This window comes from Pseudarthrobacter albicanus (assembly GCF_018224015.1).
In the GTDB taxonomy this organism is placed as follows: domain Bacteria; phylum Actinomycetota; class Actinomycetes; order Actinomycetales; family Micrococcaceae; genus Arthrobacter; species Arthrobacter albicanus.
On record NZ_JAGPOT010000001.1, the window covers coordinates 1 to 57,671 of the forward strand.

A 57,671-nucleotide genomic window follows, 5' to 3' on the forward strand; every position below is an offset into this window, starting at 1 on the left:
ACGGGGCCATGCTGGCCAAACTGCGGAACATGGGCGAAGCCTGCACCGCCGCCAACCGGTTCATCGTGCACGAATCCCTGTCCGGCGAATTCAGCCGGCGCCTTGCGGACCGCATGGGCGCCCTCAAACTCGGCCGCGGCTCGGCGGAGGGCACCAACATCGGCCCCCTCATCGACGCCAAGAGCCGTGCCAAAGTCGACGAACTAGTCCGGGACGCCGTCGCCGGGGGCGCCACGGCACTCACCGGCGGATCGCCGTCGGACGGCGACGGCCACTTCTACCCGCCCACGGTGCTCACCAACGTGCCGGCCACTGCTCGCATCCTTCAGGAAGAGGTCTTCGGACCTGTGGCACCGGTGGTCAGCTTCCGCACCGAGGCCGAGGCGATTGCCCTGGCCAACGACACCGAATTTGGTCTCGTGGCCTACGGCTACACCCGCGACCTCAACCGTGGGATCCGGCTCTCCGAGCAGGTGGACGTGGGCATGTTTGGTCTGAACACCGGTATCGTGTCAAACCCGGCGGCCCCTTTTGGCGGTGTCAAGCAATCGGGCATGGGCCGCGAAGGCGGCAGCGAAGGGATCGAGGAATACCTGGAAACACGCTACATCGGCATCGCAGACCCGTCCTGATGCGCATCCTTGTCACGGGCGGCACCAGCGGAATCGGTGCCGCCCTCGTGCGCGATTCCCTCCGCGCCGGCCACACCGTCTTCACCACAGGGCGCGACGCCGTTGCCGCTGCCGTCGCCGCCATGGGCGGCATCGACGTGGCGGTCGCCAACGCCGGCTTCTCAGCGGCCGGGGATCTCGCGGACGGCGACCGGAGGTGTGGCGGAACATGGTCCTCACCAACGTCTACGGGCCGGCGATCCTGGCCAAGGCGGCCCTGCCGCAGCTCACGGCAAACCGCGGGCACATGGTCCTGATGGGCAGCACTGCCGGACGGAAGGTGTATCCGGGCAATCTGTACACGGCCACCAAGTGGGCGGTCACGGGCTATGCGGAATCACTCCGCCAGCAGCTGGTCGGGACCGGCATACGCGTACTGCACATTGCTCCGGGACATGTGGACACGCCGTTGTGGAAGGATGCCCCCGACGCTGCCATCACCCCTGAGTCGGTGGCCGAAACCATGCTGTGGGCCCTGGCCCAGCCGCCCGGCGTCGACGTTTCCGAGATCACCGTCCGGGCCACCGGTCAGGAATTCTAGGGTCCAAGGCGGCTGATGGTTCTTGCGAAGGCGACCTGCGGCGCCCGCCACAACAAGTTCCCCCAAAGGCTCCTCAGGTGCCGGAAAAGCCATCAGTGCGCAGTCACCAACGACCGAGAAAGGACGAAGAAAGAGATTGATCCTCAAAACGATACTTTCGATCAGCAAACGCAGTTGCGACTACCGGCCGTCAGGGACGGGGTTTCGCCCTTGAAAGCGGGTCTGCTTCGGCGTCCTGATGTCTTGATGGTCATCACGTCGGCGCCGGCCTATGTGGCCACCAGCGAGGTGCTGAAAGTCGTCCATCCGATGGATTTGACCCCGCTGCGATTTCTGCTCGCTGCCCTTGTACTCGGGTTGTATTTCCTGATGAGCAAACGCCGCCTCTCGCTGCGGAAGGAGGATGCTCCAAAAGTCATTGGCATATCGCTACTGGGCTACGGGGCCTACGGCACGCTGTTGAACATAGGCCAGACCACCGTTCCGGCCGGAACCACAAGCCTGCTGCTGAACACCTCGCCCGTCTTTGCGTTTACTCTGGCCTACCTTGTCTTGGGTGAACGCACTTCGCGGCAGGGGCTGTTCGGAATGGCAATCGCCGTTGTCGGAATTGTTGTGGTCACTTTGTTTGGATCAGCCAATCTCGGTTTTGACTGGAACGCTCTCATCGTCTTGGTTGCAGCACTGGTCCTGGCCGTTTCTCTTATTTGCCAGCAACCAGTGTTGGCAACGATCCCACCTGTGGAGATCGTCTTCTGGGGCTGCCTCCTTGGCGGACTCGCAACTCTTCCCCTGGCGCCCTACGACATCCGGCCCGAAGCGTGGAGGCCGGTCACCCTTGCCGCCCTTGTCGTGTTGGTTGTCTGCAGCACGGTTCTTGCCTGCTCCTTTTGGAACATATCGCTTGCGGAAACGAATGTGGCCGCAGGCGGGTCTTTGCTTTTCGCTGTCCCCGTCTTTTCACTATTTCTTGGTTGGCTACTGCTTGGGCAAGTCCCCACGACCGGCGCAGTTGCCGGAGGCGGTTTCGCGCTTGGTGGAGTCATCCTTCTTGGCCGCACCCAAAGCGCCCAACTTTTGGCCGACCACAAAGACCGAGTATTAGATTCCTAGCCTGGAGGAGATGGCCGACGATCCGATCATCTCCGGACCGCAGCCATCGAACAATACGAATCCATCCATCGACCGCCTCAGGAAAGCGGCGCTTTCAGGCCTACGATTGCGAAACAACATCGGGCGGCGTCCGATCTTTTGTACGGGAACTTGCGGACTTAAGAGGCGCAGGAGGCCTTCACCGACATCACCTGGGGGCGCTGCACGACAACTGGCCCCGGCAACCCGGACGCGGCGATGACCGGAGGGTTCGCCGCCCTGCGCGTGCGGCCAGCGAACCGCATCAGCCGCGGGACGAAACCGAGACCCCGGCCGTCGAATGGCTCATCATCGAGTGGCCCGAAATTGCTGCGGAGCCTACGAACAACGGGCTCTCGGCCCTGCCCGGGCCCACACCGCCCGGTGTTCCCACAATCGATCACACCCTCACGTTGACGAGCGTCGTTGCAGCCTTGTCGCTGATTTACGCGATTTCGGCGACGGACGGTAACGACCTGGCCAGCACCGTCATGGCACATTGCCCTCGCCGCCATCCTTGTCACTGCAGGAATCCTGCTCGGCCTCCGGTGGACCACCAAAGTACGGCCGAGTCGGCGGAGTCGGCGGTGGAACGAGAATGCCCAGCTTCGATGACGTCACCTCAGCGAGTTCAGGGGCAGAGGTGAGACGACCACCGAGGTCACCATTCTCAGCATCGACGACGTTCAACCGATGGGAGCATGGGCAACCATCAAGTGGAACAGATTCGGATATGTGCAGCCCGCGTGGCTCGAGGCAGGAACCATTGAATGTTGGCCTGGCTCTATCCTGCTAATCTCCCCAGACCCTGGCCAGGTGCAAGTCGTCCGTCCATGGCCACCGGCATATTGGATCCACGCCGATGACTGCCGCGCGGCGGCACCTGCCGGTTCAGATTCATTGCAATGAAGCGAACACGCCGCACGACAGTGGAAATCACCGTTGACGTCATCCGACACATGGTCATCCGAGGCAACCACGGTGGCTGGCCGCCCGGAGACCGAATTCATCGATTCGGCCTGGATCAAAGTTGAGCTCATCCCTGGCAGGTCAGGCGCGGGGCCGAGATCATCGCAATCCGCGGCGGCTCCTACGCGGCGTCGGCGGCCAACGCGCACAGACGGCTCTGGGTACACGGAACGCGGCACGGCGACTGCGCGACGGCGGCAGGAGCTTGGCCCGGAGCCCGACGGAGCCTGGATCACCCATCGTGAGGCCACTGCGGAGATTCTGGCCGCTGGCGATGCCGCCGTCCAGGAAGGTCGCACCGAGCTGCTCTCCGACCTCAACATCAGGTTCCATCAGAGCGTCGCCGAGCTGAGCGGGAGCTCGTCGCTGGCCGCAATCCTGCGTCTGATTTCGGGATCTATCGAGCGGCTCTGCTTCGCAGACGTCCAGCACCGCGCCATGAATTCTTGGAGCGAACACCAGCCCACTATGGACGCCATCGACGATGCAAACCTGGAGGCATCGGCAAAACTCATGGGGGCCCACATCCGCCGGTCAAAGCGGAGCTATTTCAAGCGGTTTGCCTCCCGCGCCCACGGGTAACTGCCCAGTCGGTGATCTGTATCCGGCCCGTGCCGGCGCTACATCCCGGGCCTACTTCGCCTTCCTGGATGCCGCCGAAAGACGGGCGCTGCTCCATGGCCAGCCCCATGCCGAGTTTTCCGAACGCACCGAGGTGAACGAAGAACGGCTGGAAAAGTTGTTCAAGAAGACAGTCACGGATGGTTTCGCCCTCTCGGAGGGCGAATACGACATCAGCACAAGGGCGCTGGCAGCACCGGTCATGATTGGCCGGCGCCCCATCGGATCTGTATCCCTGATCGAAAACCAAGGCTCAGTCCCCGACCTCCAACATCCGGAAATTCCTGCCCATCCTCTTAGCCTCCGTCGGAGAGCTGTCCAACATGCTCTCGAGCCACACGCCTTCGCCCCAACACAGCTGGTGGAAATGGGAAAAGCAACACCAGCACATCTCAGCCACGCCAATAAGGAGCACCTAAATCAGGCTGGACCTTCTCCTTTGCAGTCGTTCTTTCAAAGTCGTGGCGTTCCTCGTTTCGTTGGCTGCCCCTGTCGCGGGGCATTCCATGCACGTCTGGCGGACGGGGCTCGCCGTGGCGCAGACACGTCTTCCTTCCAGTGTCCGCCATCAGGCCATCCGAAAGACCGCAAGGGAGCCGTAGGAAGCCCTCTTTCTTTGGACTGTCCGGGTGTGATGCCGTGCCGGCCCTTGCGGGCCGGCACGGGCGGTGGCTTCTTAGCTTCCGATCGATGGTGTCGCCGGGACCTCGGGCCGCTTGACAGGCCGCTCGTCGGGCACCGTGACCATGATGGCGATGATGGCGACAACCACCATGAGCAGGTTGAACAGGATGCCGACGGCACCGCCGAACCGCAGGCCCACGTTCTCCTGGTTCCCGATGAACAGGCCCCACGATCGGATGGTGGCCGGGTCCATGGCCTGGGCCGCGACGTAGAGGGCCGCCGAGACGGCCACGCCGATAGCGTTGCCGAGCGAGGAGGCCATCTTGTAGATGCCCGCTGCTGCCCCGGCCTCGTCGTCGGGCACGTTCGACAGTGCGGCGTCCGTGGACGGCGTCGCGAAGAAGCCCAGGCCGATGCCGAACAGGGTGAAGCCGATGACGGAGAGGACGATGTACTGCCCGATGAGGGTGAACGTCATGGACGTCATCAGGCCGCTTCGGCCCGAAACGCTGGAGCAGTTTCTCCCCGACGCGGATGGTGGCCAGGATCGCCACCAGGTATCCGAGGGTCAGCAGGCCCGACTGCAGTGAAGACATGCCCGCGGCGACCTGGACCAGGCCGAGGGAGACGATCAGCGTGCCGGCCGCGCCGTTGAGGAGGAAATTGGACAGGGTGGCGCCGGCGAACGTCGCGTTGCGGAACAGCTTCAGGTTCAGGACCGGGTTGCTCCGGCTTGTCTCGATTCCAAAGAACACGAGCGTACCGACGACCGCGACGGCGATGAGCCCGATGCCGGTCCAGCTGAGCCAGCCGATCAGCGGGCCCTGCGAGATGTACACGTTGAGGGCCACGAGCGCGACGACGAGGCTTACCATGCCGCCCCAGTCGAAGGTGCCCCCGGCTTTCGCGGCTGACCTGGACTCCGGAGTGCCCCGCAGCAGGAACAGGGCGACGACCGAGAGCACGATCGAGATCCAGAAGATGGACCGCCAGCCCAGGAACGACGTCGCCATCAGGCCGCCGAACAGGGCGCAGAAGCCCGAGCCGCCCCACGAGCCGATGGACCAGAACGACAGCGCCCGCTGGCGGTCTTCCCCTCGTAGTAGTTCTTCACCAGGGCCATGGTGGAGGGCATGATGCACGCCGCGGACAGCCCCTGGACCACGCGGCCGCCGTGAGGCCGCCGGCGTTCTCCGGGGTCAGGGCGATCAGGAGCGATCCGAGGATGCTCAGGTAGATGCCGGTGTTCATGATCTTCACGCGGCCCAGCCGGTCCGCGAGCCCGCCGGCAACCACAATGAAAATGCCGGAGAACAGCGAGGTGACGGACACCGCGAGGTTCCCCAGTGTCCGTTCGATCCCGAGGGACCCCTGGATGCCCGGGATGACATTGAGCAGGGTCTGCGCGAACAGCCAGAAGTTGATGACGGCCAGGACGATGCCGACCAGCCATGCATCGTTCGGTTTCCATTGAGTTTCGGTCTTTGCTGCGGACTGGGCAGTGCTCATGGTTTACGCATCCTGGGAGAGGTAGGACAGTGCGGCGACGACATGGGCCTGGACGCCCATGGACAGGGTCGGGTCGATCACGGGGGCGAAGAACGGGGAGTGGTTCCCCGGGATGTCCTGGGCCACTGTTCCCTTCGCGGCCGCGGCCCGGTACGTCTCGGGGTCCACCCCGCCGAGGAGCCAGAATGTGTACGGCACACCGAAGGCGTCCGGAATGCGGCTGAAGTCCTCGGAGGCGGTCTGCCTCTCGGCATGGTGCACAGGGTCCGCTCCGAAGTGGGCGGAGAACGCGGCCCGGACCTGCTCTGTCACGGCCGCATCGTTGCTGGTGAGCGGAAACTGGTCGTAGTACTCGAAATCAGGTTCCCGGGGCGATCCGGCGGCAGCGCACTCCCCCTTGACGATCCGCTCAATCGAGGCGAGAACCGAGGCCCGGACCTGGTTGTCGTAGGTGCGGATGTTCAGCAGGAGGGTGGCGCGGTCCGGGATGATGTTCGATGTCGCGCCGGCGTTGAGCGCCCCCACGGTGACGACGGCGAAGTCGCCCGGCTTGGTCTCCCGCGAGACGACGGTCTGGAGCCGGAGCACGATCGAGGCGGCCAGCACCACCGGGTCAACGGACATGTGCGGCATCGAGCCGTGCGCGCCCTTCCCGTACACGGTGACCTTGAGTGAATCCCCGGCCGAGAGGACCGGCCCGGCCGTGGTGGCGACCGTCCCCGCCGGCATCGGCATCACGTGCTGGGCGAGGGCGACGTCGGGCCGCGGCACTTTGGTGACGAGTCCGTCGTCGACCATGGCCTTGGATCCGGCGCCGACCTCTTCGGCCGGCTGGAACAGCGCGATGTACGACCCGGACCAGGCTCCGCGCCCGTCCGCCATGAGCTTCGCGGCGCCGAGCAGCGCACTGACGTGCATGTCGTGCCCGCACGCATGCATGGTCCCGTCCACCTCCGAGGCATAAGGCAGCCCGGTGGCCTCGGTGACGGGCAGCGCGTCCATGTCGGCGCGCGCAAGGACCGTGGGGCCGTCCCCGTTCGCGAGGACGCCGACGACGCCGGTGCCGCCGATGCGGGTCACGGAATAGCCGAAGCCAGCGAGTTTCTCCCCGACGAGCTTGGAAGTCTCATGCTCCTCGAGGCTCAGTTCGGGATGCCGGTGCAGTTGGGTGTACGTTTCCCGGAGCCAGCCGAGCTCGGAATCAAGGCCTGCCAGGACTGTGTCGGAACCGCTCATGCGCATCGCTCACTCTCGGAGTCTGGGCACCCGGGCGGGCCGGGCGCAACCGGCAGAATCAGCCTAGACCCGGCGAGGCACCTTGGGGGGTGTCCCTGGGCGCTTGGGATTTTCCTTCGGGAGAGTCGGCGGCGGGTTTGTATACGCTGAAGCGGTGGACTCGGTCTTTGATTTTGAACACCAGTTTTAACCGCCGCGATGCGCCGCACGGTGAGACTTTCAAAGCTGGTTGGCTGCCATTTCGCAGCGATATGTTTCACCGCGTTGGTTGTTCCACATCCACAAGGGTCACACGCGGTCGGTACCGTGGTACAGTCCGTTCACGGCCTTCCGCCCTCCGGGATCCGGGATTCTGGATTCTGGAAGAGGCGGGCCGGTTCCGGGCTCAGCCGGAACGGGAACAAAGGAGTAGCCCATGTCGATGGACCCGTCGTCCTTGCCAGCATCCTCCGAAAGCCAACCTCCCGCAGACCCGGCACCCGGCGGACCTTGCCGCGATGCCGCTTCGGGGATACGCCGCCAGGCCTCGGCCATTATCGACACAGTGCTCGCAGACCCCGCGCCGGAGCAAGGCCGTGTCAGGGATCAGCTTCGCGAACACGTTGCCGCCCATCCCGGGCACCCGGAAACGGCGCTGACCGAACACCTGATTTCCCTCAGGTCCCTGACCCGGCTCCCCGCCGGCACCTCGAAGGTGCGGCCCCAGGCCGCCGGGTCCGCCATTCAGCCGCAGACCGGAACCCCGGCTCCGTCAGCGGCGGAGCGCGCCTCGCGGATCGAGGCGGTCCTGAAAGGCAGGATGCTGCTGACCGCTTTTCAGCCGATCTACGAACTCTCCACCGGCTCCGTTGTCGGCGTCGAAGCGTTCACACGGTTCGTCTCCGACGGGGGCGACAACGCGGGCTACTGGTTCGCGGAAGCCGCCGAGGCGCGGCTGGGAAGCGAGCTGGAATTCGCGGCCTTGGAGTCTGCCCTCGCCGCCGCGCGGCACCTGCCGACCCACCTGTACGTGGCGCTGAAGCTGTCCCCGGCCACCTGCTTGGACCCCCTGCTGCCGGGCTTGCTTGAGGAATCCACGCTGGCCCCTGACCGCATGGTCCTTCAGCTCACCGACGCCCTGACCGCGGAGCAGCCCGCCGCCCTGGGCGCCGCGCTGGCGCCCCTGCGGCAGCGCGGAGTCCGGCTCGCGATCGACCATGCCGGCTCGTACTTCGACTCGATCCGCCACATCAGGCAGCTCCAACCCGACATCATCAAACTGGACCGCAACCTCATCGCCGGAATCGATACGGACACCCTCCGCCATGCCTTCGGCGAGGCCATGGTCGGCGTCGCCGAGCAGCTCGGAGCAGCGCTCATCGCCGAAGGGATCGAAACCAATGACGAACTGGCAGCTGTCGCCGGTCTCGGCGTGACAGCCGTGCAAGGCTACTTCCTCGGCCGGCCCACCACCCGCCCCCAGGACTGGGCCCACTGGAACCTCCCGGTTCCTTCAAAGACGGGATCGGACATTTCTCCCCCAATAGCTTCGATTTGGTTTTGACCACGGTCATACAGCGGCCCTGCTCTCCTTGAGATTATTCCGTACGGCTTGGGCGGCCTGAAATTAGCGGTCTCGTTCATGTTGTCTTCTGCGCTATGCGGTACACGGTGCTGCGCGCGACTCCGAAGAGCTCGGCGATCTCGGCAGTGGTGTGCTGACCTCCCGCATAAAGGGAGACGAGATGGGCTTCCTGGCTTTTTGTGAGTTTGGGCTGTTTGCCCCGCAGTCAGCCTTTGGCTTTGGCGACCTGCATGCCTTCCCTGGTACGGGCACGGATGAGATCGGATTCGAATTCGGCGACCATGGCCAGGACATTGAAGAGCAGCCGGCCGACAGGGTCGGTGGGATCGTGTACGGATCCACCAATGCTCAGCTTCACTTCCCGTCTGGTGAGATCTTCAATGATGTCCGTGGCATCCCGGAGGGACCGAGCGAGCCGGTCGAGCTTGGTAATGACTAGGGAGTCGCCGGCACGCACAGCCGCGAGGGCTTCGCGCAGACCCGGTCCGCGGCAATCCCATCCGCATTCTCCTGCCCGGTCGTATCCTGGCTCGGTATGCCCGATCCGGCGATGATCCCCCGCTCGGTAATTTTCCGACCGAGAACTTCTGCGGATGTGAAAGCATACAGCCGCTCCGTGGCATGGTTCCAATACGTCACCTGCCATGCCTCTAAGAGGATGATCACTTCCTGGACGCCATAAGGCTTCCTGGGCCCGGGCATGTCCTGCTCATGTTAGCGCCGGATGCAGCCCTTGGAAGGCTTCGCCCCCAGCAAGCCATGAACGGCCCTCAGGCGATCTGGCAGTCCTTGTCCCGGGTTTTTGGCTCGGAGGCGCCCCAGAAAGGGCTGACGCCCTCCAAAGTGGCCCGCGGCAGTCCTCGGCGCCGTCTCAATAGTGACGGTTGCCGGGTTTCCCCCTTGGCATAGGCCATGGCCTCACTGTGATCGATTTCCAGCCGGCTGTAGGCGCCCTCGTTGTTCAGCCTGTCCCGCTTCCTTGGAATTAGGACACATAAACGCCATGGCGGACTCGCCGGCAGTAATCGGGCCGTGGGCGACACCCGTTCTCATGTGGAAGCCATCGCAACCACGCCCGGTCGATCACGTATCCACAGATGGCCGGAGACGACATTCCACCGGTTATCGGCATCTGAAAACAAGCAACATTGGATGCGGATACGCCCAGACGGGACACCATGCCCGGGTTGGTGCCCTCTGATCCGCATACTGGACCTAACGTGCGAACTAGTCTGACGTTAATGCGCCCAGCCCGTGTGCGACCCGGTGGGCACGCCGTGCCCGGAATGGGCCGCTGAGGCCGGGACCGTCGGTTCTTCGCCGTATTCGCGGTGGGCGTCGTGGACCACGGCGCCACCTACTATCGTCAGGTCGGCCCGTTCTCCGAGCAGTTCTTCGGCCTCCAGTACGTACAGGTTGGCTGACCAGACCACGACGTCGGCCTTTGCCCCTACGCGGATGACTCCGAGTTCGTTTTCCGCATGCCAGGCCCAGGCCCCGCCTTGGGTATAGGCACGCAGGGCGGTGTCAAGATCCAGGCGCTCGTCCGGGGTCCATGCCGAACCGCCGTCGAGCCCTGCCCGGGTGAGGGCGCTGTAGAGTCCCACGAGGGGGTCCATCTCACCGACCTGCCAATCGCTGGAGAAGGCCAACCGGGCACCCGATTCGGCGAGGGACTTGAACCGCCATGCGCGGTCCCAGCGCTCCTCGCCCACGTTCTCCATCCAAGTTCCGGCGACCAGGTCCGGGGAACAGTGACGCGGCTGCATTGCCGGGACAACGCCCAGCTGGGCGAAGCGGGGTAGATCGGCGTCATCCAGGCACTCGACGTGCACGATCCCGTGCCGGCGGTCCGTGGTGCGGTTGCTGCGTTGGGCCTGTTCGATTGCGTCCAGGGCCATCCGCACTCCCCTGTCGCCGGTGGCGTGGGTGTGGGTTTGGAAGCCCAGCCGGTCCAGCTCGCCGAGCATCGCTGTGAACTCGTTGGGTGGCAGGCTCGAGGCGCCGCGGTGGCCGGGCCGGTTGGCGTAGTCGGCAAGCATGGCAGCAGTGTGCGGTTCGATCACGTCGTCGGCGTACAGCTTGACCGGGCCCAGCCGGAGCATGTCGTCCGCGGGCGCACTGTCCACCGCCTCGCGCAGGTCCCTGCGGAATTCCGCGTCGGCACCCACAGGATGGAAGAGCGCGGTGATGACCCGGGAATGCATTTTCCCCTCGGCCCGGGCCCGGTACATGAGGTCCAGTTCAGCCAAGGGTACTTGGGGCTCGACGACGGTCGTGATGCCACTGGCGGCGGCCATCTCCAGGCTTGAGGTGATGCGCCGGTAGCGGCGATCCGGGGAGTACATCGGGATGTCCCGCTGCAGGCCTTTCAGTCCCGCCGTCGTCATGGCGCTCGTGTAGAAATCGGTCACCCATCCGGTGGGCCAGCCGTCGTCGTCGAGCTCCGGGCGCCCCCACGGTATGGACGCGCCGCGCTCGATACCCAGCACCCGGATCGCGGCGTCGTTGAGCCATACCGAGTGCTGGTCATAGGTGGTGATGAAGATGGGACGGTCGGTCAGGCCGCGCAAGTCCGCGGCGTTCGGCCGGCGTCCCTCGACCACCGAATACACGGCGTTTTCGGCACACACCCAGTCCAGGTCGGGCCGGGCGGCGGCGTGTTCCGCTATCCGGTTCCGCACGTCCGCAAGGGTGTGGGCGCCTTCGAGGCTGACGGCGTCGGGATCGAAACCCAGGAGCAGGTGGTTGTGGCTGTCGATGATCCCAGGGCTCAGGAGCCTGCCGCGCAGGTCCAGGCGACGACGGGCCGGCGGCGCATCCCGGTCCGTGCCAACGTAGCTGATGAGCCCGTTGCTGATGCCGACAGCTTCGGCCCAGCCCGTCCCGTCGAAGGTCCGGACGGCTCCGTTGCAGAGCAGCAGGTCAAGCATCAGTTGTTCTCCTCTTCAATTACTGCGTCAAGGAGCAGTAGATGGGTTCCGGAACGGGGCCGGAGATACAGGTAGTAGTAGATGAATCCGGCAGCGACGAAAGCGAGCGAAATTCCCAGGCTCAGCCACTGCGCCGGGTCCATGATGGCGACGACGAAAACCAGGAGGAGGGCCGCGATGCAGAGGGCGGGCGGCAACGGCCACCACGGCATCCGGTAGCCGGGGCGGTTCTTGTTTCCGCGGCGGTAGTTGATCGCGGCGAAGGCAATGCAGAGGTAGCTGAAGGTCAGGGTGGATCCGGTTGCGGTCAGCAGAACGTCCAAGGGGGCAAAGCATGCGAGGAAGGCGATAGCACCCATGACGGCCGTCGCCGCGACCGGCACCTGGCCTTTGCCGCTCACTCGGCGGAGTCCCCTGGACAAGGCCTCGGGCAAGGTGTGGTCGCGGGCCGCGGCGTACAGCAGACGGCCGGACTGCAGGGTGATGGCGATGATGGCATTGATGATCGAGAAAGCGACAGCGAGCAGTACCAGCATGGTGACGGCGTCTCCCGCCCGTTCACTCAGGAACTGCTGCACCGGCAGCTCCGCACCGAATAGTTCTTCCTGCGAGCTCGCGCCGAGCAGGATTGCGAGGAGGGGAATCAATTCGGCGGCGATCGTGACGGCCGCACTCCACAGGACCGCCCGCGCCAAGGTGCGGGCGGGGTTCTTGGTTTCCTCCGCGAAGTAGACGGCGCCACCGTAGCCGTTGAAGGAGAAGATGCCCTGCGTGACCGCAATCATGAGACCGGCGATCGCCAAGGGCGCCAGCGATCCAGTGGAAGCGTCCAGGGCCTGCGGGGTAAAGAGCGTGTCCAGCGGCCGCTCAATGTGGACTAGGCCCAGCACCACGAGCAGGACCAGTGCGCCCATCTCGATGAAGAGGAAGACACCCGTCAGCCAGGCGTTGGCCCGGATGTTGAAGCAGGCGGTGATGGTGGTGAGGACCACCACCACGAGCGCCGTTGCCTGTGGCGACAGTCCGGCTATTGCTACGCCCAGGTAGTCCGCGACGCCGAGCGCGAAGACCGCGACGATGAGCGGAAGTGAGAGGAGGCTGATGAAGAAGGTCACGACGCCGAACGCCGGCCCGAGCGCCCGGGAGACGAGCGAGTAGTCCCCGCCCGCCACCGGATAGGCGGAGGCGAGTTCGGCATAGCAGAACGCCACGAGAATGCTGATGACGCCCGCGATGAGGAAACCCCAGACGACGCCGGTTCCGAACGCCGTCAAGGCGGCGCCGCCGAGGATGAAGACGCTGGAGGCGGGCGAAATCGAGGACAGAGTGATGAGGATGTTGCCGCCCAGGCCGAGGCTGCGGGACAGGGAGGCGCTATAGCTCCGGCCAGCGGCTTCGGACTGCGCGTGGACGGTGCTGCTGAGTTGTTCCATGAGGGTCCATTCGGGTTGCGATGGAAGCATTTGGTTTTTTGACACCATCGTCAAATAACCATTGGAGTGTGGCAGCTCATATCGGATAGTGTCAAGAGCATGGCTAGACCCAATACCCAGGAACAGCGCCGCTCCGAACTTGTGGAGGCCGCTCTCAAGGAAGCCTCGACCCAAGGCCTGCGCTCACTGTCCCTGACAGATGTTGCCAAAAGGGCCGGGCTGACCAGGGGGGCTTTGCTCTACTATTTCGACGACTTGGATGCACTCCTTGTGGAGGCCCACCGTGCCGGCACTGAGCGGTTCTGCGACTACCGCGACAATGTGGTCGCAGAACTCGAAACGCCCGCAGAAAAACTTCGGGCAGCCATTTCCGCGGGTCTGCCCAGCGGCCCGGACGACGCACTCATGCGGCTCCTCTACGAGTTCGACTTCATGGCCGGACAATCTGAACTGCACGACACCCTGGTCCAGCAGATGTACCTGCGGCAAACAGCCACCTACCGCGCAATATTTGAAGAGGGCAATGCGTCGGGCGCTTTCGCCATCTCCACCGATCTCGGCCAGGCCACCATGAACATGGTTGCCCTTGAGGACGCCTACAGCCTGCACATTGTGGCCGGGAACAGACTGGTCACCGTCGAGATGGCATGCGGGGCCATGCTCGCCTTCGCGGAGCAGATCGGCTGCCGGCCTTTGTCCTGACCCTGAGAGCTGGTCCGCAGCAGGACCGATTCGCCCATCAAAGCACGAAATCCCAATGAGTGCGGAACATGGTCGACATCATCCGGAATCCTTACCGAAGGAGTTCGGGTCCTGGCTCTAGGTGTGATCTGGTTTGTCGCGCCGTTCGTGTGTCTCTCCATACGGGACGTCGCGGCTGACGGCAACGGTGTATTTGGTGAAGTCGTGTTGGGTCACCAGGATGCTGTGCCGCCTGTCCCGCATCGCGCGGCAGCCGTCGCGGGGCCAGACGCATGCTTCCAGGACGGCAATACGTCAAGCCCAACCCAGAAATTTGCCGAAAGCGTGTGGTTTCCGTGTGGTTGACCAGACGCGAGGCACTAAAAGGGCCCTCCAACCTAACGTTTCCGCAGGTCGGAGGGCCTTCACGGTGGAGCTAAGGAGATTCGAACTCCTGACCTCTTCGATGCGAACGAAGCGCTCTACCAACTGAGCTATAGCCCCAAAGCAACGCCGGTCCTGAAGGAACGGCGTTGCCGGTATCCCTAGGCTACAAACTATCTGCGTTCTTTGCCAGCCAGACACGGAATGTCTCGGTTCCGTGGCGCTCTTCAGGCGCCAGGTTCAGGCCCGCACGCAAGTATTTGCCCATGGCGCCCGGCACCGGCAGCCGCACGGGGCGGCCGCGCGAACCGCTGGCCTGCTTCCAGTCCAGCGCCAGCTCCCCCATCTCCGCGATCTCCGGTCCCCCGACGGTCCGGACACGGTGCCGCACGCCCGAGGGCGCCGCCAGGGCCGTTTCCAGCAGGGCCGCGGCGACGTCCGAGGGCGAGATGGGCTGGAACCGGGCACCCTTCAGCACGGGGATGATCCCCAGCGGCGAGCCGGCGGCGAAGATGCCCGCCAGCAGGGAGTGGAACTGCGTGGCCCGGACCGCGATTGTTTCCAGCCCGGACCGCTCGTAGGCCTGCTCCTTGGCCGCCCTCGTCCGGTAGTAGCCGAAGCTGCTCCGGTCAGAGTTGATGATGGACAGCACCACCGCCCTCGCCACCCCGGCGTCCTGGGCGGCGGCGAGAAGCCGGGCCCCGCCGTCGGCGAAATTCCTCAGGGCCTTCCCTGACCGCGCCTCAAGGCAGTCGATGACGACGCCGGCGCCGGCCAGGGCTGCCGCCAGCCCTTCCCCCGTCGAGACGTCGCCCCGGAAGTACTCCGCGCCGTCGTGGTGGCCGGCGTCCCCGGCCGGCGGCGGATGACGGCTGACGGCGGCGACCGCATGTCCTCCGGCAACAGCCCGGCGCACCACCTCCCGCCCCACCTGGCCCGTGCCGCCGGCAACGCAGATTCGGGTCATGACCCGAGCTTGCCGGAGTCCGGGTCAGGCGCGGCGGCGCTGGAGGACATCGTCCAGGTTGCTCAAAGCGCTCTGGCCCTTGCCGGGCTGCGCGTCGGACACCGCCGGGGCCTCGGCGGCAAGCGCCCGTCCCGCGCCCTGCGAGAGTCCCTGCTTGAGCGAGGGCTTCCCGACGGCTTTGGGGGCTTCCGGAAGATCGAGCGGTCCGGGGGCCGCACGCTCGGCCTTGGGCGCTTCAACGTAGGTTGGCTTGGGGACTTCCACCGGCTCCCAGCTGGACCCTGCCGGGGACAGCCGTACGGAGGTGTCGCCGGACGCCGCGGCTTCGGCCATGGCGGCCTGCCGCAGCTCCTGGGCGGTCAGCGCCTGCGGAGCGGCTATCGGGGCGACTTCCGGGGCGCCGGCGCCTGACTCGGCGTCGAAAAGCGGGCTCTCGGGCCGTTTCACTGGCTCGCGGACTTCCGGCGCGTGGACGCCGGGGGCGCGGGCCGGAGCGGACTGCGGCGCCCGCGACTGCAGCGACGGGCTTGCCCCGGGGGCACCCATCGCCGCCCGGAACGCCACCTCCACCTTGCGTCGTCGGTCCCGCACGGCCAGTCGGCGGAGCAGCACGACGGCGCCGGCAGCGCCCAGGAGCGCCACGGCCGGCAGCCAGGCGGTGCCGATACCCAAAATAAGAAGGGCCGCAGAAAGGACGCCGGTGAGCAGGGACAGCACGCCTGCCAGGGCCACGGCCAGGCGCCCGTAGCGGATCCTGAACGCCGGGCCGGCTGCCGGACGCTGCGGCCCCCCGCCGACGTCGGCCGTGCGCTTGACGGATGCGGTGCGCTGGGTGCTGGTCATCGGATTCTCCTGCTGGGCCGTCATCTTCATGACCCTCCCGGCTAGGGGGTCTGCGGGTTCTAGCTCAATGACATCCGCCAGGAACTCGCCCGCAGGCTGCAGCTGGTAGCGCCCGTTCCGCAGAACGTAGGGCGCCACCCACACAATCCAGAGCGCAACAGCAATGACAAGGATCACAGAGCTGCTAAGAGGGAAGTCCACAATCAAAACGGTACGAGCAACACCGGGAACGGCGCCGCATTATCCGCGGTGTGTCGTGGGGTGAGTGACAAACGACTGGATTTACGCCGGAACGCCGGGTGGGGAACCCCCCGGCAATCAGGCCTGGCGGCTTCGAAGCCACCGTGCGAGGAGCCCCTCCGGGACTTCCTCCGAGGTCAGCGCAAAGGTGCGGTGATCGGCCCATTCGCCGTTGATGTGCAGGAACCGCGGACGGTATCCCTCATCCCGGAATCCGAGTTTCTCCACCACGCGCAGGCTGGGTCCGTTTTCCGGCCTGATGTTGATCTCCATCCGGTGCAGGCCCAGGGTGCCGAAGCAGTAGTCCGTTGCCATCGCCACGGCCGTGGGCGCGATGCCCTGGCCGGCCCGGTCCCTGGCCACCCAGTAGCCCAGGGTTGCCGTCATCGCCGAACCCCACACGATCGATGAGACCGTCAACTGGCCCACGATCACAGGATCCTGGAAACCCGGCGTCCAGGCCGTGATGACGAAGGGCAGGGCCGTGGCCTGGGCGGCCTGGACCTTGAGGGAGCGCACCATCTGCCGGTAGTCGGGCAGACCGCCGCCTGGTGCGGGGTTCGATGCTTCCCAGGGTGCCAGCCACTCGCTGTTCCGCGAGCGGAGCGCCGTCCACTCCCTGCGGTCCCGGTACCGGATCGGGCGCAGCACGATGTCGCCGCTCTCCAGCGTCACCGGCCATTTGAAGTCGCCCCCCACGGGAATTACTTGGTCAGGCTGGGAGTCAGGCTGGCGGCGAAGCCTGGCAGCCATTCGCGCAGGCCGGGACCGAGATCGTCGCTGTCGCATGCAAGCTGGACACAGGCCTTCAGGTAGCTGAGCTTGTCGCCGGTGTCGTAGCGGCGGCCGCGGAAGACAACGCCATACACTCCGTAGCCCTCGCCTTCGCCGGACGCCAGTTCCTGCAGCGCGTCCGTGAGTTGGATTTCCCCGCCACGTCCGGGCGCGGTGCGTTCCAGCACTTCAAACACGGCCGGGTGCAGGACATAGCGGCCGATCACGGCCAGGTTCGACGGCGCGTCCGCGGCGTCGGGCTTCTCCACAAGGTGCTTGACGCGGACATAGTCCGCACCGTCGACGACGTCGATGTCGGCGCAGCCGTAGGCGCTGATCTGGGACGGCTCGACTTCGATCAGGGCGATGACCGATCCGCCGGTCTTGGCCTGGACCTCGATCATGGTGCTGAGCAGTTCATCGCGGGCGTCGATCAGGTCATCGCCGAGGAGGACGGCAAATGGTTCGTAGCCCACGTGCTGTTTCGCCCGGAGGACTGCATGGCCAAGGCCCATGGGATCGCCCTGGCGCACGTAGTGGATGTCACCGAGGTTGCTGGCGGCCTGGATGGACTCCAGCTTCGCAGTGTCGCCCTTGGCTTCAAGCGAGGCTTCGAGCGAAGGGACGCGGTCAAAGTGGTCCTCCAGCGCGCGCTTGTTGCGGCCGGTGATCATCAGGATGTCGCTCAGGCCGACATTGACGGCTTCCTCCACGACGTACTGGATGGCCGGCTTGTCGACGACGGGCAGCATTTCCTTCGGCATGGCCTTGGTGGCCGGAAGGAACCTGGTACCGAGGCCCGCCGCGGGGATGACGGCCTTGCGGACGGAAGCGTTGGGTGTAGTCACTCGACTAATCTAACGGAGGTACCAAACATTCGGTAATCATTCCGGCCCCTTGGAAGTCCCCTTCCCGGGCTGCAGCAGGCGGAGGGACAGGACATCATGGCGTCAAAGGAAGACATCCGGTCCGGCCACAGGCTCGGGCGTGCCAGGCTCTCCGCGGCAGCGCGGGAAGCTGCCGCGGCGGCCATCGCCCGCCACGGGCTGGACTGGGCAGCCGGACTCGCCGGCGGCCGGCCGGGCACGTTTGCCGCCTACCTCGGCGTGGGTTCCGAACCGCCGACCCTTCCCCTGCTGGCGGCCCTGCACGGCGCCGGACACCGGGTGCTGCTTCCGGTCTGCGAGCCGGCACTCGAGCTCAGCTGGGTGTACTGGACCCCGGAGTCCGGGTTTGTCCGCAGCCGCTACGCCCCCATCCAGGAACCCGTCGGAGAACGCCACAGGACTGCGGCGGTGCGGCACGCCGCCGGCATCTTCCTGCCGGCCACCGCAGTCGATCTCTCCGGCAACAGGATCGGCCAGGGCGGCGGCTATTACGACAAGTTCCTGGCCGCGCTCCAGGACGCCGCTGGCTTGCACCCGCACGACGCCGCCCCGGTGCCGACGGCCGCCGTCGTCTACGACACCGAGGTACTGCCTGCCGGCAGCATTCCGGCCGAGTCGTTCGACCGGAAGGTGTCCGCCGCCCTGACGCCGGGCGGGGTGTTCCGGCTTGGTCAGGCCGCGTAGCCGGGGTGATAGAATTAGCACTCAGGCCCTGCGACTGCTAAGTGACGGAACCTGTCGATAGAGATATCGGCGGTGATCCTGACTGGACAGCACCGGACCTGCTCGTTTGTCCCTGAGGAGGATTTCCAGTGCCCACGTACGCATACGCCTGCAAGGACTGCAGCCACGCCTTCGAGATCGTGCAGTCATTCACCGACAATTCCCTGACGGCCTGCCCCGAGTGCCGCGGCACCCTGCGCAAGAAGTTCAACAGCGTCGGCGTGGTGTTCAAGGGTTCCGGCTTCTACCGTACCGACTCCCGTGACGCCAAGGGCAGCAACGTGCCGGCCGCGCCGGCGGCCGCCGCAGCACCCGCGCCCGTTGCGGCGCCTGCCGCCGCTGCCGCCAGCTAGGACCTTTTCCCGCGCGGCTTCCGCCGGCCGCGGCCGCTGCCGCCGATGAGGTTTTCCACATAGCCGTTCCGGCGGCTGCTGCCGGCCCCCGACGGCTGGGTAGCGTGGCGGCATGCCTATACTCCCCTGCCCCGTTGGCAACCCTGCTGCATTCCTTGGCCCTGCCGCGCTTCCTGGCCCTGCCGCGCTCCGTGGGACGGCCTTCCGTGCCGCTCTTCCGGATGGACGCCCCGCCCGGCCCTGGCAGCACCCAGGGGGCCGGGCGCGCACCCGGAAACCAGGCCGCCGCCAACCAGGCCGCCGTCCGCCGGGCCGCCGCCTGGCCGGCTGGCTGAACCGCAACCGCAGGCTGGCGGTGGCCCTTCTGCTGTGCGTCGCCGCGTCCCTGGCGGTGCACCAACTCACGCCGGCGCCTGCGGCGACCGTGGCCGCGTTGGCCGCCGTCAGCGATCTTCCGGCCGGCAAGACCCTCGCACCCGAAGACGTAGTGGCCCTGGATGTGCCGGCCGGCCTCGTGCCCGGCGGGAGTTTCAGCACCCCGGCGGCGGTCCAGGGCAAGCAGTTGGCAGTGGCACTCCGCAAGGGCCAGCTGCTGTCCGACGCCCAGCTCCTGGGACCTGGCCTGCTGGCAGGAAGCCCGCCCGGTTCGGCGGCCGTACCGCTCCGGCTGGCAGACCCGGACTCCATCCAACTGCTCTCCCCCGGACAGCTGGTCAACGTGGTGATGACAAGCGGCAGCGGCTTCGAACAGCCGGCAGCGTCCCAGGTCCTGGCCGCTGCGGTCCCCGTGCTGTGGACCTCCGCGCAGGGCGGGAAGGCAGGCCCGTGGCCGGCGAGCGGCGGGGCGGAGGGCCTGATTGTCGTGGCAGCCGACCCCGGGCAGGCGCTCCGGCTTGCCGGCGCCTCCACCTTGGGCAAGCTGTTCTTCGTGCTCGTGGGAACCACCCCGGACTAGCGGCCCAGCCTCAGCGGCCCGGCGTCGCTGTCGCCGGGGTCCCGGAACGCAGCAGCCTAGCCCCAGTGCGGAGGCTTCTGCTCCTGAAGCCACGAGTCGTGGTCGTAGCTGTTCGGCTGGTCGCCCCAGCGGCGCGGATCGTCCTCGGCCGCCTTGTTCGGGAGCACTCCGGCAACCGAGGCATGAACTGCCTGCCGGGGTGCGTCCTCGGCCGGCACGCGCCGTTCCCGTACGTCATTCCCGTCGTCAGTGTGCCCGCCGTCGCCGTTGTGGCTGCTGCTGTTGTGGACTTCGCCGTCTGCACCCATGCCCTCGGCCTCCTTATCGCGTGCTGCTGTTCCTTGCTGCGCTGTTCCTTGCTGCGCTGTTCGTTGCTGCTCCGCGCTTGCCAGCCACGTCGACGGCGTCTGCTCCGACCATTCCGGTGCGGACGGTTCCTGCCCGGAATATATCCCGGCCTCAGGACCGTCTACCTGGCGCGCGGCCAGGTTCTCGACGTCGTCCTCGAAGAATCCCGGCGAGGTGCGCATCCGCCGCGGGACCTCCGGATTTTCCAGCCCGAGATACCCGCCGATCCGGTCGGCGCAGGCCGAAGGGTCGGTGAACACCTCTATGGTCCATAGTGGCATATAGCGCCAGCCGAGACGCTCCAGCACCTGCGGCCGGAGCCTGCTGCGTTCGCGCACGGTCATCCGCCGGTACTGCTCGGTGCCGTCAGACTCGATGGCGACGGGCCGGGGAATTTCCGCGTCGTCCTGGCCGATGGTGCTCAGCGGGTCGGCGGCCGCCACCATGTTCAGCGCGCCGTCGTATTGGTGCCAGACCCTCGCCCCGCGGGCGCGGAGCCTGTCGCCCAGGTCGGCCACCAGCGGATCGGCGCCGAGCGCCTGCTCGCTGGCGGCGGCCCGGGAGGCGGGGCTGCCCAGATCGGAATTCCCCGCGATCTCACGGTCAATCAGTTCGTAGAAGTCCACCGCCCCGTGGCTGAGTCGGGTGACGTCCAGGTCCTCGGGGCGGAAGCAGCTGAGCACGTGCAGGGACCGCCGCGAACGCGTCATCGCCAGGGCGAACTTGGCGCGTCCGCCTTCCGCGGAGAGCGGGCCCAGGTTGTGGAGCGCGCGCCCGTGCGGAGTGCGGCCATATCCCGGCGAGAAGATCACGTGGTCGCGGACCAGGCCCTGCGCCCGCTCGAGGTCCACCACCCGGAACGATTCGTCGCCGGCGGTGAAGAAGCCCGCCAGCTGCGGGTAGTTGGGCAGCTGCAGCCGGATGGATTCGCCGATCCGGGCCGCATGCCGCAGGCTGCCCGTGACCACTGCCAGTGACGTCCTGGGCCGGAGACTGGCGTGTTCGAAGACCAGCTCCACCGCGCGGTTGACTTCGGCGACAACCGATTCGACGCCGTCGTGGTCCGCGCTGGGCAGTCCCGTGCCGTCCGGCAGGTACTCGACCGTCAGGGCACGGTCCAGGCCGGTGGCGGACTGCCCCTCCGGGAGCCGGCGGAGCTCGCCGTCGTAGAAGCCCTTGCTGAGCTGCCGCACGAGGTCCTCGTCCACCGCCCGGTACACGGTGCGCAGGTTCCACACGGGCAGCACGGCAGAGAGCGCCCGGTAGGCGCTTTCCACGCCCTGGTGGGAGGTCTCCCCCGCGGCGAGCCGCTCCACCCCGACGGTGAAAGTCCGGGGACTGGCGATCCGGTCATCACCGAAGGCAATGACCTGCCTGGCGCGGGCGATTGCCGGCAGGACGGCCTGCAGCGAGGTGGCCTCGGCGTCCAGGATGACGACGGCGTCGAACGTCTGCTCCACCGGGAGCAGGCCGGTCATGAGGTAGGGGCTGGCCGACCACACGGGCACGAGCATGGGCAGCAGCTCCGAGGCCTGGCCGGTCAGGGCTGCGAGGGTCACCCTGCCGTCCTTCAGCAGGCTGCGCAGGAGGTCGGCCTGCCGCGGGTGCTCCGCGATGGCCGCGCCCCAGCGTTCGGTCAGCTTCCAGCGCAGCCGGGCCGCGCCGCTGGCGATGTGGGCGTTGTCCGCGAGGCGGTACTCCGCTTCGAGCTGGCGCAGTGCGTCGCCGTCGGACATGGCGAGGTAGCCGTCGCCGCTGATCATGGCTTCCAGCGCCGACTGCCACCAGGCCAGCTCGAGTTCGGCCGCCACCGACTCCGCCGGGACCTCCCGCTCGGCCAGGTCGGCGAGGAGCTCGCCCAGGCCGTGCTCGCGCATGTTCTCCACGAGCAGTGTCCGCTCGGGCAGGGTCTCCAGCGTGCCGGTATCGGCAACCAGCCGGCCCAGCCGTTCCATCAGTTGGTCGTAGCCGGTGCTGTGCAGCCCGCCGCCGTCCGCGGTGAATTTGACCGCCTGCCCCAGCTCGGCCAGTTCCGACTCCAGCTCGCGGTACAGGGCGGTGATTTCGGCGAGACCGGAGGGGACGGCCGGGTGGCGCTGCGTGGTGGCGTAGCCGGACCAGGCGGCGCGCTGCTCCTGGACCAGGACCAGGGAGCTGTGGAGATCCGCGATGTGCACGCCCGGCCGGACGTATTCCTTGGCCACGCGGCGGAGGCGGGAGCGCTGCATCGACGGCATCTCGATGTTCCGTTCGCGGCGCCAGGCGGAGGCCGCGGTGGCGGAAATGAGGTCGTGGACCGGGCGGTCAAAGATGTCCGGGGTGAACTTGTCGAGGCTTTCGCGGACCGCAACCAGGAGGTCGATCTGCTCGCCCCATTCGGCGAAGGTGTTGCCCAGGCGGATCTCGGCATGTTCGGCGACGCCGTTCATGCGCCCGCGCAGCAGCGGCAGTTTCTCCGCCACCGAGCGGGCCACCTGCTGGGCCTCCTCGGTTTCCTTGCGGGTCAGGAGCCTCGCCCCGTGCCAGGGGCTCGTGGTCGACGCACGGCTGAAGCTGCCCAGTTCGGCGGCCCGGCGGAGCCGCCCGGCCAGTTCCTCACGGTCCCGGATGTTGTCCAGCACGCTGCGCTTGAGCCGGACGGTGGTGGCGGGGGCGGGCTGGATGGAGGTCAGCGCGGCCAGGGACTGCATGGCCTCGTACGGGGAGCAGCCCCAGCGCTGGCGGACGTTGTGGAGCGATGCCACGTGGTCCATCAGGGCGTGGCGGTGTCCGGTCAGGGTGGTGTGCAGGTTCGCCAGCTGGGGCTGGAGGGACTTCTCGTTGCGCACGATGGCACGGACCAGCTGGCCCTTGAGCTGCAGCGGGGTCGCGTGGCCGGAGAGCTGCAGCAGAACGGATTCGAGTCCGAGCGTGTCCAGCTGGCCGCCGAGCTCGGCGAGGCTGGCGCGCCGGTCCGCGACCACCAGGACGGTCTTTCCTTCATCGACGAGCGCGCCGATGGTGTTGATGGCCGTCTGGGTCTGGCCCGTGCCCGGCGGGCTGCTGACCACGAGCGAGTCCCCCGCGCGGACGGCATCGACCACGTACTGCTGCTCCGCATCGGCGTCGAGCAGCAGCAGCTCGTCGGCCGGGTCCCGCTCGTCGGTGCTGGGGAAACGGCCGGCCGCAAGTTCCGGCACGTCCACGGGGCCGCCGGCGGCGGCCGCCAGCCTGGTCACGAGCGCGTTGTTGGGGTTGATCCACGGGTCATCCAGGTTTCCGGACAGGTCGGCGAAGGTGGAGACGAGCAGGTTGTGCTCGACCTCGGCGCCGTGGATCGGCTGGATGAGCGTACCGAGCCGGTCCAGGACCGGGCCCGGATCATACCGTGCGGTGCTGTACGCCATCCGGGTCACGGCATTGACGTCGAAGACGATCCCATGGACGAATTTGAGGTGGCGGACCAGGGCGGGGTTGATCTGTGCCTGTTCCGTCAGCTGCAGTTCATAGTCGTCCTCGCCGGGACGGACCGTGAGTGAAATCGCGGCGAGCATCACCGGGGCGGAGATCCGCTGCGGCTTGCCCCCGACGGCGGACGTCCAGACGACGGTGCCGGCCGAGAAGTATCCTGCGTCAATGCCGCGGTCGTTGGCGAGTTCGAAGATCTTGGACCGCAGGTTGCGGGAGGCCCGGGCCGCGACGACGTACTGCTGCCGGTCACGGATCAGGGTGGAGAGCCTGGTCCGCCGGCCGGCCATCAGCTGGGCGAGCCCGGAGGGGTGGGCGTGGGTCAGCTCAATGGAGCCCTCGGGCGTCTTGGTGAACCGCAGCATCGTATCTGCCCCGGTGACGGGCTTAAGCCCTGTCAGCCATTTCCTGAGCTCCTCGGAGTCCTCGGGGTGGCCTTGACCAACTGACACTGCTGCCTTCTTTTCTCTGCTCGCGTTTTCTCTGCCTGCGTTTATTCTGCCTGCGTGTTTTCTGTCTGCGTTTTCTGTTCTCGCGCGGGACGCCTTGGACCATACGGGCATGCATCCGAGAGTAGCCCGAATCCGGCGCCGGTGAGACACCGCAACACTGGCGCGGGGCAAATTGAACCCGAATTCGAAGATACTCCACGGCAGCGGGAGGGCCGGCCTCAAAGGAGGCCGGCCCTTCACAACGCTATTCCCACTCGATGGTTCCCGGCGGCTTGCTGGTCACGTCCAGCACCACTCTGTTGACCCCGTCCACCTCGTTGGTGATCCGGTTGGAAATCCTGGCCAGCAGATCGTACGGCAGCCGCGACCAGTCGGCCGTCATGGCATCCTCGGAGGACACGGGCCGCAGCACGATCGGGTGGCCGTAGGTGCGGCCGTCGCCCATGACGCCGACGCTGCGGACATCCGCCAGCAGCACCACCGGCATCTGCCACACCTCGTCGTCCAGACCGGCGGCGGTCAGTTCCGCGCGGGCAATCGCATCCGCCTTGCGCAGCAGATCCAGCCGCTCCTTGGTGACCTCGCCGACGATCCGGATGCCGAGGCCGGGCCCGGGGAACGGCTGGCGCCCGACGATCTCCTGCGGCAGGCCAAGCTCTGCGCCGACGGCGCGGACCTCGTCCTTGAACAGGGCCCGCAGGGGCTCGACGAGTTCGAACTGCAGGTCCTCCGGCAGGCCGCCCACGTTGTGGTGGCTCTTGATGTTGGCCGCACCTTCGCCGCCGCCAGATTCGACGACGTCGGGGTACAGCGTGCCCTGGACGAGGAACTTGATCTTCTCGCCGTGCGCGGCCGCCTCGGCGATGATGGCCTGTTCGGCCTCCTCGAAGGCGCGGATGAATTCGCGGCCGATGATCTTGCGCTTGGTTTCCGGGTCGCTGACGCCGGCGAGTGCCGCCTGGAAGCGCTCCTGCTCGTTGGCGACGTAGAGCTTGACGCCCGTCGCGGCGACGAAGTCGCGTTCCACCTGCTCGGCTTCGCCTTCGCGCAGCAGGCCGTGGTCCACGAAGACACAGGTCAGCTGCTCGCCGACGGCGCGCTGGACGAGGGCTGCAGCGACGGCGGAATCAACACCGCCGGAGAGTCCGCAGATCACCCGGTCCCCGCCGATCTGTTCACGGATCCGCCCGATCTGCTCCTCGAGGATGTTGCCCGCGGTCCAGTTCGGTTCGAGCCCGGCACCCTTGAACAGGAAGTTCTCCAGGACCTCCTGGCCGTAGGCCGAGTGCTTGACCTCGGGGTGCCACTGAACGCCGTAGAGGCGCTTTTCCTCGTTGGCGAAGGCGGCGACGTCGGCGCCCGCCGTCGTCGCGAGGACCTCGAAACCCTCAGGGGCATCGTGGACGGAGTCGCCGTGGCTCATCCAGGTGCTCTGGTGCTGGGGCATGCCTTCCAGGACCGAGCGGCCTTCGCCGAGGATGGTGGTCTCGGTGGCGCCGTATTCGCGGAGTCCGGTCCGCGCCACCGTGCCGCCCAGGGCGTTGGCCATGGCCTGGAAACCGTAGCAGATGCCGAAGACCGGGATCCCGGTCTCGAACAGGTCCGCGCCCACGCTCGGTGCGCCGTCGGCGTACACGCTGGCGGGGCCGCCGGAGAGGATGATGGCGGCGGGGTTCTTGGCCAGCAGCTGCTCGGTGCTGTAGGTATGCGGAACGACTTCCGAATACACATTCGCTTCCCGGACGCGGCGGGCAATCAGCTGCGCGTACTGGGCACCGTAGTCAACAACCAGGACGGGCTTGTGGGACGTCTGGGATGCAGTGGGAGTAGTCACCCTCCCAGCGTACTTTGCGCCGCCGCCCGGCCGCACCTCGGGACGCGGAAGCGGGCCCGTATTCCGGCCCCGGGTAAGCGAACTCACGTCAGGGGCGCGCCGCCCCGGCAAGGTCGGACCGGCCGCGGGCAGATCAGGGCGGATCGGGCGCCCCGAAGCGCCCTGATCTGCACTTTGGTGTCCGACGGCGTCCGGCGCCTTGGGACTGAAAGCTCAGTAGCGCTGCGGCGCCTGCGGGTTCGCGGCGAGTTCGGCCTCGACCTGGGCGTGGAACTTTTTCTCGACGAAGAAGGACAGGAACGGAACGACGCCGCCGAGCGCCATCGTGATGAGCTTGGCGAACGGCCAGCGCATGAGGGACCACAGGCGGAAGTTGGAAATGAGGTACACGACGTACATCCAGCCGTGCACGATCAGGATCGTGACGGAGAGGTTCAGCCCGCCGATGACCCCGGCCGGCTCGGCGTCGCCGAATCCGAAGCCGTGGGGCTGGCCGGTGACGGCGTTGGTGCCGCCGGCGAAGAGGTACTGGCCGAAGCCGTACCGGGTGATCAGCTCGGCACACAGCAGGAGCAGCATGGAGCCCGTCAGGTAGGCCAGGACCTTGTAGAACTTCAGAGCGGAGAGGATCTGGGCCCCGGTACCGCCGAAGCGGCGTTTCTTACCCGGCGCGGTTCCCGTTCCGTTGGCGGGCTGCGGCTGGACGGCCGGCTGGGGCTCGATCATGATTGCACCTTCGGGTCTGTTGGGTTGCGATTGCTGGAATTCGTGCCGGCAGGTTCTCCGGCGGCCGCCGCCTCTTCGGCGTCGAGGGCGTCCTCAAGGGTGCGGCGGTAGTCATCCTTCACGAGGCGCCACCAGATGAACAGCGCGAAGCCGGCGAAAACAACCCATTCCACGGAATAGAAGAGGTTCAGCCAGTTGACCTTCTGCGCAGGGGGCTGGGGCCCCACCCGAAGGGGTTTGATCTCTCCGGCGGACGCAGCCGCGCCGACCTCGGCACTGCCGGCCCGTTCGGAGGCCGCTGCAACGAAGCCGGGGTAGCTGGTGACGTCCCAGACGTTGATCAGTTCCGCCACGGAGGCCGCGCTGGCACGTCCGGGCCCGGGATCGGTCTTCGGCAGGGGTGCTTCGGAGGGCAGCAGCCTTCCCGTCAGTTCAATGGTGCCCGACGGCGGCGCCGCGGCGTCCGCCGGATCCGCTACCCAGCCCCGCGCCACCGGGATCCAGGTCTGGGCGGAGGCGCCCGAGCCGGTGAGGACCGGGGCGTCCTTCACGGCGAAGGCGGAGACTACCCAGTAGCCTTTCGCGCCGTCGTCGAAGCGGTCCGGGACGAGGACCTGTTTCTGCGGATCGTAGCTGCCGGTGGCGGAGACCATCTGGTCGGCGACCGAACCATGGAAGAAGTCACCCGGCTGCAGGACCGTGGTGAGCGGTTTGACCTCCTCGGTCGTGGTGCTGGCCGGAGCCTCCGCCTGGGTTGAGCGGCCGAACTGCCACTGGCTCAGCAGCACGAAGACCCCTGAAATGGCGATCGCAAACACAAGTCCTGCGATCCAGCGGGGTTTCAGGGCGGTTTTCAGCACCCCTTAACCGTACTTCGTCGGCGTGTAGAACAACGAAACGGGCCCTGCTGCCCCAATCTTCAGTGGTCGAAGAAGACCAGGCTTGAATTGATCAGTTCGGCGATCACTTCGGCGTCGTAGGCCCGGCGGAGCGACTCGCGGAACGATTCCTTGGACAGCGAGCGGGCCAGCGTGGCGAGCACCTCAAGGTGGTCGGAGAAGGAGCTGGCAGGGGTCGCGATCAGCAGGATGACCGTGGCCGGGCCGTCGGCGGCGCCGAAGTCGAGGGACCGGCCATACTTCGTGACGCCCACGGCGATCGACGTCCGCGAAACGAGTTCGCTGCGGGCGTGGGGCAGCCCGATCCCGCCCGGGAGCCCGGTGGCGAGCTGATGCTCGCGGGAGCTGACCTGCCGGAGGAATCCCTCCAGATCGGAGATCCGGCCCGCGGCATACATCCGTTCCGCGAGCTGGGCCGTGGCGTCGAGTTTGTCGGTAGCGTCAAGCTCCAGGATCACCATCTCGGGGGTGGTGAGTTCGGCGTCATACCGGTCCAGTGGTTCCGCCAAGTGGTGTCCCTTCGAAGTGGCATCGGTGCAGTCCCGCAGCAGGCAGAGGATCAGCGCAACAGGCCGGCACAGCCGGTCAACGCAACGGAACGATGTCCTCCACGCCCAGCCGTGCGGCGTCGGCGGATTCGTCGTCCGGCTGCTGCTGGCTCAGCCGTTCGGCGTCGACCCGTGCCAGATAGTGCTTGATTTCGCCCTCGCGCTGCGCCTCGCTCCAGCCGAGAACATCCCCCATCAGTTTAGCCACGACGGGGGCAGCGGACACACCCCGGTCCCATGCCTCGATCGAAATCCGGGTACGGCGGGTCAGCACATCCTGCACGTGGCGGGCGCCCTCGTGCGAGGCGGCGTACACGGCCTCGGCCCCGAGGTAGTCATCGGCGCCCGGCAACGGTTCTCCCAGTTCGGGGTTTGCGGTGATGAGGGCCAGCACTTCAGGGGTCATGGAGCCGTAGCGGTTGAGCAGGTGTTCGATCCGCGCCACGTGGACGCCGGTCTCGTCGGCCATCCGGTTCCGCCTGTTCCAGGCGGCCTTGAAGCCGCTGGCACCGAGCAGCGGGATGGACTCGGTGCAGCTGGGCGGGACGCGCTCGTCCATGCTGCGGGTCGCCTCGTCCACGGCATCCTTGGCCATCACCCGGTAGGTGGTCCATTTGCCGCCGGCCACGACGACGAGCCCCGGCACCGGATGCGCCACGACGTGCTCGCGGGAGAGCTTCGCCGTCGATTCGCTCTCGCCCGCCAGCAGCGGACGCAGGCCGGCGTAGACCCCTTCGACGTCCTCGCGGGTGAGCGGGCGCTTGAGGACCTTGTTCACATGCTCCAGGAGGTAATCGATGTCCTTGCTGGACGCCGCCGGGTGGGCCTTGTCCAGGTGCCAGTCGGTATCGGTGGTGCCGATGATCCAGTGCCGGCCCCAGGGAATGACGAACAGCACGGACTTCTCGGTCCGCAGGATCAGCCCCACGGTCGACTGGAAGCGGTCCCGTGGCACCACGAGGTGGATTCCCTTCGAGGCGCGCACCTTGAGCTGGCCGCGGTCCGTCACCATGGCCTGGGTCTCGTCGGTCCAGACGCCGGTGGCGTTGATGACCTGCTTGGCCCGGATCTTGAAGGTCGAGCCGTCCTCGTGGTTGACCACCTTGGCCCCGACGACGCGTTCGCCTTCCCGCAGGAAGTCCACCACGGACATCTGGTTCACCGCGTGGGCGCCGTAGTGCGCCGCGGTGCGGACCAGGTTGGCGACGTATTTGGCGTCATCGACCTGGCCGTCGTAGTACCGGATGGACCCGACGAAGGCGTCGTCCTTGAGGCTCGGCGCGGCACGCAGGGTCCCGCGGCGGCTCAGGTGCTTGTGGAAAGGCACCCCGCGACTGTGCCCGCCGGTGATGGACATGACGTCGTACAAGGCGATGCCGGCGCCCACATAGGGGCGCTCGAGGAAGGGTTTGGTCAGGGGGTACAGGAACGGGACCGGCCGGGCGAGGTGCGGGGCGAGGACCGAGAGGATCAGGCCGCGCTCGTGGAGGGCCTCCTTGACCAGGCCAAAGTCGAGCATCTCCAGGTAGCGCAGGCCGCCGTGGATCAGCTTCGAGGACCGCGAGGAGGTGCCCGCGGCCCAGTCGTTGGCCTCCACGATCCCGACGCTCAGTCCCCGGGTGATCGCGTCCAGGGCCGAGCCGGCGCCGACGATGCCGCCGCCCACGATCAGGATGTCGAGTTCCTTGCCCGGTTCCGTCGTGCCCTTGAGGACCGCGATTGAAGCTTCACGTTCCGCGGGCCCCAGGGCACCACCGGCCATGGGAGAACCGCCGGGAAAACTGTCCATGTCACGCCTCCATCCGGATCAAACCTCGTAGGGCACCAGACTACGTCCAAGTGCCCCGGATGGGCAGGGGGTTCAGTTGCCTGCGTACGGCGACACGACGACGTCGACGCGCTGGAATTCCTTCAGGTCCGAGTAGCCGGTGGTCGCCATCGAACGGCGCAGCGCACCGATCAGGTTGGACGTGCCGTTCGTGTTGTGGCCCGGCCCGAAGAGCACCTCTTCGAGCGGCCCCACGGTGCCGACGTTGACCCGGTCACCGCGGGGAAGTTCGAGGTGATGCGCTTCCTGGCCCCAGTGCCAGCCCTTGCCGGGGGCCTCCTCGGCCCGGGCCAGGGCGCTGCCCAGCATCACGGCGTCGGCGCCCATCGCGATGGCCTTGACGATGTCACCGGAGGCGCCCATGCCGCCGTCGGCGATGACGTGGACGTAGCGTCCGCCGGACTCGTCCATGTAGTCGCGGCGGGCGGCGGCGACGTCGGAGATCGAGGAGGCCATCGGCGAGTGGATGCCCAGGGCGCGGCGGGTGGTGGTGGTCGCTCCCCCGCCGAAGCCGACCAGGACGCCTGCGGCGCCGGTGCGCATGAGGTGCAGCGCCGGGGTGTAGCTCGCCGCCCCGCCGACAATCACGGGGACGTCGAGTTCGTAGATGAACTGCTTGAGGTTCAGCGGTTCGTGGTCCTTCGAGACGTGCTCGGCGGAGACTGTGGTTCCGCGGATCACGAAGATGTCGACGCCGGCGGCAACCACGGTCTTGTAGTGTTCCTGGGTCCGCTGCGGGGTCAGCGAGCCGGCCACGGTGACGCCGGCGGCGCGGATCTCGGCCAGCCGTGAGGTGATCAGCCCGGGCTGGATGGGTGCCTGGTAGAGGTCCTGCATCCGGCGGGTGACGGCCGGGCTGTTGGTCTCATCCGCGAGGCCCGCGATCTCGTCCAGGACGGACTGCGGATCCTCATACCTGGTCCACAGGCCCTCAAGGTCGAGCACACCGAGCCCGCCGAGGCGGCCCAGGGCGATGACGGTTTCCGGCGACATTGCCGAATCCATCGGCGCCGCGATCACCGGCATGTCGAACTGGTAGGCATCAATCTGCCACGAGACGGATACGTCCTTGGGGTCACGCGTACGTCGGTTGGGGACGATCGCAATGTCATCCAGGGAGTAGGCACGACGCCCACGCTTGCCACGGCCAATCTCAATCTCGTAAGTCACTGCTCTAGGTTATCCCAGCCGGGGGGCCTGATCCCGATGGCCCGCCCGACTGCCCCGCAATGCCCTTGCCCCGGGCCGGCCGCATCCTCTGCCAGCCGGGGGCAGGCCACACCCAATTGCCGCATCGGGCCGGAATACGACGCCGTTTAGCGGCCATCTCCGGAAAATCGCCGCCCACTGGCCCGCGGGACCGGCGGCTTTCTCCGCTACCCGCGCGGACGATAGGATCCAGAGTTGAACGTTCAAATAATACGCAGCGGGTAGGGAGACCATCTTCATGAGCGGCAACACGGCAAAACAGGCGCGGCAGGAAGCGGCGGCCCGGCTCGAAGGCGTCAAAGCGGCGCAGGCCCGGCAATCACGGAAGCGCAAGCTGCTCTGGGCCGGCGGCGGCACCGTGGCCGTGGCGCTGGTGGGATCCCTGGTCGCGGTCGCGCTGATCAATGATCCGCCCCCGCCCCCGGCAGCGAGCATCCAGATCGCCGGGCTTCAGACGTTCGAGAACCTGACCGCCAACCATGTGTCCACCCCGGTGACGTATCCGCAGTCCCCGGCCGTCGGCGGAGACCATGCCAGCGCCTGGCTTAACTGCGGCGTCTACTCCCAGCCGGTTCCGGCCGAGAACGCGGTCCACGCGCTGGAGCACGGCGCGGTCTGGGTGACCTATGACCCGGCCGCCGTCTCCGGGGCCGAGGTTGAGAACCTGCGGAAGGCGCTGCCCGGCACCTACACCGTCCTCTCACCGCTGGCAGGCACCGCCGCACCGATCATGCTGTCCGCCTGGGGCGCCCAGGTCGGCGTGGACTCCCCCGCCGACGAGCGGATCAAGGCTTTCGTCTCCAAGTTCTGGCAGTCATCGAATGCCCCCGAACCCGGTGCCGCCTGCACGGGAGGCATCAACGCGCCCGGCCGCATCGCGTGAGCGCAGAGGCTGCCGCCGCCGGTACGGCCGGGAGCCGGGTGCGGCGGCCGCTGGCCGTCCTCGCCGCCGTCGTGCTCGCTATCCTCGCCGGCTGGGCCCTGGGCCGCCTGAGCGCACCGGCCTCTGCTTTCCCCCCTGGGGGCACCGTCGAGGCCGGCTTCGCCCGGGACATGCAGGTCCATCACCTGCAGGCGGTGGAAATGAGCATGCTCGTCCGGGACCGCACGGACGACCCGGACATCCGCCGGCTCGCGTATGACATCGCCCGGTCGCAGCAGCAGCAGGCCGGACAAATGTTCGGCTGGCTCTCCGTCTGGGGGCTGCCGCAGGCGTCCACCGCGCCCGCCATGGCGTGGATGACCGACGGCGGCGGCCCCTCCGCGCACGACGGCGGCCACGCTGCGCACGGCAGCGGCGCGGACGCCTCCACGCCCACAACGGAAACCCTGATGCCCGGCATGGCCACCCCTGCGGAACTGGCGGCTCTCGAAGCCTCCACCGGCGCGGCGGCCGAACGCCTCTACCTGGAGCTGATGATCCGGCACCACCAGGCCGGGGTGGCCATGGCCAGGGCCGTCCTGGACCGCAGCGACAACGTGGCCGTGACGTCCCTGGCGCGGTCGGTCGTCACCGCCCAGCAGTCGGAAATCGACTACATGTTCGAGCTCCTCACGGCCCGGTAGGCGGGACAGCGGGAAGATCCCGGCCAGATAACCCTCTTTCGGGCATTGCACCGCGGCCGCTGATCAGCCCTTGCGGAGCCGCCAGTGACCGCCGGGCCTCAGCGGGCCGGCGGGCCGGTGGTCCCGCACCGCCACCGGCCCGCCGCGGAGCCTTCCGTCAGTGGAACTTGTTCGGGAAGGCGCCGATGATGCCGGTGCTGAGCTCGTCCGCCATCATCATCATGTGGGCCTCCGCCTGGTCGTAGGCGGCAATGCCGTGGGCGTAGTTCCCGGCCAGTTCGTCGCTGCCGTACACGATGGTCTGGTCAATATGCCCCTTCATCATGTCCCGCATGTGCTCCTGCGGCCAGAACCTGGGGTTGGCTTTGGCGAGGAAGTCGGCGATCTCCTGGGCGTTCGCATGGACGGCGGTGGTTGCCGATTTGAGGGCTGCTGGGTCATTGGCTTTCGCCGCCTGGAACAGCGCCACGAAGTCGGTGATATGTGCTTTCAGCAGGGTGGTCAGCTGGTCGCTGGCAGCGCTGCCGTAGAAGGGCTTGATGGCGTTGCCGATGTCCGCCTGGTTCTGCAGCAGCCGCGAGGCGGTGGTGGGGAAGCCGGCGGAACCGGACGCGAAGTCGACGACGGCGAGCCGCGTCCACTCCATGTGCTGCGCCCACAGCCTGCGCATGCCCTGGCGGACGGCAGCCTGCGCAGCGGGAATCCTGCCGGAATTGGCGTCAGCGCCGGCGGAGTGCCCGTGGGCCAGGGCACCGGCGGGCACCTCCTGGGCGCCGGCGGCCGGCTGCAGGCCCTGCGCCGGCGAGTAGGCGATGAACAGACCGGCCAGCAAGGCCAGCACCGCCAGCGGCAAGGAGCTCCAGAGGCGTCGCGGACGAGAAGCGAAGTAGCTCATGACATGTCTTCCTGTCTTACCGTGCGGAAACGCCGGCGCCTCCGGGGTGGCCCGCGAATGGCTGGCACTGCTCCGGGATGCCGGTTGGGCGAAGACGTCCATGGCTACTTAGTGGCCGCCCGGCGCCGGATCTTACCGGAGGCGGACCGCGGCACCGTGCGGGGAACCGGGGCCCGGGCTGCAGGAAATGCGTTCAACTTTTCCGGTAAGACGGCGGCTGCCCGATGACACTCACCAGTTATGAGAAACCATCATGCGGTGCCCCCGGCTTCCTGCCCGGACGACGGGGTAATCCACCACCCGGAACCCGGCGGCCGGAACAGTACCGTCGATTGGCGCCGGAAGCTGCTGCGGTCGGCAGGCTTTCCTGATAGGCTCGCGCATCTGCTGGCAGGAACACCCGGGGCTGACATTCATGCACTGCTCAATCTGGTGGACCGGGGTTGCCCGCCGGAACTGGCGGCCCGAATCCTCGGACCGTTCCCTGACCCTGGCTGGCGGGAGTGATCCGATGGCTTTCCTGGACGGCCCCGAGCTGGCGGATGCGGACCCGGTGCGGACGGAACGCGTCCGCGACGATTGGGTGGAGCTGCTCAGCTCGCCGGGACCCGGCCGCGACGACGCCCTGGCCAGGCTGCACGGACTCCTCCTCAAGGCCGCCCGCCACCAGGTGTCGCAGATGTTTGCCAGGCTGCCCGCCATCGGCCAGGCTCGCCGGGAAGATATTGTCAACCAGGCGGCGGACGAAGCCATGGTCGCAGTGCTGGGCAAGCTGTCCAGCTTCCAGGGCCGGAGCCAGTTCACCACCTGGGCGTACAAATTCGGCATCCTGCACGCCGCCGTCGAGGTCCGCCGCAATCTGTGGCACAACCGCGAGGTGCCGCTGGAATCGATGCCCGAGCCGGCCGCCGTCGGGACCTCCCCCGAGCAGCTGGCCGAGGCAGCCGACTTCTCCAACGCTGTCAGCGCCGCCATCGACCAGGTGCTGACCAAGCATCAGCGCAGGGTCGTGTTGGCGCTTCTCGTTGACGACGTTCCTTTTGATGTCCTCGCAGACAGGCTGGGCACCACGCGCAATGCCCTGTACAAGACGCTCCACGATGCCCGGGGGCGGCTCCGCACGCACCTGACGGTTGCCGGTTATCTGGTGCCAACCCGCGCGGAGGAGGTGATCCCATGACGAAACCGCACCGCGCTTTGACGGATCAGGCAGCCGAGCGGTTGACCCTGGCCGCCGAGCCGTGGCTTTCGTGCGATGACTGCTTCGAGCAGATTGATGCGTATGTCGAGCGGTTGCTGGCCGGCAGTTCCGCGCCCATGCCGGCGATGCGCGCCCACCTGATCGGGTGTGCCGCCTGCGGCGAGGAGGCCCGGTCCCTGCTGCTCCTCGTAGCGGAGGATGAGGGCCTTGATCCGGGCCCCGGGCTGCGCCGCCTCACGGCCGGGTAGCAAGTAACGAGCCCCCGGTAGGCACGGGGCCCGGACTGCCGGCACCGCGGCGCCGCTGCCGGAGCCGGCGGACCTGGATCCACAGCTCGCCCACTTACCGGGAGCCGCATAACCGCCGGCGTCACTCGGCGCTGATGTCTCCGGTCTCCACGACGCTAAGCTGCGATTCGAACATCCGGAAATACCGGCCCCGCAACGCCACGAGCTCCCTGTGCGTGCCCTGTTCCACGACCCTGCCGTCCTCGAGCATGTAGACCACGTCGGCTTTCTCGATCGTGGCCAGCCGGTGGCTGATGGCGATGATCGTGCTGCTGCGGTCGGCGAAGAGCCGGGTGAAGATCCGGTGTTCGGCCAGGGCGTCGATGGCCGAGGTTGGCTCGTCCATGACCATGAAAGAGGCGTTCCGGTAGAAGTTCCGGGCCATGGCGAGCCGCTGCCACTGGCCGCCGGAGAGGCCGCTGCCCTTCCGGCCGCGCGGGTCCTCCATCCAGTTGCTGACGTGGTTGTCCAGTCCGTTCGGCAGCCTGGTGAGGAAGTCCAGGGCCTCCGCGTCACCGGCGGACCCGCGGATCCGGGCGTCATCCCGCGGCGCATCGACGTCGCCGAAGAAAATGTTCTCCGCGGCGGTGGCGAATTCATACTTGAGGAACTCCTGGCTGAGCACCGCCAGATGCCGGTGCCAGGATTTGACGTCGACGGCGGCGAGGTCGACGCCGTCGAGCAGCACCTGCCCGGAATCCGGCCTGTAGAGCCCGGCCAGGATCCGGATCAGCGTGGACTTGCCAGCGCCGTTCTCCCCCACGATGGCGATGTGCTGGCCTTCCCGGATGGTCAGGGAAATGCCTTTGATGACCTCGAGTTCGCTGCCGGTGTAGGTGAACCGGATGTCCCGCAGTTCGACGGTCGTCGGGGCCTGCAGCAGCGGCGGGGCATGCTCCGCAGGGACAGGGAGGGCCATGAACAGTTCGTAGTCCTTGAGGTTCGCCAGGTCCTCGTCGATCGAGCTGAGCGAGGAGACCAGGCTGTTCGCGGTGGACAGGGCGCGGCTGACGATCTGCTGGACGTAGAGGAACTGCCCGACGGGCTGGGCCCGGGCGATGATCTGGCCCACCACCCAGATCAGGGACACCACCTCCGCGCCGTACTGCAGGGCATCGGCGGCCAGTTGCTTGGGGATGTAGCGCTTCTGGAAGTCCAGCCGGCGTTTCTCGTCGGCGTCCCGCAGCCGGGAGCGCAGCCCCATCAGGTGGCCGACGATCCCGTACAGGCGCATCTCGGCAATGTGCTGCGGTCGCAGCAGGTTGGTTTCGATCATGCGGCGCTGCCGGCGCGAATCGACCTGGGTGTTCCAGTGCGCGATTTGCTCGCGGGACAGCCTGAACTGCAGGTAGACGCTGGGGACGATCGCGACCAGGACGATCACCGCGATCCACCAGCTGACCAGCAGCAGCGCACCGATGGCCAGGATCACCGAGACCAGCTGGGTGAAGATCGCGGCGATGCGGTCCAGCACCCGGGCGTAGGAATCGGAGAAGCGCTTGGCCCGGTCGTAGAGGTCGACGGTCTCTTTATCGTCGTACCGCCAGAACTCGAGGGCCAGGAAACGCTCGTACATCAGGTCGCCCACGATCGCGCCGACCCGGAAGCTCATGAGCTGCTGGATGTAGCGGTCCACGCTGCTGAAGGCGCCCCAGAACAGCCCCAGCGCGGCGGTGATGACGACGTACAGGATCGCCTGCCGGCCCGCCGCGGCGTCGCCCGCATACGCCGCCGCCAACGAGGTCGTGGTGAGCGCGGCGAAGTAGGTGGTGACGAGCGGCAGCACGGCCGAGATCAGCGACCCGGCGACCTTCATGACGACGGCGGAGGGCGAGGCCCGGAAACTGACCCGGAGCACCTGCGCCACGGCCCGCGCGTACGGCCTCAGCGCAAGCTTGCGCCGGGGCTCGCGCGCGGGCAGGGGTTCGGACATGGTTTCAGCCTAGTCCCGGCGGGTGGCGGCGGTGCCGGCTAGCGTGAACCGTAGTTGGGTGCCTCCACCGTCATCTGGATGTCATGCGGGTGGGATTCCTTCAGGCCTGCCGGGGTGATCCGGACGAACTTTCCGCGGGCCTTGAGCTCGGGAATTGTCGGGGCTCCCGTGTAGAACATGGTCTGGCGGAGCCCGCCGACCAGCTGGTACGCGACGGAGGCCAGCGGGCCGCGGTAGGCCACGCGGCCTTCGATGCCTTCGGGGATGAGCTTGTCATCGCCGGAGACGTCGGCCTGGAAGTACCGGTCCTTGGAGTAGGAGGTGTTCTTGCCGCGGGTCTGCATCGCCCCGAGCGAACCCATGCCGCGGTAGAGCTTGAACTGCTTGCCGTTGACGAAGATCAGGTCTCCCGGGGACTCGTCGCAGCCTGCCAGCAGGGAGCCGAGCATGACGGTGTCGGCGCCGGCGACCAGCGCCTTGCCGATGTCGCCCGAGTACTGCAGGCCGCCGTCGGCGATCAGCGGCACGCCGGCGGGGATGGCCGCCTTGGCGGACTCGTAGATGGCCGTGATCTGCGGAACGCCGACGCCGGCGACGACGCGGGTGGTGCAGATCGAGCCGGGCCCGACGCCGACCTTGATGCCGTCGGCACCGGCGTCGATGAGCGCCTGGGCGCCTTCGCGGGTGGCGGCCTGGCCGCCGATGATGTCCACGTGCGCGACGGCGGGGTCCGCCTTCAGGCGGCGGATCATGTCCAGCACGCCCTGGGAGTGGCCGTTGGCGGTGTCCACGAAGAGGGCGTCCACGCCGGCGTCGACGAGCGCCATGGCGCGTTCCCAGCCGTCGCCGAAGAAGCCGATGGCCGCGCCGACGCGCAGGCGGCCTTCCTCGTCCTTGGTGGCGAGCGGATACTGCTCGGCCTTGGTGAAGTCCTTGGTGGTGATGAGGCCCTTGAGCCGGCCCTGCTCGTCGACGAGCGGAAGCTTCTCGATCTTGTTGGTCGCGAGCTTGTGCGAGGCTTCCTCACGGCTGATGCCGACGTGCCCGGTGACGAGGGGCATCTTGGTCATGACGTCGCTGACGAGGCGGATCGGGAAGTCCGCCTCCGGGACGAAGCGGGTGTCGCGGTTGGTGACGATGCCGAGCAGCCTCATGCCCTCGTCCACCACCGGCAGGCCGGAGACCCGGTAATGCGAGCAGATCTCGTCCAGTTCGGCCAGCGTGGCCTCGGGGCCGATGGTGAGCGGGTTGGTGATCATGCCGGATTCGCTGCGCTTGACCCGGTCGATCTGGTCCGCCTGGTCGGCGATGGAGAGGTTGCGGTGCACGACGCCGAGGCCGCCCTGGCGGGCCATGGCGATCGCCATGCGGGACTCGGTGACGGTGTCCATCGCGGCGGACAGCAGCGGCGTCTGGACCGTGATGCGCTTGGAAATCCGGGACGAGGTGTTCGCTTCGGACGGGATGACGTTGGTGTGCCCGGGCAGAAGCAGCACATCGTCATAGGTCAGGCCGATGAAGCCGAAGGGGTCGTGTTCGGGCTGGGTCATGAGTGCGCCTCTTACCTTGGGTTACGGGGTTTCACGGGTAGGGATTGCAGCAGATGACCAGCCCGTCATTACGGGCATGGCCTGTGCAGAAGTGTTGAGTAAATAGTAGAACCTCGGCGGCGATCCCCATATTCCGGGGCGGCAATGTGAGGTACGGCATGCGCCCTGGCGGGTGCCGCCGCGGGTGCGGGCGGCGGTGCGGCCCGGCTCAGTTCCAGCCCGTGGCCGCGAGCAGCCGCTGCTCGAACATCGGAATCATGGTCTGGACATACGTCTTGGTCAGGTGGTTGTCGTCCTTGTAGACGCACACGTTGCCCACCACGGCTGGGCATGTTCCCCCCGCGCAGATGAAATCGCTCAGGTCCATCAGGTGCAGCCCCGCCACCTTGCCCCCGTACCCGTCCAGGGGCGAGGAAGCCGCCAGGGACTCCTGCAGCGGCACGTTGCAGGCCGCGGCATCCGGGCCGCGCTTCTGGACGCATTCGGGCATGTTCATGGCGAAGCGCGGGTTGTCGCGGATCCCGACCACCTCCATGCCGGCGTCGGTGAAGGGCCGGACGCCCTCCAGGTACCCGGGCACCTCGGTTTCAAACGGCGCCTCGATGTGGGTGAGCGACGCTACCGTGAAGACGGCATCCGGGCGGTGGTCCAGGACGTACGCGGCACTTGCCTCATTGAAGGCGTTGCACCCGGCGTCCCGGTCCGGGCTCTCGCCGCCGAACCGGCAGTTGCCCTTCAGTAAGGTCACGACTTCCCAGCCGTGGCTCTTCGCGATCGGGCCGAGGGCTGCCATGTACTGCTGGGCATGCGAGTCCCCGAGCACCACGATCCGCTTGGTGACGGTGTCCGGCGGGCTGTTCTGCAGGCAGCCGGACAGCTCGGGATCGGCGGGGACGTTGGCCCCGGTGCACAGCCCGTCGATATCGGCCCACTCGTTCTTCATGGCGGCCGGGGCCGGAATGAGCTTCGCGTCCGGCGTCGGCCTGCCCGCATTCTCCGGCGCGAGGGCGGCGGCGCCGGGGGTCAGTTCCCGGGGCTGCGACGCGGCCGCGGCCTCCTCGGCCAGCAGTTGGGTCTGCCAGACGGACACGGGCCCCGCGAGCAGGGCGCCGCAGGCGGTGATGACGACGGCGGTGCGCCAGGTGCGGCGTTCCGGCCAGTGCCACTCGCGCAGCGGCTTTTCGACGAAGCGCGTGGTCAGCACGGCCAGCACAAGCGAGGCGGCGACAATCATCAGGCCCTGCACCAGGTTCGGGGAGGTGATCCCCTTCCCGGTGAGGGCCAGGACCAGCAATGGCCAGTGCCAGAGGTAGAGGGCGTAGGAGTTGTCGCCCAGGGAAACGAGGGGCTTCCAGCTGAGCAGGCGGTCCACGCCCAGGCGGCTGCCGCTTTGCCCGGCGACGATGATCGCTGCCGCTGCCAGCGTCGGCCACAGCGCCACGAAGCCGGGGAAGGAACGGTCCACGCTCAGCAGCAGTCCGCAGGAGAGCATGGCGGCCAGCCCGGCCCAGCCCAGCGCCACCCTCAGGATCTTGCCCGGCTTGAGGTAGGGCAGGGCCAGCGCCAGCAGCGAGCCGAGGGCGAACTCCCAGAGCCGGGCGCGTGCGTCGAAGTAGGCGTATGCCTGGTTGGTGGCCGTCTGGTCAATGGAGTACACGAGGGACGCCACGAAGATTGTGCCGAAGCCGGCCGCCAGCAGCAGCCGGTAGTTCAGCAGCCGGTTCAGCAGCCGGTCCAGCAGCCCGCCGGTTCCCGCATCCGGCACACTCCGGCACCGGAGAACGCGCCGGAGCAGCGCCGTGCCGGCAAACACGAGCGGCCAGAGCAGGAAGGCCTGCCCCTGGATGGACAGCGACCAGAAGTGCTGCAGTGGGCTGGCACCGGAGTGGTCCTGGGCGTAGTAGTCGACGGCGCTGTCCCCGAGGAGCCAGTTCTGCCGGTAGAGCAGGGAGGCCCAGGCCTGGTCCAGGACCTCCGGCCAGCGGCTTTGCGGAAGGATGGCCCAGGTCCCGGCGAGGACGCCGAGGACCACCACGACGACGGCGGGCAGCAGCCGCTTGAGCAGGTGCAGCCAGTGGCGCACGAGACGGAGGGGTTTGCCGCTTTCCACCTTCCGGACGAAGCTGAGCGTCATCAGGAAAGCCGAAATGAGCAGGAAGATGTCCACGCCCCCGGAGACCCGTCCGAGCCACACATGGTAGGTGACCACCATGAGGACGGCGAAGGCGCGGAGGCCCTGGACCTCGGGGCGGTAGCCGGATGTCCGGTGCGCGGGAGAGCCCGCGTCCGCGGACTGCCCGTGGCTCGCTCGTTCGACACAAAATCCCCTCGGGCCGGTTTCCAAAAACATCAATGTTACCGAGCCGTAATTTTCCTGGCCAATCGTCGCGGCCGCCGGCCCGGACCCCCCCAGGCCTCTTCGCACCGGGAGGACATGCCCAGCCTTGGCGCCCGGGACCGGGCATAACCGGAATATGTCCATCCGCCGGCCCCGGCGCGGGGCATCTCCAGCGGTGCCGGGGGCATGTCCGGAACCCGCGGCGAACCCACGACGAAGACCGCTAGTCTTTTACGAGTCGGAGGAGGCCGCCTTGTGATCGTGCAGCTGCGGATTTGCGTCCCGGACGAGTTGTCCGGGACGGTGGTCGAGAAATGCTCCGGGCAGCTTGGCGTCGCGGAAGTGGCCCTCCACCCGGGCGCCTCGGTGATGCCTCCGGGGGACGTCGTCCTGGTTCTCCTCGCACGGGAGTCCGTAGAGCGGCTGGTGGAGGAACTCCAGGTCCTTGGTGTTCCGGAACGGGGGTCAATCTCCGTCACTACGCCCGAGCTGGTGGTCTCGGCCCGCGCAGACCAGGCAGAGGCGGCAGCTCCCGGCGAAGGCGCCGACGCCGTGATCTGGGAGGAGGTGTCCCGCCAGACCGGCGAAGATTCCCGGCTGACGTGGAGCTTCCTGGCGTTCCTGGTGCTGGCCACCCAGCTGGCGGCCATCGGCATCGTCACGGACTCGCCCATCGCCATCGTCGGCGCCATGGCGGTGGGCCCCGAGTTCGGTCCGCTGGCGGCGCTGGCCGTGGCGCTGGTGCGGCGCCAGGGCCAGCTCGGGCGCGGCGCCGCCCTGGCCCTCGGCGTCGGCTTCCCCGTCGCCATGCTCGCGGCAGCCCTTGCCGCCTGGCTGTCGGTGCCGCTGGGTCTGTTTCCGGCCGACGTCCTGGAGCGGGGCTCCGCCGTCGAGTTCATCTACCACCCCGGCCCGTATTCCCTGATTGTCGCCGTGCTGGCCGGGACCGCCGGGATGCTCTCCGTGATCAGCCGGCGCTCGGCGGCGCTGGTCGGCGTGTTCATCTCGGTGACCACAGTTCCCGCCGCCGGCTATGTGGCCGTGGCGCTGGTCCTGGGCGAATACGGGAAGGCGGCCGGCTCCGCCCTCCAGCTGCTCCTGAACCTGGTGGGAATCGTGGCCGCGGCCGCTGCGGTGCTGGTGTTCTACCGGCTCATCCAGCGCCGGGACCCTGCCGGCACAAAAACAGGGGGCCGGACCAGCTGATGCTGGCCCGGCCCCCTGTCCTGAAGCGGAGTCCGGAACCGGCGCCGGAAGACGCCGCCGGCCCGCCTTAGCGCCGGTGGTCCACCTTAGTGCTGGTGGCCCGCGTGCGCGTCATCATCGGCGGGCTTCTCGACCACGAGGGTTTCCGTGGTGAGGACCAGTGCCGCGATGGACGCTGCGTTGCGCAGGGCCGCACGCGTGACCTTGACGGGGTCGATAACGCCCGCCTCGATCAGGTCTTCGTACTCGCCGGTCTTGGCGTTGAAGCCCTGGTTGTTGGCGGATTCGGCCACCTTGGCGACGACGACGTAGCCGTCGAAGCCGGCGTTCTGGGCGATCCAGCGCAGCGGCTGGGTCAGTGCCCGGCGGACGATGCCGACAGCGGCAGCCGCGTCACCTTCGAGGGCCTGCACGGCGGAGTCCTCGTCGAGCGCCTTGAGGGCGTGGATGAGGGCGGCGCCGCCGCCGGCCACGATGCCTTCTTCGAGGGCAGCGCGGGTGGAGGACACGGCGTCCTCGATGCGGTGCTTCTTTTCCTTCAGCTCGACCTCGGTGGCAGCGCCGACCTTGATCACGCCGATGCCGCCGGCCAGCTTGGCCAGGCGTTCCTGCAGCTTTTCCTTGTCCCAGTCGGAATCCGTCCGGGTCAGCTCGGCGCGCAGCTGGGCTACCCGGGCTGCGACGTCCTCGGCCGAGCCGGCGCCGTCGACGATGGTGGTGTTGTCCTTCGTGACGGTGATGCGCCGGGCGGTGCCCAGCACCTCGAGGCCGACGGTGTCCAGGCTGAGGCCCAGTTCCGCGGAGACAACCTGGGCGCCCGTGAGCGTCGCGATGTCCTGGAGCATGGCCTTGCGGCGGTCACCGAAGCCCGGTGCCTTGACGGCAACGACGTTCAGGGTGCCGCGGATGCGGTTGACGATCAGCGTGGAGAGGGCCTCGCCGTCGACGTCCTCGGCGATGATGAAGAGCGGCTTGGAGCTCTGCAGCGCCTTCTCCAGCAGCGGCAGGAATTCCTGGACCGAGGAGATCTTGCCCTGGTTGATCAGGATCAGGGCATCCTCGAGCACTGCTTCCTGGCGTTCCGCGTCGGTGACGAAGTACGGGGACAGGTAGCCCTTGTCGAACTGCATGCCCTCGGTCAGGACCAGTTCGGTCTGCGTGGTGGAGGATTCCTCGATGGTGATCACACCATCCTTGCCGACCTTGCCGAATGCCTCGGCCAGCAGCTCGCCGATCTCATCGCTCTGCGCGGAGATGGAGGCGACGTTGGCGACCTGGGTGCCGCCAACCGGGCGGGCGTTTTCGAGCAGGCGGGCGGCGACGGCCTCCACGGAGACCTCGATGCCGCGCTTGATCTCGCCCGGGGCTGCGCCGGCCGCAACGTTGCGCAGGCCTTCCTTGACCAGGGCCTGGGCCAGCACCGTGGCGGTGGTGGTGCCGTCACCGGCAACATCGTTGGTCTTGGTGGCGACCTCCTTGGCAAGCTGCGCGCCAAGGTTCTCGTACGGGTCGTCCAGCTCGACTTCACGGGCGATCGTGACGCCGTCGTTGGTGATCGTGGGAGCGCCCCACTTCTTGTCCAGCACGACGTTGCGGCCGCGCGGGCCAAGCGTCACCTTGACAGTGTTGGCGAGCTTATCGATGCCGGCTTCAAGCGACCGGCGGGCAGCGTCGTTAAACGCAAGCTGCTTTGCCATGGTTTTGTCCTTTCAAGACAGAACCCCGCGCAACAGACCTATCAGACGTGAATCAGACGGATCGGCGGCGCGGGGTCCAGAGAGTTACTTTACGACGATCGCCAGAACGTCGCGGGCGGACAGCACGAGGTACTCGGTGCCGTTGTGCTTGACTTCGGTTCCGCCGTACTTGGAGTAGATGACGACGTCGCCTTCAGCGACGTCGAGCGGAACGCGGTTGCCGTTGTCGTCAAAGCGGCCGGGGCCTACTGCAACAACTTCGCCTTCCTGGGGCTTTTCCTGCGCGGAGTCCGGGATGACCAGGCCGGAAGCCGTGGTCTGCTCTGCTTCGAGCGGGCGGACAACAATACGATCCTCAAGAGGCTTAATAGAGACCGACACTCGGACCTCTCCTTCTACGTCAGCAAATTCGTGGGCAGTAAAACTGTGGTCCCGTGGCTGGCAAACCGTCGTCGCGGTGCCGGCAGCAAGCCTGGCGGGCAGTTCTTCATGTGTTAGCACCCTCCTACGGAGAGTGCTAATCACGACTCTATGTAAGGAGTTAGCACTCGGTCAAGGCGAGTGCCAGAAATCCGCTCCGGATGAACGCCCGTGTCGTGCCGGACGGGGGCTGCCCGCGCGTGCTACTGCCCGGCGAGGTCCTCGAAATCCACGTCCTCGCCGTTGGCTTCGTCGTCCCGGGCCGGCTCATTCCGGTGGCGGTACAGCATGAGCCCCCCGGCGGCCGCGAGGACGACGCCGATGGCCAGGCCCATGATGCCGCCGAGGCGGGCGGCGGCGTAGGTGTCGCGGATCGACCGGGCTTCCTCTGTAGCGTCCCGGACGTCCTTGCCGCCGACCGAATAGATGGTGGCGTTGAAGGAATCCAGGAAGAAGATGATGACCAGCAGTGCAACGCAGACGATTGCGATGACACTTCCGGCGATCAGCGCCGGGCGGGCAAACCTGGCAAACCCCCGGCGGCCGCGGTGGTCCTCTTCGGCGTCCTGCCGCGCTGCGCTTTGGTCGAACCCGTTCAGCCCGCCGAGCCCGCCGTCGCTGCGCTGGTCGTTGCTGCCGTTCCCTGCCGTGCCACTGTCTTCCGCGCCGCTGTCTTCCATGCCGTCAAGACTATCGGGCGTCCGGAGGGAGGGCGCCTCCACTACGCTTGTCCCCATGGCTGACGCACCGCAGGACCAGATCGCCCCGCTCCTCAATCCCGAGGGGTGGGAGCTGCTGGCGTCGCTGGGACCGTACCGCGAGGACGAGGCCTTCCGGCTCAATGCCTCGCTCCGGAAGGCCGGCCACTCCCCCGAGCTGGTCTCCGCCGTGCTGACCCAGTCGCGGCTCCGGACCCGGGCCGAGGCCAAGTTCGGCGAGTTCGCCCGCCAGATGATCTTCACCCGGGCCGGCCTGGAGCAGGCCACCCGGCTCACCGTGGCAGCCAGGCACGCGCAGCGGTTCGCCGGGGCGGGCATCGCCCATGTGGCGGACCTCGGCTGCGGGCTCGGCGCCGACGCGATGGCACTGGCTTCCCTGGACATCACTGTCACGGCGGTGGAACTGGACGAAACCACGGCCGCCTGCGCCACCATGAACCTGATCCCGTTCCGGAACGCCACCGTGGTCCACTCGGATGCCACCTCCGTTTCGCTGGAGGGGATCGACGGCGTCTGGCTGGACCCGGCCCGCCGCACCACGTCCACCTCGGGCACCAAGCGGCTCTGGGATCCGGAGGACTTCTCCCCGCCGCTGTCCTTCGTGGAATCCTTGGCCGCCTCCGGCCTGGCCGTGGGTGTGAAGATGGGCCCGGGCATGCCGCATGACTCGGTGCCGGCGGACTGCGAGGCCCAGTGGGTCTCGGTGGGCGGGGACGTCACCGAGGTGGCGCTGTGGTTCAACGCGGTGCGGCGCCCCGGCATCCGGCGGGCAGCCCTGGTGCTGGGCCCGCAGGGCGCGGCGGAACTCACCAGCGGCGAGGACTTCGACGGCGGGCCGGTCGCCCCGGTCGGACCCGTGGCGGGGTACCTGTACGAGCCCGACGGCGCCGTCATCCGCGCCGGGCTCGTGGCCGACGTCGCCCTGGCGCTGGGCGGGCACCTGCTCGATGAGCACATCGCCTACATCTGCGCCCCGGAACTGCAGGACACCCCGTTTGCCCGGGCCTACAAGGTCCTGGAGGTGATGCCGCTCAACGTCAAGGCCCTCAAAGCCTGGGTCAGGGACCACGGCATCGGCGTCCTGGACATCAAGAAACGCGGCACCTCGGTCACGCCGGAAGAGCTGCGCAAGCAACTCCTCCCCGCAGGGAAGACGGGAGGGAAGACCGGAGGGAAGACCGTCGGAAAAAACAAGAAGACGGCCACCCTGGTGCTCACCCGGATCGGCGAGGACAAGGTGGCCATCGCGGTGGAGCCCGTCCAGCTCCCGGCCTGACTCCGGGCTGCCGGGTTGCTGCCGGCCTGATGCCGCAGCTGCCGCCGCGCTACTGGGCGCGCATGAACTCCTCGGCGGCCTGCACCTGCGCATCGCTGGGCCGGATGCCGGTGTACAGCACGAACTGCTCCAGCGCCTGGATGGTGGCGACCTCGGCGCCGGTGATCACGGTCTTGCCCGCCGCGCGCGCAGCCTTGACCAGCGGCGTCTCCGCCGGCAGCGCGACGACGTCAAACACCACCGTGGCGGCGTCCACCGCCGCCTGCGGGAAGGACAGCGCATCGGCGTCGGGTCCGCCGGCCATGCTCCCTGCCATACTCCCTGCCATACCGATAGGGGTGACGTTGATGAGCATGTCGGCGGCGCCCTCCGCGGCGGAAGGGTCCGCACGCCAGGCAAAGCCGTAGAGCCCGGCGAGCGCGCGCCCCGCTGCCTCGTTGCGGGCGATCACGGTCACGTCCGTGAAGCCGGCGTCGCGCAGTGCCGCCACCGTGGCTTTGGCCATCCCGCCGGAGCCGGACACCCACACCGACGAGGAGGTGGGCACGGCGTTGCGCTGCAGCAGCTGCTCGATGGCCGTGTAGTCGGTGTTGTAGGCCGTGAGCCGGCCGCCGTCGTTGACGATGGTGTTGACCGACTCGATGGCCTTCGCGGACGGGTCCATGACGTCGACCAGGGCGATGACGTCCTCCTTGTACGGCATCGACACGGCGCAGCCGCGGATCCCGAGGCCGCGGACGCCGGCGATCGCCAGCGCGAGATCCGTGGGTGCGAAGGCCTTGTAGATCCAGTTCAGGCCGAGCTGCTCATAGAGGTGGTTGTGGAAACGCGTCCCGTTGTTGCTCGGCCGGGCCGAGAGCGAGATGCACAGGGTCATGTCTTTGTTCAGTATGGGCACAGCTCCATTAAACGCCAGCCCGGCTGAACGCCGGCTAAGCCACGGCTAATTGCCGGCGCCCTCAGCCGCAGCCCGACCCCGGCTGATAGGGCCCGACGGCGACGGGCAGCTTCCCGGGGGCCGTCGCCTTGCCGGCGAGCACCGCCGCCAGCGCATCGAAGGCTCCCTGGCTGCGGCCGTACAGGGCGATCTTCGCCGGGGCAGCCGAGTCAGCGAGCGGCCACGGCGCGTCGAGCGCAACAGCCACGTCCGCCGCTGCTGTCTCCGGCGCTGCCGGCCCTCCGCCGGGACCGATCAGCGAAACCAGCGGGCCGTCGCCGACGCTGATCCCGGCGGCACGGGCCGCGGTAGTGAACCGCGACCGGTCCTCCTCGGAGCCTCCCGTCACGCGGACGCTGGCGGGCACGAGGGGTCCGTGGCAGGGGCCGGCCAGCACGGTGATCGCAGCCTCCGAGACTTTCCGTGACAGTCCGGTGCCGCTTCCCGGCGCCGTTCCCGGCGGGGTGCCGGTCCGGCCGCGCCAGATCATCATGGTGGCCACCCGCTGCGCGGCCTCGGCCAGCCGGTCCGGCGGCAGGGCGCCGCTCTTGACCGCGGTAACGATTGCGGCGTGGGCCACGGCGACGTCCGCCGGCATCAGCAGCAGGTCCGCGCCCGCGGCGAGCGCAAGAGGCGCGGCGGAGTCGAGGGGGAACTGCTTCCGGACCGCCCCCATGTTGAGCGCATCCGTCACGGCCACCCCGTGGAAGCCCATCCGGCGCAGCTCCGCGTAGGCCGCCTTGGACACGGACGCGGGGACCCCCGGTTCCAGCGCGGGCACGGCGATGTGGCCGGTCATGACCATCGGCAGGCCGGCGCGGATGGCTGCCTGGAAGGGCACCAGGTCCCTGGCCCGGAGCTGCTCCAGCGAGGCGCCCTGGACGGGGAGGTCCGCGTGGGAATCGACGCCCACCGAGCCGTGGCCGGGAAAGTGCTTCGCGGCGGGCAGCAGCCCGGCGGCCAGCATCCCCTGCGAGAAGGCGACCCCCAGGTCCGCCGCGGTGCCGGCACTGCCGGACATGGACCGGGCGCCGATGGTCGGATCGGCCGGTCCCATGGTGACATCCATGGCGGGGGCGAAATCGGTGTTGAAGCCGACCGCTGCCAGCTCCGAGGCCAAGGCCTGGCCGGCGCCGGACGCCAGCGGGGCGTTTCCGGCGGCGCCGTAGCTCATCGGGGCAGGCCACTCGGTCAGCGGTGCGCGCAGCCGGGCCACCAGCCCGCCTTCCTGGTCGACGCCGATCAGCCCGGGCCAGCCACGGCCGTCCGCGCGCGCCGCCGCCTGGAGCCGGCCGGTGACGCTGCGCATGGCGGCGGTGTCCACCTGGCTTCCCGGCGTCCCCGGGACGTTGTCGCCCATGATGATGGAACCGGCCAGATGCAGCCGCTCGATGGTCGCGGCGTGGGCCTCAGGGTCCAGTCCGGGGTAAAACGGGAGCAGGACCTGCCCGGCCCGCTGCTCAAGGCTCATCGCGGCGACGGCCCGGCCTGCGGCGTCGGCGTCCTGTTGCTGCGGTCCCCAGCCGAGCGGCCGGGATGCGGGGGCCGCGGGCTGCGGCTCCGGGGAGTCCGCCGCGCTCCCGGGCGGGGCCGCGGGCTGCGCAGTGGCCGGTGCCGGCGCCGGGGTCCCGGGGGCCGCGGGACTGCCGGAGCTGTCTGCCGGCGGAGGCGCCGAGCAGGAGGCCGTCCCGAGGACCAGGCCCAGAATTGCCGTCAAGACCGCTGCGGTCGGAGTGCTTTTGTGAATACTTTCACCTGTTCGCTGTAACTTGGCCACCGTCTCGATGCTACGCCTGCACTAGACTTGGACCACCGTTTCCCTGCCAACCGTACGGCGGCTCCGCCCGTGACTTTGCCGGCCGGGTAACGGAAACGGACAGCAGAACAGTGAAGGGACCACGTGAAGATTGATTTCGCTTCATCCAGGCAATCAACTCTTGGTGTGGAATGGGAACTCGCCCTCGTCGACGCCGAAACGGGGGAACTGGCCTCCGTCGCCAACGAAGTGCTTAGCGGCGTGGTCGCGAGGCATCCGGAGCTGAACGAGGATGACGAGCACCCGCACATCAAGCAGGAGCTGCTGCTGAACACGGTGGAGCTCGTCACCGGGATCTGCACCACCGTGGCCGAGGCGAAGGCGGACCTGGGCAGTTCCCTCGCGGCGGTCCGTGAGGTCACCGATCCGATGGGCGTCGAGGTCTTCTGCGCCGGCAGCCATCCCTTCAGCCCCCCGCAGCTTCAGCCCGTGACGGACAAGGCCCGGTACGCGAAGCTCATTGACCGCACCCAGTGGTGGGGCCGGCAGCTGGTCATCTACGGCGTCCACGTCCACGTCGGCCTCGACAGCCGCGACAAGGTCCTTCCCATCGTGGATGGCCTGGTGAACTACTTCCCGCAGTTTCAGGCGCTCTCCGCGTCCAGCCCGTTCTGGGGCGGCGAGGACACCGGTTACGCGTCCCAGCGGGCCCTGATGTTCCAGCAGCTGCCCACCGCGGGCCTGCCCTTCCAGTTCTCCAGCTGGGAAGATTACGAGTCCTACGTCCGGGACATGTTCACCACCGGCGTGATCGATACGCTCTCCGAAATCCGCTGGGACATCCGTCCGGTACCTGCCCTCGGCACCATCGAGATGCGCATCTGCGACGGACTGGCAACCCTCGAGGAAGTCGGCGCCATCGCCGCCCTCACGCAGTGCCTCGTGGACGACTTCTCCACCCTGTTGGACAACGGCGGCACCATTCCCACCATGCCGCCCTGGCATGTGCAGGAAAACAAATGGCGGGCCGCCCGGTATGGCCTGGACGCCATCATCATCCTCGACGCCGAGGGCAATGAGCAGCTCGTCACCGAGCACATCCGCGAGACGGTCGCGCGGCTCGAACCCGTCGCGGCCAGGCTCGGCTGCAGCACGGAACTGCTCGACGTCCTGAAGATCATCGAGCGCGGCGCGGGCTGCCAGCGGCAGCGCCGCGTCGCCGCGGAGAACGGCGGGGACCTGCGCGCCGTCGTCCTCGACCTCGTCAAGCAGATGCGCAAGGGCCCGGACGCGTAGCTGGTCCGTTCGCTCGTTCGTCCGGGCTTCAGATCCAGGCGGCGGGCCGGGAGGACATGCCCAGTCTTCGCGCCCGGGACCGGGCATAACCGGAATATCTCCATCCGCCGGCCCCGGCGTGGGGCATGTCCGGATCCGGGGCCGCGCCCAAGCAGGCGTCCGGGTCCCCGGGCCGTCCGGAGCGGGCTTCAGGCGGAGACGGTGGTGACCGGCATGGAGGAATCGGGCGCAAAGCCGATGCCGCTCGGTGCTACCCCGGCCATCACGAGCTGGGCGCCGAGCGCGGCCACCATGGCGCCGTTGTCGGTGCACAGGGACAGCGGCGGGACGGTCAGCCGGATCCCGGCCGCACTGCAGCGCTGCCCGGTGAGCTGGCGCAGCCGTGAGTTGGCGGCCACTCCCCCGCCCAGCAGGAGCTCGGTGATGCCGTGTTCGCGGCAGGCGAGCACCGTCTTGGACGTGATCACGTCCACCACGGCTTCCTGGAAGGCCGCGGCGATGTCCGCCACGGGCACGTCCTCGCCGCGGGCCTCGAACTGCTCCACGCAGCGGGCGACGGCGGTCTTGAGCCCGCTGAAGGACCAGTCGTAGCGGTGCGGGCCTGGTTCCTCCGCTGTCCCCATGTACTTAGGCTGGCTGAGTCCGCGGGGGAAGCGGATCGCCTTCGCGTTGCCGCTGCGCGCCAGCGCGTCGATGGCGGGGCCGCCCGGATAGCCCAGGCCCAGCAGCCGGGCGACCTTGTCGTAGGCCTCGCCGGCGGCGTCGTCGATCGTGGAGCCGAGCAGTTCGACGTCGTCCGTGATGCTCCGGATCCGCAGGATTTCGGTGTGTCCGCCGGACACCAGCAGCGCACCCAAATTTTCCGGTAGAGAGTTCTCCGGCAGACCGCTCTCCGGCAGGGAGCCGGGACCGGCGTCCGGGCCGCCGGCACCCCCCTGGAGGAGGCCGACGCCGACGTGCGCCACGAGGTGGTTGATGGCGTACAGGGGCTTGCCGGTGGCGACGGCGAGCGCCTTGGCAGCGCACACGCCGACCATCAGCGCTCCCGCGAGTCCGGGCCCGGACGTGACGGCGATCGCGTCGAGCTCCTCCAACGTGACGTCCGCGTCCGCCAGCGCCTGCCGGAGGGTGGGCACGAAGGCGTCGAGGTGGGCGCGGGAGGCGATCTCCGGGATCACCCCGCCGAAGCGGACATGTTCCTCCATCGAGGAGGACACGGTGTTGGTCAGCAGGGCCGTTCCGCGGACAATCCCGACGCCGGTCTCGTCGCAGGAGGATTCGATGCCAAGGACCAGCGGCCGGTCACTGTGCTGGGTGCGGTTCATGGGCGGTCTGCTTCCCGGGGCTGGTCGGAGGGTGGTTCGGTGTCCAGCCGGAGCCGCATGATCAGGGCGTCGACGCCGTCGCGGTAGTACCGGGGCCGGACGTGGATCTGTTCGAAGCCGAAGCGGCGGTAGAGCTGCTGGGCGCGGGGGTTGTCCGCGCGGACTTCCAGCAGCACGTCCTCGGCATGGCGCCGCCGGCTTTCCCTGATGAGCTCGGTGAGCAGGGCCGAGCCGATGCCGTTGCCTTCCTGCTCCGGCACGACGGCGATGGTCTGGACGTCCGCGATCGGCTCGATGCACATCAGCCCGGCGTAGCCCACGATCCCGCCGGCGAGCTCGGCGACGAGGTAGCGGCGGGTCTCCCGCTGGGCCAGCTCCTCGACGAACATCTGCAACGGCCAGGCGTCCACCGGGAACAGCCGGCGTTCCAGCTCGTGGACGGCCGGGATGTCGGCGGCGTTCATGTCGCGCAGCGTCGCCCCGCCCGGCAGCGTGGACGCCGCTTCCGGGCCGCTCACAGCGCCCGCTTCCGGGGGCCGGGCACCCGGGCGTCGGACTCCCGCAGGTACAGCGGGGTCGAGTCCAGCAGCGCCTCCCCGGCGTCGAGCCGCGCGAGGGCGAACTGGCCCAGCGAGAGCGCCTCCGGCTGCCGGGAGCTGAATTCGGGAACCGCCTTGACGAGGTCGGCGTAGATCCCGGCCCCGGCACCGTAGACCGGGAGGTCGGGGAGGTCCGCGGCGAATCCGACATGCGGGCCGTCCAGCAGCTGCGGCAACTGGGCGTCGGCGAGGGTGTACCGGGCCCAGTAGACCTCCTTGCGCCGCGCGTCCGTGGCGACGATGAACTCCGGCACAGCATCGGTGGACTCGGCGACTTCGAGGGCGATCGCGTCCAGGCTCATGACGCCGTACAGCGGTTTGTTCCAGACGAAGGCGAGGGTGCGGGCAGTGACGATGCCCGAACGCAGCCCCGTGAAGGGGCCCGGGCCCACCCCGGTGACGATGGCGTCGACGTCGGCGCCGTCCAGGCCGGCCTCGGCCATCAGCTGCTCGATGCCCGGGGCCAGGACTTCGGCGTGGCTGCGGGTGTCCTCGGTGGCGAAGCTGGCCACCACGGACTCCGGGGCGTCATCGGAGACGAGTGCGGCGCTGGCCACGGCCGAGGTGTCGATGGCGAGGATCAGCATCAGGAGTTCCCTTCCGGGATGGCGGGAGGGGTTTCCGGGACGGTAGCCGAAGAGGCCTCCGGGAGGGCCCCGGGCAGGACCGGGGGCTCGGCCCAGCGCGGGCCGAAGCCGCGGATCACCACCGTGCGGGGCTCGTCGTCGTCGGTGTCAAAGTCCAGGACACCGGCGGGCTGGTCCGGCGTGTCCGGGCCGTGCACGGCTGCACCTGCGCCGCTGCCGCCCGGCGGGGCGCCGGCGCCGCCCAGCGGGCGGTACAGGTCCACCTCCAGCCGGCTGTCGCCCAGGTGTTCGACCCTGTTGCGGCCCCATTCGACGACGGTGACGGCGCTGTCCATCGTGTTTTCCAGGTCGATGTCATCGATTTCGGCGGCGGATTCGAGCCGGTACGCGTCCACGTGCACGAGGTCCGGGCCGCCCGGGCGGGGCCCGTCCGGCAGGTTCGGGTGGATGCGGACCAGGACGAAGGTCGGCGAGATGATGCCGGCGCGCACGCCCAGCCCTTCGCCGAGCCCCTGGGTGAAGGTGGTTTTCCCTGCGCCGAGTTCGCCGGTGAGGATCACGAGGTCCCCGGCCGCCAGCTGGGCGCCGAGGGCCGCCGCGAGGGCGTGCGTCTGTTCCGCCGTCCGGACGTCGAGCGTCCGTTCCCAGACCGCCGCGCTCACGGCCTGGCCTGATCGTTGCTGGCGGCCCCGGCGGCGGGCTGCGGCTCTTCGTTGATGTAGCGGCGCGGCACCCGGGGGCTGATCCGCGTCACGATCTCGTAGTTGTTGGTGCCGGCGGCACGGGCCCAGTCCTCCGCCGTCGGGGCGCCGTCCTCGCCGTTGCCGAACAGCACGGCCTCGGCTCCGAGGATGCTCGGCCCGCCGGCGGCCACGTTGCGCGGCCCGAGGTCGATCACCATCTGGTCCATCGCGATCCGGCCGACCACCGGGTACGTCACGCCCTCCACCCGGACCGGTCCGCCGGTGGCCACGCGCGGAACCCCGTCGGCGTAGCCCAGCGGGATCAGCCCCAGGGTGCTGGCGCCGCCGGTGCGGTAGTTCAGTCCATAGGAGACGCCCTGGCCGGCAGGCACGTCCTTGCAGTGCGAGACGAGGGTGCGGACCGTCATGGCCGGCCGCAGGCCCAGCTCGGCGGAGCTTTGCCCTTCGAAGGGGGACAGCCCGTAGATGCCCAGGCCCACGCGGACCAGGTCGAAGTGCGTGTCGGGGCGGGACAGGGTGGCCGGGGTGTTGGCGAGGTGGCGCACCTCGGGGTCGACGCCGGCGTCCCTGGCGATGGCGAGGACCTCGCGGAAGGCCGCGAGCTGGTCGTCGGTTTCGGGCCGCTCGGGTTCGTCGGCGACGGCCAGGTGCGAGAAGATGCCCACCACCCGCAGCAGTCCCTGGTCCTGGTACTCGACCGCCTCGCCCACGAGGGCGTCCCACGCCTCCGGGGTGGCGCCGTTGCGGCCCAGGCCGGTGTCCGCCTTCAGATGGATGCGGGCAGGCCGTTCCTGCTCCCGGGCCGCCGCCACGATCCGCTCCAGTTCCCAGCCCGAGCAGCCGATGTCGATGCCGGCGGCCACGGCGGCGCCGAAGTTGCTCTCCGGCGTGTGCAGCCAGGCCAGCAGTGGTGCCTCGATGCCGGCCGCGCGCAGCGCCAGCGCCTCGGAAATGTGGGCCACGCCCAGCCAGGCGGCACCGGCGCTGAGGGCGGCCCGGGCCACGGGAACGGCGCCGTGGCCGTACGCGTCGGCCTTGACGACTGCCATGACCTTGGCGGGCGACGCCACCGCCGCCAGCCGGCGCACGTTGTGCCGGATGGCCTCGAGGTCGATTACTGCCGAGCGCTCCTCGGGATGGGCCGGCGCTGCCGCCGTAGGGGTCTGGATATCACCTGTTGCTGCTGGGTAAGTCACTTAACGATTCTAGGGGCGGCAGTGGGCGCCTGATAATTCCGGCCCCGATGGCAGCACCGAGCGGGGGACATGCGCATTCCCCGCACCGCGCGCGGGACATGTTCATTGCCCGCACCGGAAACCGGACACAAGGGGATCATGTCCATGCGCCGGCCTGGGCGGAGGGCATGTCCAGCGCACTGGATCCCGGGCGCGGGCCCCTCAGGCGTCGGAAAGGTGCGCGATGGTCGCCGTCGCCCGCCGGAGCGCTTCCGGCGGCACGTCCCGGACGATGTCGGCCAGGAAGTGGTAGCGGCGCAGCCACTGGCTGCCCTGGCGTTCCTTCCGGGCGTTGGCCCGCTGCCACCAGTCGGCGATGTCGCCCCAACCGGGTGCCGCGAGCGAGCCGCCGACTTCCTGCACGGCCAAGGCCGCGCACAGGTTGGCGAAACGGAGCCTGTCCCCGAGCGGCCAGCCGGCCAGGCAGCCCACGATGAAGGCCGCGCCGAAGCAGTCTCCCGCGCCGGTCGGATCGTAGGCGGAGACCGGCAGGGAGGGCACCCATTCCTCCTCGCCGGTTTCGGAATCGACGGCCATGGCGCCCTGGGGGCCCAGCGTCACGACGGCCACCGGCACCTTGTCCGCGAGTGAATACAGCGCCGACCAGGGGTTGTCCCGCCCGGTAAAGGCCATCGCCTCGTGCTGGTTGGGCATGAACGCGTGGAAGTACTGCAGGTTCTCCAGCCGGGCGGAGGACCACGCGCCGGTGGGATCCCAGCCGACGTCGCCGAACAGCCGGACGCCGGCCGCGCGGGCATCCAGGGCCCACGGTTCCATTTCCTCGCCGAGGTCCGCGACGGCCGCGAGCGCCGGCGGCGGGCACCCGATCAGCTGGGTCGAGGTCACCGGCGCCGGATGGCCGTGGGTGACCATGGAGCGGTCCTTCTCGACGCTGAGGGACACCGTGACGGGCGAGTGCCAGCCCGGAATCCGCCGTGACAGGGACAGGTCCACATGTTCCTGCCCGGCCAGGATCTTCCAGTTGTAATCGCCGTAGCCGTCGTCGCCGAACGCGGCGGCCAGTCCGGTCCGCAGCCCGAGCCGGGCCGCGGCGATGGCCTGGTTGGCCACTCCGCCGGGGCAGCTGCCCATCCCCTCGCTCCAGATCTCGGTGCCGGCCCGGGGCGCGTGCGGCAGCCCGGTGAAGATGATGTCCTGGAACACCGTGCCGGACAGGAGCAGGTCGAAACCCTCCGACGCCGGTCCGCGGACGGCGGACAGCGGATCGTAGCGCCGGGTCGGTATCGGGTCCATGTACGGCACACTACGCCGTCCCCGTACCCGTGGAAAGGCGCGGCCCGGGGCCGGTGGACGCCCGTGGGAGCAGCCCCGAAGCGGGACAGTACAGCAGCGGCAAGGAACACGTGCGAATAGACTGTGCGCATGCGGCTCATGATTGCCGGCGGCGGCGGGTTCCGGGTACCGCTGATCTACCGGGCGCTCTCCTCCGGGCCTTTCGCGGGGCTGGTCCGCGAGCTGGTGCTGTACGACGTCGACGCCGGCCGGCTCGCCGCCGTCGACGCGGTCCTGGCCTCGCTCGCCGGGCAGCCCGGGGGCGCATCCTTCCCCGCGGTCCGGACCACCACGTCCCTGCCCGAGGCGCTCGACGGCACGGACATGGTGTTTGCCGCGATCCGCCCGGGCGGCACCGCCGGGCGCACGGCGGACGAGCGGATCGCCCTGGACCTGGGGGTCCTGGGCCAGGAGACCACCGGGGCCGGCGGGATCTCCTACGCCCTGCGGTCCATCCCCCGCATGCTGGAACTCGCGGCCCAGATGCGGCGGCGGTGCCCTGAGGCATGGCTGCTGAACTTCACCAACCCCGCGGGTATCGTCACGGAGGCGCTGCTCCCCGTCCTCGGCCCGAAGGTGGTCGGCATCTGCGATTCCGCCGGCGGCCTGGTGCACCGGGCGGCGCGGGCCGCCGGCGTCGTCCTCCCGCAGGGACAGCTCGAGGGAAAGCTTGAGGGACAGCTCGAGGGAAAGCTCCAGGGGCAGCTCGACGGCGTGGGCTACTACGGGCTGAACCATCTGGGCTGGCTTTACCGGCTGGAGTCCGGCGGCCGGGACGTCCTGCCGGAGCTGCTGGCGGACGCCGCGGCCCTGGCGGGCTTCGAGGAGGGCCGGCTGTTCGGCCCGGAATTCCTCGCCGGGCTTGGCTGCCTGCCCAATGAGTACCTCTATTACTACTACGACACCGCCCGCGCCGTGGCCGCCATCCGCGACGCCGGGCAGACCCGCGGCGAGTCCATCGACGCGCAGCAGTCGGAGCTATATCCCCGGCTGGCGGCCGCGGGGCCTGACGCCTACCGGCTCTGGGAGGCCGCCCGCAGGTCCCGCGAGGAAGGCTACCTGGCCGAGGCCCGGCCGGCCGGCGAGCGCCGGGACGAGACGGACCTGGCCGGCGGCGGCTACGAACGCGTCGCCCTCGCTGTCATGCGGGCCCTCTCCGGGGGCGGCCGGGCCGAGCTGATCCTCAATACGTCCAACACGGTGCCGGGCGCGGGTCCCGGCGCAGTCCCGGCGGTCCCCGGACTGCCCGCGGACTCCGTCGTCGAGGTCCCCTGCAAGGTGACCCCCGACGGCATCGTGCCGCTGCCGCAGGACCGTCCGGCCCCGCCGCAGCTGGCGCTGATGCGGCGGGTCAAGGATGTGGAGCGGCTCGTGGTGGAGGCAGCCGGACCAGCCGCCGGACAGGGCCGGCGGGAGGCGGCCCTCGCGGCCTTCGCCCGGCACCCGCTGGTCGATTCGGAGCTTCTGGCCGGAAAGCTCCTCGCCGGTTACGAGGCCGCGTTCCCGGAGCTTGGGGCGCTC

The 57,671-nt window shown here is 68.3% G+C and carries 49 protein-coding genes, 1 tRNA gene and 3 pseudogenes (1 of these 53 running past the window's edge); 19 read left to right on the forward strand and 34 right to left on the reverse strand.

The genetic code is table 11. The features are described 5' to 3' along the window. The 5 genes and pseudogenes from J9611_RS00005 to J9611_RS22645 all read left to right on the forward strand — a co-directional run. Positions 1–632 (forward strand): aldehyde dehydrogenase family protein (locus J9611_RS00005; protein WP_211876557.1); only part of this gene is annotated, 632 nt, incomplete at its 5' end. Between the two features lie 208 nt (positions 633–840). Further along, positions 841–1,212 carry an SDR family oxidoreductase gene (locus J9611_RS21630; RefSeq protein WP_246527162.1) on the forward strand — a complete coding sequence of 124 codons (372 nt, stop codon included), beginning with the start codon at positions 841–843 and terminating at the stop codon, positions 1,210–1,212. Between the two features lie 15 nt (positions 1,213–1,227). After that, positions 1,228–2,325 carry a DMT family transporter gene (locus J9611_RS00015; RefSeq protein ID WP_211876558.1) on the forward strand — a complete coding sequence of 366 codons (1,098 nt, stop codon included), beginning with the start codon at positions 1,228–1,230 and terminating at the stop codon, positions 2,323–2,325. A gap of 960 nt (positions 2,326–3,285) precedes the next feature. Further along, positions 3,286–3,894 carry an FCD domain-containing protein gene (locus J9611_RS00020; protein ID WP_211876559.1) on the forward strand — a complete coding sequence of 203 codons (609 nt, stop codon included), beginning with the start codon at positions 3,286–3,288 and terminating at the stop codon, positions 3,892–3,894. Then, positions 3,797–4,126 (forward strand): annotated as a pseudogene (locus J9611_RS22645) (IclR family transcriptional regulator domain-containing protein); the annotation flags it as partial. The gene J9611_RS00020 and the pseudogene J9611_RS22645, both read left to right, overlap by 98 nt. Positions 4,127–4,609: 483 nt before the next feature. Here the strand turns inward: J9611_RS22645 and J9611_RS21635 are convergent. The 4 genes and pseudogenes from J9611_RS21635 to J9611_RS00035 form a co-directional block, all read right to left on the reverse strand. Further along, positions 4,610–5,035 carry an MFS transporter gene (locus J9611_RS21635; protein WP_246527188.1) on the reverse strand — a complete coding sequence of 142 codons (426 nt, stop codon included), beginning with the start codon at positions 5,033–5,035 and terminating at the stop codon, positions 4,610–4,612. A gap of 73 nt (positions 5,036–5,108) precedes the next feature. After that, positions 5,109–5,699, reverse strand: a pseudogene (locus tag J9611_RS22240) (MFS transporter); the annotation flags it as partial. Next, complete coding sequence (locus tag J9611_RS22245; protein ID WP_281414496.1) at positions 5,668–6,066, reverse strand: MFS transporter; 399 nt, start codon at positions 6,064–6,066, stop codon at positions 5,668–5,670. The pseudogene J9611_RS22240 and the gene J9611_RS22245, both read right to left, overlap by 32 nt. A gap of 3 nt (positions 6,067–6,069) precedes the next feature. Next, on the reverse strand, positions 6,070–7,302 hold the full coding sequence (locus tag J9611_RS00035) for an amidohydrolase (RefSeq protein ID WP_211876560.1): 1,233 nt from the start codon (positions 7,300–7,302) through the stop codon (positions 6,070–6,072). A gap of 544 nt (positions 7,303–7,846) precedes the next feature. On the opposite strand from J9611_RS00035, the gene J9611_RS00040 reads away from it, so the two are divergent. Then, positions 7,847–8,845 (forward strand): EAL domain-containing protein, encoded by a 999-nt coding sequence (locus J9611_RS00040; protein ID WP_307856979.1) that lies wholly within the window; start codon positions 7,847–7,849, stop codon positions 8,843–8,845. 76 nt (positions 8,846–8,921) lie between these two features. On the opposite strand, the pseudogene J9611_RS00045 reads toward J9611_RS00040, so the two are convergent. From J9611_RS00045 to J9611_RS00055, 3 genes and pseudogenes are all read right to left on the reverse strand, one after another. Continuing rightward, a pseudogene (locus J9611_RS00045) lies at positions 8,922–9,353 on the reverse strand (recombinase family protein); the annotation flags it as partial. A gap of 751 nt (positions 9,354–10,104) precedes the next feature. Then, positions 10,105–11,799, reverse strand: a complete 1,695-nt coding sequence (locus J9611_RS00050; RefSeq protein ID WP_211876563.1) for an amidohydrolase — start codon at positions 11,797–11,799, stop codon at positions 10,105–10,107. Next, entirely contained in the window at positions 11,799–13,232 is a 1,434-nt protein-coding gene (locus tag J9611_RS00055; RefSeq protein WP_211876564.1) for an APC family permease, read from the reverse strand. Before J9611_RS00055 ends, J9611_RS00050 begins: the two co-directional genes overlap by 1 nt. Positions 13,233–13,331: 99 nt before the next feature. Between J9611_RS00055 and J9611_RS00060 the strand changes: the two genes are divergently transcribed. Then, positions 13,332–13,934, forward strand: a complete 603-nt coding sequence (locus J9611_RS00060) for a TetR/AcrR family transcriptional regulator (RefSeq protein ID WP_211876565.1) — start codon at positions 13,332–13,334, stop codon at positions 13,932–13,934. 410 nt (positions 13,935–14,344) lie between these two features. Here the strand turns inward: J9611_RS00060 and J9611_RS00065 are convergent. From J9611_RS00065 to galU, 5 genes are all read right to left on the reverse strand, one after another. Then, positions 14,345–14,417, reverse strand: a tRNA-Ala gene (locus J9611_RS00065). Between the two features lie 46 nt (positions 14,418–14,463). Then, on the reverse strand, positions 14,464–15,264 hold the full coding sequence (locus tag J9611_RS00070; protein WP_211876566.1) for an SDR family oxidoreductase: 801 nt from the start codon (positions 15,262–15,264) through the stop codon (positions 14,464–14,466). Positions 15,265–15,288: 24 nt separating this feature from the next. After that, positions 15,289–16,284, reverse strand: a complete 996-nt coding sequence (locus J9611_RS00075) for a hypothetical protein (RefSeq protein ID WP_211876568.1) — start codon at positions 16,282–16,284, stop codon at positions 15,289–15,291. 141 nt (positions 16,285–16,425) lie between these two features. Continuing rightward, positions 16,426–17,100, reverse strand: a complete 675-nt coding sequence (locus tag J9611_RS00080) for a GNAT family N-acetyltransferase (RefSeq protein WP_211876570.1) — start codon at positions 17,098–17,100, stop codon at positions 16,426–16,428. Continuing rightward, complete coding sequence (galU, locus tag J9611_RS00085; RefSeq protein WP_211876572.1) at positions 17,052–17,969, reverse strand: UTP--glucose-1-phosphate uridylyltransferase GalU; 918 nt, start codon at positions 17,967–17,969, stop codon at positions 17,052–17,054. Before galU ends, J9611_RS00080 begins: the two co-directional genes overlap by 49 nt. A 96-nt stretch (positions 17,970–18,065) precedes the next feature. Here galU and J9611_RS00090 point away from each other — a divergent pair, with 96 nt between their 5' ends. The 4 genes from J9611_RS00090 (at position 18,066) to J9611_RS00100 (ending at position 20,039) form a co-directional block, all read left to right on the forward strand. After that, positions 18,066–18,692, forward strand: a complete 627-nt coding sequence (locus tag J9611_RS00090) for a 5-formyltetrahydrofolate cyclo-ligase (protein ID WP_211876573.1) — start codon at positions 18,066–18,068, stop codon at positions 18,690–18,692. Between the two features lie 128 nt (positions 18,693–18,820). After that, on the forward strand, positions 18,821–19,084 hold the full coding sequence (locus J9611_RS00095) for an FmdB family zinc ribbon protein (RefSeq protein WP_211876574.1): 264 nt from the start codon (positions 18,821–18,823) through the stop codon (positions 19,082–19,084). Positions 19,085–19,218: 134 nt separating this feature from the next. Continuing rightward, positions 19,219–19,419: a hypothetical protein gene (locus J9611_RS21640; protein WP_246527189.1), complete on the forward strand. Its 201-nt coding sequence runs from the start codon at positions 19,219–19,221 to the stop codon at positions 19,417–19,419. 20 nt (positions 19,420–19,439) lie between these two features. Continuing rightward, positions 19,440–20,039 (forward strand): RcpC/CpaB family pilus assembly protein, encoded by a 600-nt coding sequence (locus J9611_RS00100; protein WP_307856981.1) that lies wholly within the window; start codon positions 19,440–19,442, stop codon positions 20,037–20,039. A 56-nt stretch (positions 20,040–20,095) separates the two neighbouring features. Here the strand turns inward: J9611_RS00100 and J9611_RS00105 are convergent, their stop codons facing one another. The 7 genes from J9611_RS00105 to J9611_RS00135 all read right to left on the reverse strand — a co-directional run bounded on the left by J9611_RS00105 (position 20,096) and on the right by J9611_RS00135 (position 31,291). Beyond that, a complete protein-coding gene (locus tag J9611_RS00105) occupies positions 20,096–24,286 on the reverse strand; it encodes an AAA family ATPase (protein ID WP_211876576.1) in 4,191 nt (1,396 codons plus the stop codon). Between the two features lie 244 nt (positions 24,287–24,530). Next, positions 24,531–26,120: a glutamine-hydrolyzing GMP synthase gene (guaA, locus tag J9611_RS00110; protein WP_211876577.1), complete on the reverse strand. Its 1,590-nt coding sequence runs from the start codon at positions 26,118–26,120 to the stop codon at positions 24,531–24,533. A 213-nt stretch (positions 26,121–26,333) separates the two neighbouring features. Continuing rightward, the gene (locus tag J9611_RS00115; protein ID WP_211876578.1) at positions 26,334–26,846 is read right to left on the reverse strand and encodes a DUF3817 domain-containing protein; all 513 of its coding nucleotides are present in this window, start codon (positions 26,844–26,846) and stop codon (positions 26,334–26,336) included. Continuing rightward, entirely contained in the window at positions 26,843–27,706 is an 864-nt protein-coding gene (locus tag J9611_RS00120; protein WP_211876579.1) for an SURF1 family protein, read from the reverse strand. Before J9611_RS00120 ends, J9611_RS00115 begins: the two co-directional genes overlap by 4 nt. Positions 27,707–27,765: 59 nt before the next feature. After that, entirely contained in the window at positions 27,766–28,254 is a 489-nt protein-coding gene (locus tag J9611_RS00125; protein WP_211876580.1) for a PTS sugar transporter subunit IIA, read from the reverse strand. A 76-nt stretch (positions 28,255–28,330) separates the two neighbouring features. Next, positions 28,331–30,082: a glycerol-3-phosphate dehydrogenase/oxidase gene (locus tag J9611_RS00130; RefSeq protein WP_211876581.1), complete on the reverse strand. Its 1,752-nt coding sequence runs from the start codon at positions 30,080–30,082 to the stop codon at positions 28,331–28,333. A gap of 72 nt (positions 30,083–30,154) precedes the next feature. Further along, positions 30,155–31,291, reverse strand: a complete 1,137-nt coding sequence (locus J9611_RS00135; protein ID WP_211876582.1) for a GuaB3 family IMP dehydrogenase-related protein — start codon at positions 31,289–31,291, stop codon at positions 30,155–30,157. Positions 31,292–31,568: 277 nt separating this feature from the next. On the opposite strand from J9611_RS00135, the gene J9611_RS00140 reads away from it, so the two are divergent. Then, on the forward strand, positions 31,569–32,213 hold the full coding sequence (locus J9611_RS00140; protein WP_211876583.1) for a thioredoxin-like domain-containing protein: 645 nt from the start codon (positions 31,569–31,571) through the stop codon (positions 32,211–32,213). Beyond that, entirely contained in the window at positions 32,210–32,896 is a 687-nt protein-coding gene (locus J9611_RS00145; RefSeq protein ID WP_307856982.1) for a DUF305 domain-containing protein, read from the forward strand. The genes J9611_RS00140 and J9611_RS00145 overlap by 4 nt, the downstream gene beginning before the upstream one ends. A gap of 157 nt (positions 32,897–33,053) precedes the next feature. Here the strand turns inward: J9611_RS00145 and J9611_RS00150 are convergent, their stop codons facing one another. Beyond that, entirely contained in the window at positions 33,054–33,791 is a 738-nt protein-coding gene (locus J9611_RS00150) for a hypothetical protein (protein WP_211876584.1), read from the reverse strand. Positions 33,792–34,206: 415 nt separating this feature from the next. On the opposite strand from J9611_RS00150, the gene J9611_RS00155 reads away from it, so the two are divergent. Further along, a complete protein-coding gene (locus J9611_RS00155) occupies positions 34,207–34,971 on the forward strand; it encodes an RNA polymerase sigma factor (protein ID WP_246527165.1) in 765 nt (254 codons plus the stop codon). Continuing rightward, positions 34,968–35,240, forward strand: a complete 273-nt coding sequence (locus J9611_RS00160; RefSeq protein ID WP_211876586.1) for a hypothetical protein — start codon at positions 34,968–34,970, stop codon at positions 35,238–35,240. Before J9611_RS00155 ends, J9611_RS00160 begins: the two co-directional genes overlap by 4 nt. A 121-nt stretch (positions 35,241–35,361) precedes the next feature. Here J9611_RS00160 and J9611_RS00165 read toward each other — a convergent pair whose 3' ends face one another. The 3 genes from J9611_RS00165 to J9611_RS00175 form a co-directional block, all read right to left on the reverse strand. Then, entirely contained in the window at positions 35,362–37,212 is a 1,851-nt protein-coding gene (locus tag J9611_RS00165) for an ABC transporter ATP-binding protein (RefSeq protein ID WP_211876588.1), read from the reverse strand. A 38-nt stretch (positions 37,213–37,250) separates the two neighbouring features. After that, entirely contained in the window at positions 37,251–38,762 is a 1,512-nt protein-coding gene (guaB, locus tag J9611_RS00170) for an IMP dehydrogenase (protein WP_211876589.1), read from the reverse strand. Positions 38,763–38,970: 208 nt separating this feature from the next. Then, a complete protein-coding gene (locus tag J9611_RS00175; RefSeq protein ID WP_211876590.1) occupies positions 38,971–41,112 on the reverse strand; it encodes an acyltransferase family protein in 2,142 nt (713 codons plus the stop codon). A 243-nt stretch (positions 41,113–41,355) separates the two neighbouring features. Here J9611_RS00175 and J9611_RS00180 point away from each other — a divergent pair, with 243 nt between their 5' ends. Then, positions 41,356–42,306, forward strand: a complete 951-nt coding sequence (locus J9611_RS00180) for a DUF389 domain-containing protein (RefSeq protein ID WP_307856983.1) — start codon at positions 41,356–41,358, stop codon at positions 42,304–42,306. A gap of 86 nt (positions 42,307–42,392) precedes the next feature. Here J9611_RS00180 and groL read toward each other — a convergent pair whose 3' ends face one another. The 3 genes from groL to J9611_RS22450 all read right to left on the reverse strand — a co-directional run bounded on the left by groL (position 42,393) and on the right by J9611_RS22450 (position 45,103). Beyond that, positions 42,393–44,003, reverse strand: coding sequence for a chaperonin GroEL (gene groL, locus J9611_RS00185; protein WP_211876592.1), 1,611 nt, complete (start codon positions 44,001–44,003; stop codon positions 42,393–42,395). 84 nt (positions 44,004–44,087) lie between these two features. Then, positions 44,088–44,384, reverse strand: a complete 297-nt coding sequence (gene groES, locus J9611_RS00190) for a co-chaperone GroES (protein WP_211876593.1) — start codon at positions 44,382–44,384, stop codon at positions 44,088–44,090. Between the two features lie 242 nt (positions 44,385–44,626). Continuing rightward, positions 44,627–45,103: a hypothetical protein gene (locus J9611_RS22450; protein ID WP_307856984.1), complete on the reverse strand. Its 477-nt coding sequence runs from the start codon at positions 45,101–45,103 to the stop codon at positions 44,627–44,629. Between the two features lie 55 nt (positions 45,104–45,158). On the opposite strand from J9611_RS22450, the gene J9611_RS00200 reads away from it, so the two are divergent. Then, positions 45,159–46,418, forward strand: coding sequence for a THUMP-like domain-containing protein (locus J9611_RS00200; RefSeq protein WP_211876594.1), 1,260 nt, complete (start codon positions 45,159–45,161; stop codon positions 46,416–46,418). A gap of 49 nt (positions 46,419–46,467) precedes the next feature. Here J9611_RS00200 and J9611_RS00205 read toward each other — a convergent pair whose 3' ends face one another. Both J9611_RS00205 and J9611_RS00210 read right to left on the reverse strand, forming a co-directional pair. Then, on the reverse strand, positions 46,468–47,316 hold the full coding sequence (locus J9611_RS00205; RefSeq protein ID WP_307856985.1) for a shikimate 5-dehydrogenase: 849 nt from the start codon (positions 47,314–47,316) through the stop codon (positions 46,468–46,470). A 61-nt stretch (positions 47,317–47,377) separates the two neighbouring features. Then, positions 47,378–49,072 (reverse strand): glycoside hydrolase family 3 N-terminal domain-containing protein, encoded by a 1,695-nt coding sequence (locus J9611_RS00210; protein WP_307856986.1) that lies wholly within the window; start codon positions 49,070–49,072, stop codon positions 47,378–47,380. A gap of 183 nt (positions 49,073–49,255) precedes the next feature. Between J9611_RS00210 and J9611_RS00215 the strand changes: the two genes are divergently transcribed. After that, positions 49,256–50,407 (forward strand): glutamate--cysteine ligase, encoded by a 1,152-nt coding sequence (locus J9611_RS00215; protein ID WP_211876596.1) that lies wholly within the window; start codon positions 49,256–49,258, stop codon positions 50,405–50,407. A 188-nt stretch (positions 50,408–50,595) separates the two neighbouring features. On the opposite strand, the gene tsaD is transcribed toward J9611_RS00215, so the two are convergent. The 6 genes from tsaD to J9611_RS00245 all read right to left on the reverse strand — a co-directional run bounded on the left by tsaD (position 50,596) and on the right by J9611_RS00245 (position 56,111). Next, positions 50,596–51,732: a tRNA (adenosine(37)-N6)-threonylcarbamoyltransferase complex transferase subunit TsaD gene (tsaD, locus tag J9611_RS00220; protein WP_211876598.1), complete on the reverse strand. Its 1,137-nt coding sequence runs from the start codon at positions 51,730–51,732 to the stop codon at positions 50,596–50,598. Beyond that, the gene (gene rimI, locus J9611_RS00225; RefSeq protein WP_211876715.1) at positions 51,729–52,196 is read right to left on the reverse strand and encodes a ribosomal protein S18-alanine N-acetyltransferase; all 468 of its coding nucleotides are present in this window, start codon (positions 52,194–52,196) and stop codon (positions 51,729–51,731) included. The genes tsaD and rimI overlap by 4 nt, the downstream gene beginning before the upstream one ends. A gap of 50 nt (positions 52,197–52,246) precedes the next feature. Next, complete coding sequence (gene tsaB / locus J9611_RS00230; RefSeq protein ID WP_211876600.1) at positions 52,247–52,918, reverse strand: tRNA (adenosine(37)-N6)-threonylcarbamoyltransferase complex dimerization subunit type 1 TsaB; 672 nt, start codon at positions 52,916–52,918, stop codon at positions 52,247–52,249. Next, entirely contained in the window at positions 52,918–53,580 is a 663-nt protein-coding gene (gene tsaE, locus J9611_RS00235) for a tRNA (adenosine(37)-N6)-threonylcarbamoyltransferase complex ATPase subunit type 1 TsaE (RefSeq protein ID WP_211876602.1), read from the reverse strand. The genes tsaB and tsaE overlap by 1 nt, the downstream gene beginning before the upstream one ends. After that, positions 53,577–54,818: an alanine racemase gene (gene alr / locus J9611_RS00240; protein WP_211876604.1), complete on the reverse strand. Its 1,242-nt coding sequence runs from the start codon at positions 54,816–54,818 to the stop codon at positions 53,577–53,579. The genes tsaE and alr overlap by 4 nt, the downstream gene beginning before the upstream one ends. 201 nt (positions 54,819–55,019) lie before the next feature. After that, a complete protein-coding gene (locus J9611_RS00245) occupies positions 55,020–56,111 on the reverse strand; it encodes a carbohydrate kinase family protein (protein WP_211876606.1) in 1,092 nt (363 codons plus the stop codon). Between the two features lie 129 nt (positions 56,112–56,240). On the opposite strand from J9611_RS00245, the gene J9611_RS00250 reads away from it, so the two are divergent. Beyond that, a protein-coding gene (locus J9611_RS00250) for a family 4 glycosyl hydrolase (RefSeq protein ID WP_211876608.1) crosses the window boundary here: on the forward strand, positions 56,241–57,671 show its 5' portion. Its footprint extends 36 nt past the window's final position; only the first 1,431 of its 1,467 coding nucleotides appear in the window; it begins with the start codon at positions 56,241–56,243; its stop codon lies beyond the right edge, outside the window.

Coding starts and splice junctions, on each gene's coding strand:
- J9611_RS00175 (WP_211876590.1), bottom strand. CDS start 41,112: ATGTTTTTGGAAACCGGCCCGAGGGGATTTTGTGTCGAACGAGCGAGC.
- J9611_RS00150 (WP_211876584.1), bottom strand. CDS start 33,791: ATGAGCTACTTCGCTTCTCGTCCGCGACGCCTCTGGAGCTCCTTGCCG.
- guaB (WP_211876589.1), bottom strand. CDS start 38,762: ATGACCCAGCCCGAACACGACCCCTTCGGCTTCATCGGCCTGACCTAT.
- J9611_RS00035 (WP_211876560.1), bottom strand. CDS start 7,302: ATGAGCGGTTCCGACACAGTCCTGGCAGGCCTTGATTCCGAGCTCGGC.
- J9611_RS00245 (WP_211876606.1), bottom strand. CDS start 56,111: ATGGACCCGATACCGACCCGGCGCTACGATCCGCTGTCCGCCGTCCGC.
- J9611_RS00070 (WP_211876566.1), bottom strand. CDS start 15,264: ATGACCCGAATCTGCGTTGCCGGCGGCACGGGCCAGGTGGGGCGGGAG.
- J9611_RS00155 (WP_246527165.1), top strand. CDS start 34,207: ATGCACTGCTCAATCTGGTGGACCGGGGTTGCCCGCCGGAACTGGCGG.
- J9611_RS00200 (WP_211876594.1), top strand. CDS start 45,159: ATGGCTGACGCACCGCAGGACCAGATCGCCCCGCTCCTCAATCCCGAG.
- J9611_RS00130 (WP_211876581.1), bottom strand. CDS start 30,082: ATGGACAGTTTTCCCGGCGGTTCTCCCATGGCCGGTGGTGCCCTGGGG.
- J9611_RS22245 (WP_281414496.1), bottom strand. CDS start 6,066: ATGAGCACTGCCCAGTCCGCAGCAAAGACCGAAACTCAATGGAAACCG.
- J9611_RS00090 (WP_211876573.1), top strand. CDS start 18,066: ATGGCGTCAAAGGAAGACATCCGGTCCGGCCACAGGCTCGGGCGTGCC.
- J9611_RS00015 (WP_211876558.1), top strand. CDS start 1,228: ATGGTTCTTGCGAAGGCGACCTGCGGCGCCCGCCACAACAAGTTCCCC.
- J9611_RS00055 (WP_211876564.1), bottom strand. CDS start 13,232: ATGGAACAACTCAGCAGCACCGTCCACGCGCAGTCCGAAGCCGCTGGC.
- tsaB (WP_211876600.1), bottom strand. CDS start 52,918: ATGCTGATCCTCGCCATCGACACCTCGGCCGTGGCCAGCGCCGCACTC.
- J9611_RS00060 (WP_211876565.1), top strand. CDS start 13,332: ATGGCTAGACCCAATACCCAGGAACAGCGCCGCTCCGAACTTGTGGAG.
- J9611_RS00050 (WP_211876563.1), bottom strand. CDS start 11,799: ATGCTTGACCTGCTGCTCTGCAACGGAGCCGTCCGGACCTTCGACGGG.
- J9611_RS00115 (WP_211876578.1), bottom strand. CDS start 26,846: ATGATCGAGCCCCAGCCGGCCGTCCAGCCGCAGCCCGCCAACGGAACG.
- J9611_RS21635 (WP_246527188.1), bottom strand. CDS start 5,035: ATGACGTTCACCCTCATCGGGCAGTACATCGTCCTCTCCGTCATCGGC.
- rimI (WP_211876715.1), bottom strand. CDS start 52,196: ATGAACGCCGCCGACATCCCGGCCGTCCACGAGCTGGAACGCCGGCTG.
- J9611_RS22450 (WP_307856984.1), bottom strand. CDS start 45,103: ATGGAAGACAGCGGCGCGGAAGACAGTGGCACGGCAGGGAACGGCAGC.
- J9611_RS00165 (WP_211876588.1), bottom strand. CDS start 37,212: ATGTCCGAACCCCTGCCCGCGCGCGAGCCCCGGCGCAAGCTTGCGCTG.
- J9611_RS00140 (WP_211876583.1), top strand. CDS start 31,569: ATGAGCGGCAACACGGCAAAACAGGCGCGGCAGGAAGCGGCGGCCCGG.
- J9611_RS00160 (WP_211876586.1), top strand. CDS start 34,968: ATGACGAAACCGCACCGCGCTTTGACGGATCAGGCAGCCGAGCGGTTG.
- J9611_RS00080 (WP_211876570.1), bottom strand. CDS start 17,100: ATGGCTGCCAGGCTTCGCCGCCAGCCTGACTCCCAGCCTGACCAAGTA.
- tsaD (WP_211876598.1), bottom strand. CDS start 51,732: ATGAACCGCACCCAGCACAGTGACCGGCCGCTGGTCCTTGGCATCGAA.
- groL (WP_211876592.1), bottom strand. CDS start 44,003: ATGGCAAAGCAGCTTGCGTTTAACGACGCTGCCCGCCGGTCGCTTGAA.
- J9611_RS21630 (WP_246527162.1), top strand. CDS start 841: ATGGTCCTCACCAACGTCTACGGGCCGGCGATCCTGGCCAAGGCGGCC.